Origin of the sequence: Streptomyces sp. Je 1-79 (genome assembly GCF_025195125.1) — a bacterium.
Classification (GTDB): Bacteria; Actinomycetota; Actinomycetes; order Streptomycetales; family Streptomycetaceae; genus Streptomyces.
In genome coordinates, this window is sequence record NZ_JAMGSL010000005.1 from 395,062 (window position 1) to 452,131 (window position 57,070).

56 protein-coding genes (2 of these 56 running past the window's edge) are annotated in these 57,070 nt (G+C 71.8%); 36 read left to right on the forward strand and 20 right to left on the reverse strand.

From position 1 onward, the window contains the following. Positions 1-54: the beginning of a YihY/virulence factor BrkB family protein gene (locus tag M5362_RS12330; RefSeq protein WP_260227499.1), read on the reverse strand. 720 nt of this gene lie to the left of the window's left edge; 54 of the gene's 774 nt are visible here — the first part of the coding sequence; it begins with the start codon at positions 52-54; its stop codon lies off the left edge, out of view. A 559-nt stretch (positions 55-613) separates the two neighbouring features. On the opposite strand from M5362_RS12330, the gene M5362_RS12335 reads away from it, so the two are divergent. The 11 genes from M5362_RS12335 (at position 614) to M5362_RS12385 (ending at position 7,035) form a co-directional block, all read left to right on the forward strand. Continuing rightward, positions 614-949 carry a gas vesicle protein gene (locus M5362_RS12335; RefSeq protein WP_260227500.1) on the forward strand — a complete coding sequence of 112 codons (336 nt, stop codon included), beginning with the start codon at positions 614-616 and terminating at the stop codon, positions 947-949. Between the two features lie 88 nt (positions 950-1,037). After that, entirely contained in the window at positions 1,038-1,487 is a 450-nt protein-coding gene (locus M5362_RS12340; RefSeq protein WP_260227501.1) for a gas vesicle structural protein GvpA, read from the forward strand. A gap of 3 nt (positions 1,488-1,490) precedes the next feature. Further along, positions 1,491-2,204, forward strand: coding sequence for a GvpL/GvpF family gas vesicle protein (locus M5362_RS12345; RefSeq protein WP_260227502.1), 714 nt, complete (start codon positions 1,491-1,493; stop codon positions 2,202-2,204). Between the two features lie 153 nt (positions 2,205-2,357). Further along, positions 2,358-2,615: a gas vesicle protein GvpG gene (locus tag M5362_RS12350; RefSeq protein WP_260227503.1), complete on the forward strand. Its 258-nt coding sequence runs from the start codon at positions 2,358-2,360 to the stop codon at positions 2,613-2,615. Between the two features lie 40 nt (positions 2,616-2,655). Further along, a complete protein-coding gene (locus tag M5362_RS12355; RefSeq protein ID WP_260227504.1) occupies positions 2,656-3,327 on the forward strand; it encodes a hypothetical protein in 672 nt (223 codons plus the stop codon). After that, positions 3,320-4,504, forward strand: a complete 1,185-nt coding sequence (locus M5362_RS12360) for an SRPBCC family protein (protein WP_260227505.1) — start codon at positions 3,320-3,322, stop codon at positions 4,502-4,504. The genes M5362_RS12355 and M5362_RS12360 overlap by 8 nt, the downstream gene beginning before the upstream one ends. Before the next feature lie 39 nt (positions 4,505-4,543). Then, positions 4,544-5,032 carry a gas vesicle protein gene (locus tag M5362_RS12365; RefSeq protein ID WP_374214449.1) on the forward strand — a complete coding sequence of 163 codons (489 nt, stop codon included), beginning with the start codon at positions 4,544-4,546 and terminating at the stop codon, positions 5,030-5,032. Continuing rightward, positions 5,029-5,961: a GvpL/GvpF family gas vesicle protein gene (locus M5362_RS12370; RefSeq protein WP_260227506.1), complete on the forward strand. Its 933-nt coding sequence runs from the start codon at positions 5,029-5,031 to the stop codon at positions 5,959-5,961. Before M5362_RS12365 ends, M5362_RS12370 begins: the two co-directional genes overlap by 4 nt. Beyond that, complete coding sequence (locus M5362_RS12375; RefSeq protein ID WP_260227507.1) at positions 5,958-6,215, forward strand: gas vesicle protein; 258 nt, start codon at positions 5,958-5,960, stop codon at positions 6,213-6,215. The genes M5362_RS12370 and M5362_RS12375 overlap by 4 nt, the downstream gene beginning before the upstream one ends. Continuing rightward, positions 6,212-6,544 carry a gas vesicle protein K gene (locus M5362_RS12380; RefSeq protein ID WP_374214450.1) on the forward strand — a complete coding sequence of 111 codons (333 nt, stop codon included), beginning with the start codon at positions 6,212-6,214 and terminating at the stop codon, positions 6,542-6,544. Before M5362_RS12375 ends, M5362_RS12380 begins: the two co-directional genes overlap by 4 nt. Before the next feature lie 56 nt (positions 6,545-6,600). Then, a complete protein-coding gene (locus M5362_RS12385) occupies positions 6,601-7,035 on the forward strand; it encodes a hypothetical protein (protein WP_260227509.1) in 435 nt (144 codons plus the stop codon). A gap of 190 nt (positions 7,036-7,225) precedes the next feature. Here M5362_RS12385 and M5362_RS12390 read toward each other — a convergent pair whose 3' ends face one another. Next, on the reverse strand, positions 7,226-9,328 hold the full coding sequence (locus tag M5362_RS12390) for a SpoIIE family protein phosphatase (RefSeq protein WP_260227510.1): 2,103 nt from the start codon (positions 9,326-9,328) through the stop codon (positions 7,226-7,228). Between the two features lie 186 nt (positions 9,329-9,514). Here M5362_RS12390 and M5362_RS12395 point away from each other — a divergent pair, with 186 nt between their 5' ends. The 4 genes from M5362_RS12395 (at position 9,515) to M5362_RS12410 (ending at position 12,197) form a co-directional block, all read left to right on the forward strand. Beyond that, the gene (locus M5362_RS12395; protein WP_260227511.1) at positions 9,515-10,015 is read left to right on the forward strand and encodes a hemerythrin domain-containing protein; all 501 of its coding nucleotides are present in this window, start codon (positions 9,515-9,517) and stop codon (positions 10,013-10,015) included. Positions 10,016-10,175: 160 nt separating this feature from the next. Beyond that, complete coding sequence (locus M5362_RS12400) at positions 10,176-10,730, forward strand: type 1 glutamine amidotransferase domain-containing protein (RefSeq protein ID WP_260227512.1); 555 nt, start codon at positions 10,176-10,178, stop codon at positions 10,728-10,730. Between the two features lie 161 nt (positions 10,731-10,891). After that, entirely contained in the window at positions 10,892-11,191 is a 300-nt protein-coding gene (locus M5362_RS12405) for a hypothetical protein (protein ID WP_260227513.1), read from the forward strand. Positions 11,192-11,264: 73 nt separating this feature from the next. Next, positions 11,265-12,197, forward strand: a complete 933-nt coding sequence (locus tag M5362_RS12410; RefSeq protein WP_260227514.1) for an NAD-dependent protein deacetylase — start codon at positions 11,265-11,267, stop codon at positions 12,195-12,197. 99 nt (positions 12,198-12,296) lie between these two features. Here the strand turns inward: M5362_RS12410 and M5362_RS12415 are convergent, their stop codons facing one another. Further along, entirely contained in the window at positions 12,297-13,190 is an 894-nt protein-coding gene (locus tag M5362_RS12415; RefSeq protein WP_260227515.1) for an oxygenase MpaB family protein, read from the reverse strand. A gap of 24 nt (positions 13,191-13,214) precedes the next feature. Further along, positions 13,215-14,399, reverse strand: a complete 1,185-nt coding sequence (locus tag M5362_RS12420) for a zinc-dependent alcohol dehydrogenase (protein ID WP_260227516.1) — start codon at positions 14,397-14,399, stop codon at positions 13,215-13,217. Positions 14,400-14,674: 275 nt separating this feature from the next. Between M5362_RS12420 and M5362_RS12425 the strand changes: the two genes are divergently transcribed. From M5362_RS12425 to hypE, 15 genes are all read left to right on the forward strand, one after another. Further along, entirely contained in the window at positions 14,675-16,420 is a 1,746-nt protein-coding gene (locus M5362_RS12425) for a hydrogenase maturation protein (RefSeq protein ID WP_260227517.1), read from the forward strand. 56 nt (positions 16,421-16,476) lie between these two features. After that, a complete protein-coding gene (locus tag M5362_RS12430; protein WP_260227518.1) occupies positions 16,477-17,559 on the forward strand; it encodes a hydrogenase expression protein HypE in 1,083 nt (360 codons plus the stop codon). Positions 17,560-17,650: 91 nt separating this feature from the next. Then, positions 17,651-19,435 carry a nickel-dependent hydrogenase large subunit gene (locus M5362_RS12435; RefSeq protein ID WP_260227519.1) on the forward strand — a complete coding sequence of 595 codons (1,785 nt, stop codon included), beginning with the start codon at positions 17,651-17,653 and terminating at the stop codon, positions 19,433-19,435. Beyond that, positions 19,432-19,989, forward strand: a complete 558-nt coding sequence (locus M5362_RS12440) for a hypothetical protein (RefSeq protein WP_260227520.1) — start codon at positions 19,432-19,434, stop codon at positions 19,987-19,989. The genes M5362_RS12435 and M5362_RS12440 overlap by 4 nt, the downstream gene beginning before the upstream one ends. A 20-nt stretch (positions 19,990-20,009) precedes the next feature. Beyond that, on the forward strand, positions 20,010-20,645 hold the full coding sequence (locus M5362_RS12445) for a DUF5947 family protein (RefSeq protein WP_260227521.1): 636 nt from the start codon (positions 20,010-20,012) through the stop codon (positions 20,643-20,645). Next, positions 20,642-21,280: a DUF6084 family protein gene (locus tag M5362_RS12450; RefSeq protein ID WP_260227522.1), complete on the forward strand. Its 639-nt coding sequence runs from the start codon at positions 20,642-20,644 to the stop codon at positions 21,278-21,280. The genes M5362_RS12445 and M5362_RS12450 overlap by 4 nt, the downstream gene beginning before the upstream one ends. Then, positions 21,277-22,674 carry a hypothetical protein gene (locus tag M5362_RS12455; RefSeq protein WP_260227523.1) on the forward strand — a complete coding sequence of 466 codons (1,398 nt, stop codon included), beginning with the start codon at positions 21,277-21,279 and terminating at the stop codon, positions 22,672-22,674. Before M5362_RS12450 ends, M5362_RS12455 begins: the two co-directional genes overlap by 4 nt. Next, positions 22,671-23,201: a hydrogenase maturation protease gene (locus M5362_RS12460; protein WP_260227524.1), complete on the forward strand. Its 531-nt coding sequence runs from the start codon at positions 22,671-22,673 to the stop codon at positions 23,199-23,201. The genes M5362_RS12455 and M5362_RS12460 overlap by 4 nt, the downstream gene beginning before the upstream one ends. Next, entirely contained in the window at positions 23,198-23,338 is a 141-nt protein-coding gene (locus M5362_RS12465) for a hypothetical protein (RefSeq protein ID WP_260227525.1), read from the forward strand. Before M5362_RS12460 ends, M5362_RS12465 begins: the two co-directional genes overlap by 4 nt. 242 nt (positions 23,339-23,580) lie before the next feature. Continuing rightward, complete coding sequence (locus tag M5362_RS12470) at positions 23,581-23,976, forward strand: hydrogenase maturation nickel metallochaperone HypA (RefSeq protein WP_260227526.1); 396 nt, start codon at positions 23,581-23,583, stop codon at positions 23,974-23,976. A gap of 2 nt (positions 23,977-23,978) precedes the next feature. Beyond that, positions 23,979-24,674: a hydrogenase nickel incorporation protein HypB gene (gene hypB, locus M5362_RS12475; protein WP_260227527.1), complete on the forward strand. Its 696-nt coding sequence runs from the start codon at positions 23,979-23,981 to the stop codon at positions 24,672-24,674. Beyond that, positions 24,671-27,118, forward strand: coding sequence for a carbamoyltransferase HypF (hypF, locus tag M5362_RS12480; RefSeq protein WP_260227528.1), 2,448 nt, complete (start codon positions 24,671-24,673; stop codon positions 27,116-27,118). The genes hypB and hypF overlap by 4 nt, the downstream gene beginning before the upstream one ends. A 10-nt stretch (positions 27,119-27,128) precedes the next feature. Further along, positions 27,129-27,446: a HypC/HybG/HupF family hydrogenase formation chaperone gene (locus tag M5362_RS12485; protein WP_260227529.1), complete on the forward strand. Its 318-nt coding sequence runs from the start codon at positions 27,129-27,131 to the stop codon at positions 27,444-27,446. Further along, the gene (gene hypD, locus M5362_RS12490; RefSeq protein WP_260227530.1) at positions 27,443-28,615 is read left to right on the forward strand and encodes a hydrogenase formation protein HypD; all 1,173 of its coding nucleotides are present in this window, start codon (positions 27,443-27,445) and stop codon (positions 28,613-28,615) included. Before M5362_RS12485 ends, hypD begins: the two co-directional genes overlap by 4 nt. Before the next feature lie 37 nt (positions 28,616-28,652). Then, positions 28,653-29,693, forward strand: a complete 1,041-nt coding sequence (hypE, locus tag M5362_RS12495) for a hydrogenase expression/formation protein HypE (protein WP_260227642.1) — start codon at positions 28,653-28,655, stop codon at positions 29,691-29,693. A gap of 3 nt (positions 29,694-29,696) precedes the next feature. On the opposite strand, the gene M5362_RS12500 is transcribed toward hypE, so the two are convergent. After that, the gene (locus tag M5362_RS12500) at positions 29,697-29,930 is read right to left on the reverse strand and encodes a hypothetical protein (protein ID WP_260227531.1); all 234 of its coding nucleotides are present in this window, start codon (positions 29,928-29,930) and stop codon (positions 29,697-29,699) included. Beyond that, positions 29,914-30,165, reverse strand: a complete 252-nt coding sequence (locus M5362_RS12505; protein ID WP_260227532.1) for a DUF6400 family protein — start codon at positions 30,163-30,165, stop codon at positions 29,914-29,916. Before M5362_RS12505 ends, M5362_RS12500 begins: the two co-directional genes overlap by 17 nt. A 420-nt stretch (positions 30,166-30,585) precedes the next feature. Between M5362_RS12505 and M5362_RS12510 the strand changes: the two genes are divergently transcribed. Together M5362_RS12510 and M5362_RS12515 are read left to right on the forward strand one after the other, a co-directional pair. Next, positions 30,586-31,149 carry a hypothetical protein gene (locus tag M5362_RS12510; protein WP_260227533.1) on the forward strand — a complete coding sequence of 188 codons (564 nt, stop codon included), beginning with the start codon at positions 30,586-30,588 and terminating at the stop codon, positions 31,147-31,149. A gap of 185 nt (positions 31,150-31,334) precedes the next feature. Then, on the forward strand, positions 31,335-31,907 hold the full coding sequence (locus tag M5362_RS12515; RefSeq protein ID WP_260227534.1) for a dihydrofolate reductase family protein: 573 nt from the start codon (positions 31,335-31,337) through the stop codon (positions 31,905-31,907). 81 nt (positions 31,908-31,988) lie between these two features. On the opposite strand, the gene M5362_RS12520 is transcribed toward M5362_RS12515, so the two are convergent. Both M5362_RS12520 and katG read right to left on the reverse strand, forming a co-directional pair. Next, complete coding sequence (locus M5362_RS12520; RefSeq protein WP_260227535.1) at positions 31,989-32,678, reverse strand: hypothetical protein; 690 nt, start codon at positions 32,676-32,678, stop codon at positions 31,989-31,991. Between the two features lie 168 nt (positions 32,679-32,846). Beyond that, on the reverse strand, positions 32,847-35,036 hold the full coding sequence (katG, locus tag M5362_RS12525) for a catalase/peroxidase HPI (RefSeq protein ID WP_260227536.1): 2,190 nt from the start codon (positions 35,034-35,036) through the stop codon (positions 32,847-32,849). Positions 35,037-35,311: 275 nt separating this feature from the next. On the opposite strand from katG, the gene M5362_RS12530 reads away from it, so the two are divergent. Continuing rightward, complete coding sequence (locus M5362_RS12530) at positions 35,312-36,790, forward strand: glutamate--cysteine ligase (RefSeq protein ID WP_260227537.1); 1,479 nt, start codon at positions 35,312-35,314, stop codon at positions 36,788-36,790. Further along, positions 36,790-38,454, forward strand: a complete 1,665-nt coding sequence (locus tag M5362_RS12535) for a phospholipase D family protein (protein WP_260227538.1) — start codon at positions 36,790-36,792, stop codon at positions 38,452-38,454. Before M5362_RS12530 ends, M5362_RS12535 begins: the two co-directional genes overlap by 1 nt. 7 nt (positions 38,455-38,461) lie before the next feature. Here the strand turns inward: M5362_RS12535 and M5362_RS12540 are convergent, their stop codons facing one another. The 7 genes from M5362_RS12540 to M5362_RS12570 form a co-directional block, all read right to left on the reverse strand. After that, positions 38,462-39,556 (reverse strand): aromatic ring-hydroxylating dioxygenase subunit alpha, encoded by a 1,095-nt coding sequence (locus M5362_RS12540; protein WP_260227539.1) that lies wholly within the window; start codon positions 39,554-39,556, stop codon positions 38,462-38,464. 166 nt (positions 39,557-39,722) lie between these two features. Beyond that, positions 39,723-40,769, reverse strand: a complete 1,047-nt coding sequence (locus tag M5362_RS12545) for a cytochrome d ubiquinol oxidase subunit II (RefSeq protein WP_260227540.1) — start codon at positions 40,767-40,769, stop codon at positions 39,723-39,725. Beyond that, a complete protein-coding gene (locus M5362_RS12550; protein WP_260227541.1) occupies positions 40,766-42,235 on the reverse strand; it encodes a cytochrome ubiquinol oxidase subunit I in 1,470 nt (489 codons plus the stop codon). The genes M5362_RS12545 and M5362_RS12550 overlap by 4 nt, the downstream gene beginning before the upstream one ends. 35 nt (positions 42,236-42,270) lie before the next feature. Beyond that, positions 42,271-43,110, reverse strand: coding sequence for an SDR family oxidoreductase (locus tag M5362_RS12555; RefSeq protein ID WP_260227542.1), 840 nt, complete (start codon positions 43,108-43,110; stop codon positions 42,271-42,273). A gap of 188 nt (positions 43,111-43,298) precedes the next feature. After that, complete coding sequence (locus M5362_RS12560; RefSeq protein WP_260227543.1) at positions 43,299-44,879, reverse strand: GMC oxidoreductase; 1,581 nt, start codon at positions 44,877-44,879, stop codon at positions 43,299-43,301. Between the two features lie 153 nt (positions 44,880-45,032). After that, the gene (locus tag M5362_RS12565) at positions 45,033-45,953 is read right to left on the reverse strand and encodes a cyclase family protein (protein ID WP_260227643.1); all 921 of its coding nucleotides are present in this window, start codon (positions 45,951-45,953) and stop codon (positions 45,033-45,035) included. Between the two features lie 64 nt (positions 45,954-46,017). Then, positions 46,018-46,431 carry a hypothetical protein gene (locus tag M5362_RS12570; RefSeq protein ID WP_260227544.1) on the reverse strand — a complete coding sequence of 138 codons (414 nt, stop codon included), beginning with the start codon at positions 46,429-46,431 and terminating at the stop codon, positions 46,018-46,020. A 340-nt stretch (positions 46,432-46,771) separates the two neighbouring features. On the opposite strand from M5362_RS12570, the gene M5362_RS12575 reads away from it, so the two are divergent. Both M5362_RS12575 and M5362_RS12580 read left to right on the forward strand, forming a co-directional pair. Then, entirely contained in the window at positions 46,772-48,043 is a 1,272-nt protein-coding gene (locus tag M5362_RS12575; RefSeq protein WP_260227545.1) for a serine hydrolase, read from the forward strand. A 596-nt stretch (positions 48,044-48,639) separates the two neighbouring features. Continuing rightward, on the forward strand, positions 48,640-52,674 hold the full coding sequence (locus M5362_RS12580) for a molybdopterin-dependent oxidoreductase (protein WP_374214456.1): 4,035 nt from the start codon (positions 48,640-48,642) through the stop codon (positions 52,672-52,674). Between the two features lie 12 nt (positions 52,675-52,686). Here M5362_RS12580 and M5362_RS12585 read toward each other — a convergent pair whose 3' ends face one another. The 5 genes from M5362_RS12585 to M5362_RS12605 all read right to left on the reverse strand — a co-directional run. Further along, positions 52,687-54,666, reverse strand: coding sequence for an ABC transporter permease (locus M5362_RS12585; RefSeq protein WP_260227546.1), 1,980 nt, complete (start codon positions 54,664-54,666; stop codon positions 52,687-52,689). 100 nt (positions 54,667-54,766) lie between these two features. After that, positions 54,767-55,579 (reverse strand): molybdate ABC transporter substrate-binding protein, encoded by an 813-nt coding sequence (gene modA / locus M5362_RS12590; RefSeq protein WP_260227547.1) that lies wholly within the window; start codon positions 55,577-55,579, stop codon positions 54,767-54,769. 104 nt (positions 55,580-55,683) lie between these two features. Beyond that, positions 55,684-56,079 carry a molybdopterin-binding protein gene (locus tag M5362_RS12595; protein ID WP_260227548.1) on the reverse strand — a complete coding sequence of 132 codons (396 nt, stop codon included), beginning with the start codon at positions 56,077-56,079 and terminating at the stop codon, positions 55,684-55,686. Positions 56,080-56,182: 103 nt separating this feature from the next. Then, positions 56,183-56,692, reverse strand: a complete 510-nt coding sequence (locus M5362_RS12600; RefSeq protein ID WP_260227549.1) for a molybdopterin-dependent oxidoreductase — start codon at positions 56,690-56,692, stop codon at positions 56,183-56,185. 146 nt (positions 56,693-56,838) lie between these two features. Continuing rightward, positions 56,839-57,070 carry the end of a molybdopterin-dependent oxidoreductase gene (locus M5362_RS12605; RefSeq protein ID WP_260227550.1) on the reverse strand. The gene runs 2,570 nt beyond the window's last position, so only the last 232 of its 2,802 coding nucleotides appear in the window; its start codon lies beyond the right edge, outside the window; it ends in the stop codon at positions 56,839-56,841.

A 57,070-nucleotide genomic window follows, 5' to 3' on the forward strand; every position in this document is an offset into this window, starting at 1 on the left:
GTCGAAATCGCTTACGGGCCCCCATCGGTGCCCGGCTCGCAGCCGGCGGATCATGCTGCGTATCCGCCCGAACAGCGACCGGGGCCCCGCGGTAGGGGAAGGCATCATCCTGCCGGTGCACGGGAGGCCGAAGGCCCTGGTGCACGGGCGGCGCTCGGGTCGGCAGGCATGGCGCGCTCCAGACGACTGCTGGTACCTCCACGGTAGGACCACCCCGCGGCGGGGACCACCACGAGCCGGATCGTGACCTCGGAGCCGATCACCCGGCCGCGCCCGGGAAGGCCGAGCGGCACCGCATCTCGACCTCGGCCCCCGGGGGCCGTCGCAGCTCGGAAACGTCACGCTCACGGCACCGGGCATCCCAGCCGTCGCGGCTTCGGCCGGCCGTCGTACCCCTGAAACCCGCACGCCGCCGGAGCTCATCACGTCGCCACCGAAGCCGGTGACACCCGCGGTTCGAGGTGGCGTCAGACGCCCTCCGACGGACAGCGGTTGGGGGTCGAGCGTCCGAGTCACGCATACGTTCGGAAGTCACGGGCACGCGAACGTCAGCCACAGACAGCGGTTTGGAGCACGGCTCCAGGCGGTCTTCCAGGCCTGAACAGGCGGGATGATGAACGCGACTGACAACGAGACTGACAACGAGACTGACAACGCGACCGACAACGAACAGACCAAGACATCCGGACAGCGAATCGACCTCTCCACCGCGATGCGCCGAGCCTCCGCTCAACTCTCGGAGCTGTTGCGCTGCGAACCCGGCTCCGTGTCGGCGGTGAAGGCCACCGACGACGGGTGGTCGGCCGAGGTGGAGATCGTCGAGCTGGAGAAGATTCCGGACACGATGAGCGTGATGGCCTCGTACCACGTCGCTCTCGACCCCGAGGGCCGTCTCGTGGCGTACGAACGCACACGGCGCTACGCCCGAGGCCAGATCGACCGCCGTTGACAGCAACGGCGACGGCGACGCCGGCCTCCCCGAAGCGGAGCGCCGAGCGCGTACGCGTCGGCAGACGCAAACCCGGAAGGAGTTCACCGTGACACTCGTCCAACAGAGCAGTGCAACGAGCGGCGGAAGCGGCTCGGGAAACCTTTACGACGTGCTGGAACTCATTCTCGACCGAGGGCTCGTGATCGACGCGTTCGTCCGCGTCTCCCTCGTCGGAATCGAGATACTCAAGATCGACGTCCGCGTGGTGGTCGCCAGCGTGGACACCTACCTCCGCTTCGCCGAGGCGTGCAACCGGCTGGACCTGGAGTCCGGCCGCAAGGCGCCGACGCAGCTCACCGACATCGTCGGCGACATGACCGAGAGCGGCGCCAAGGGCAAGTCCAAGGGCGCGCTGACCGGCGCCGTCGAGGCGTTCACGGACTCCCTGCAGAGCAAGCGCGAGGAGCGCGAGGAGCCCGAGGAAGAGCCCCGGAAGCGACCCGCGCGCAAGTCCACGTCCAGCAGGACGTCCAACGCCCAGCGACGTGAGGAGTAGCAGGTGCCGACCTACGTGTACGCCATCACCGGCGCAGACCATCCCCTGCACCTGAACACCCTCCAAGGGGTGGGAGACCCGCCGTCACCGCTGCGGACGGTCACGACCGGCGACATCGCCGCGGTCGTCAGCGACGCCCCCGACGGGCTGCGGGCCAAGCGCCGTGACGTACTGGCCCACGAAGGCGTCCTCGAGGCCCTCATGGCGGACGGCGCGACGCTTCCGATGCGCTTCGGTCTGCTCGGCGCCGACGACGGCAAGGTGGCCGAGGCGCTGGAGCGGGACAGCGACGCGTACCGCGCCCGCCTGGGCGAACTCGACGGACACGTCGAGTACAACCTCAAGGCCGCGCGCGACGAACAGGACCTGCTGCGCGAGATCCTGACGGAGTCCGAGGAGATCAGGCAGCTCAACGAACGGACGCGGTCGGGCGCCGCACCCCAGGACGAACGCATCGCGCTGGGCGAGCTGGTCGCCGCGAAGGTGGCCGAGCGCCACAGCGCGCAGGCGGAGGAGACCATGCGCGGCCTGCTGCCCACGGTCGCCCGCGTCGCCCGCGCCGAACCCGGCACGAGCCACTTCCTCAACGTGTCGTTCCTCGTCCCGTCCCAGGCCACCGACGCCTTCGTGCGCGCGGTGCAGCAGGAGGCGGACCGCCAGGGAGAGGCCAGCACCTTCACCCTGACCGGGCCCCTGCCGCCGTACAGCTTCGTGTGAGGGAGAGGCCCGTACGGGGTCCGTGCGGACCGCGCGGGGTCCGTGCGGGGCCCGTGCGGTCCGTACGGCTACTCGCGCCGGACGGACGGATGAAACAGGCTGACGGACGGACGGATGAAACAGGCTGACGGACGGACGGAAGGGAGGCGGGCCATGGGGCTCCTCACAGGGATCCTGACCCTGCCGCTTGCGCCGCTCCGCGGCACCGCTTGGGTGGTCGACCAGGTGCTGCTCGCCGCGGAACGGGAGTACTACGACCCCGAGCCCGTGCGGGCACAGCTGGCCGCGCTCGTGGACGACCTGGCGAACGGCCGGGTGGACGCGGAGGAGTTCGACCGGCGCGAGGACGCGCTTCTGGACCGCCTCGACGAGATCGAGGAGTACCGGAGGCGACCGGGGAACGGTTCATGACCCTACTCAGTGACCGATCGAGGCAGAACGAGGTGCACCGGTGATACCGAAGAACGCCACGACAGCCGCCGCGCTGGTCGGAGGCTATCTGTTGGGACGGACGAAGAAGGCCAAGATGGCCATCGGCGTGGGGATGTTCCTCGCCGGCCGCAGGCTGGACCTCGACCCGCGACGGATCGGGAAGCTGCTGGCGGCCTCACCGGTGACGGGCGCCCTGAGCGATCAGGTGCGCCGAGAGCTGGTGGAGGCCACGAAGTCGGCGGCGACCCAGGCGCTCACCCGGCGCGCGACAGGCCTCGCCGACACACTCCAGCGACGGACCCAGGCGCTCGGCGGGACCGACGAAGAGGACGCCGAGACCGACGCCGACGTGGATGACGAGGCCGAGGACGCCGTCGAGGACGACGGGACCAGGGGCAAGGACGAGGGCGGGGAGGAGGGGAAGGCCGCCGACACCGATGCCGGCAGCAGGCGGAAGTCGCGGGCGCGGCCCGCGGCAGCGGCGAAGACCACCGCGAAGGCCGCGGCGAAGACCGCCGCGAAGAAGAAGTCGGCCTCCGAGGGGAGCCGTTCCACCTCACGCGGCGGGCCTTCGGGCGGGGGCACGGATCGCACGCGCAGGACCTCGACGACGGCGCGCAAGCGCGCGAGTGCCCCCAGGAAGTCGTCGGCGTCCGCAACGCGGAAGAGCAGGAGTGACGACAATGGCTGACTCGACGCTCGGCAGGATCAAGAGCGAAGTGGCGGCTAACCCCGCCACCGACCGGCTGAAGGAAGAGCTGCGCCTCTACCTGACGGCGCGGGCCGAGGACGCGGTCACCCGGCTCGGGCAGCGCCTCGGCGACGGAGTGGGCCGGCTGGCGGAACCGGGACGGGCGAAGGGCGGCATCGCGAAGAGTCTCGCCAAGGGTGGCCAGGCTCTGGGCGAGGGGAAGTCCCCGGCGCGGGCCGCGCTCACCGCCGGGACCTCCGCCTTCAAGGAAGCCCTCAAGGGCAAGGCTAAGGGTCTCTTCGGCTCGGGTCGCGGGTCCGGTGGCGGCGGCTCGAAGAGCGTGACGATCGTGGAGGACATCGATGTCGGGGTGCCCGTCCGTGAGGCGTACGACCAGTGGACGCAGTTCCAGGAGTTCAGCACCTTCGCCAAGGGGGTCGTCAGTGTCGAGACGGCGGACGACACCACCACCAACTGGAAGGTGAAGGTCGCCAAGTCGACGCGCAGTTGGCAGGCGAACGTCACCGAGCAGATCCCGGACGAGCGCATCACCTGGACCACGGAGGGCGCCAAGGGCACGGTCAGGGGAGTGGTGACCTTCCACCGCCTGACGGACGACCTCACACGCGTACTGCTCGTCCTGGAGTACTTCCCCAAGGGCCTCTTCGAGAAGACGGGCAACATCTGGCGTGCGCAGGGGCGGCGGGCCCGACTGGATCTCAAGCTCTACCGCAAGTTCCTGATGATGCGCGGAGAAGCCACCGACGGCTGGCGCGGCGAGGTCAGGGACGGCGAGGTCGTCGTCGGCCACGAGGAGGCGGTCGAACGGGAGGAGAGCCGTGCCGAGGGGGAGACGGAGGACCTCGCGGAGACGGACGCCGACGAGGACGCCCCCGAGGCCGAGGAGGAGTACGTCGACGAGGAGTACGACGCCCACGTCGACGAGGAGGAGCCCGAGGACGAGGGGCCCGAGGACGAGGGGCTGCGGGACGAACAGGCCGACGAGGAGTTCGACGAGGAGCCTCAGGGCGGAGAGGGCTACGACGACGAGGCCTACGAGGACGAGGGCGACGAGGTCGAGGCGCCCGAGGAGGCCGATCCGGACGACGACGTCGAGGAGCGGTCGCCCAGGCCGGCACGCCGCTCCCGGCGCCGTAGCGCCACCGTCGGCAGCTGACCGAAAGCAGGAGCACGCACACAGAACAGGGGCGCCCACGTGTCCGATTCCTTCGCAGGCCGACTGCCGGCCTCACCGCACGCCACGCCGCCGATCAACCGGCAGGGGTCGTCGGCGAACCTCGCGGACATCCTGGAACGAGTTCTGGACAAGGGCATCGTGATCGCCGGCGACATCCAGATCAACCTCCTCGACATCGAACTCCTGACCATCAAGCTCCGTCTGCTCGTCGCCTCGGTCGACAAGGCGAAGGAGATGGGCATCGACTGGTGGGAGCACGATCCCTCGCTCTCCTCCCGGGCGCGCCCGCCCCGGCCGGTCTCCGACGGCGCCGCCCGACCCGGCGGCCGCGAGGAAGTCCTGGCGGAGGAGAACGAGCGTCTGCGCGCCGAACTCACCCGTCTGCGTTCCGCGGCCGTGCCGGTCGGGGACGGAGGCACGCCGGGCGGGGACGCGGCCGTGCCGGTCGGGGACGGGCCGGAGCCGGGCCGCGGCGTCGGCGGGGAACGAGAGGAGGGGGAGCGATGAGTGCAGGAGACCTGACACGCGAGGCGGTGGGCACCGTCCGGACCGGACCGGAGGCCGCGGACCGCGCGGCGGAGTCGCCCGCCGGGCCGCCGATGTCGTACGTGTACGGCGTCGGCCGGGACGACGGGAGCTTCCGCCGCCTCGTCCGCACCATGAGCGGAGTGGACGGTCACGGCGTACGGCTCGTCGCGGGCGGCGGACTCGTCGCCCTGACGTCGCCCGTGCCGGGCGAGGTCTTCGACGAAGCCGCTCTCCGCGCCCAGCTGGAGGATCTCGCCAGGCTCGAAGCGATCGCCCGTGCCCACCATGCCGTGGTCGACGCCGCGTTCGCCGAGGCCGTCGTCCTGCCCCTCCGACTGGCGACGGTGTACCTGGACGAGAGCCGGGTGGCCGACATGCTGGCCCACCACCGCGGCCGCTTCACGGAGTCGCTGGCGTGGCTCGACGGCCATGTCGAACTGGGGGTGAAGGTCCACGCGGACCCGGAGGCGATGGCTCCCCCGGCCGCCGCCCCGCGCGCCACCACGGCCGGTGCGTCGAGCCCTGGGCGGGCGTACCTGGAGCAGCGCAGGCAGCGGCGGCGCAGCACCGAGGACCTCTACCGTGCCGCCGGGGCCGTCGCGGTCGACGTGACCAACGTGGCGCAGGCCCTTGCGCGGGCCACCGTCGTACACCGGCCCCAGCGGGGTGAGTTGTCCGGGCGGCGCGGGGTGAACCTCACCAACCACGCGTACCTCGTGCCCGCGGACGACGCGGAGCGATTCCGGGCGGAGGTCGGAGCTGTGGTGGGGTCCGCTCCGGGGGTGGAGGTGGAGGTGACCGGTCCCTGGGCGCCCTACTCGTTCGCCGCGCCCGGCACGGCCGAGGCCGGGGCCGAGGGCGCCGGCGGGGACGGGAACCAGGGCGGGGACGGGGCCGAACCGCGATGAGCACGCCCTTCCCTGACGGCGGTCCGTACGAAGAGGGCGAGCGTCTTCCCGGACCGCCGGTCGCTCTCATCGACCTGCTGGACCGCCTCCTGACCGGGGGAGCGGTCCTGACGGGAGACCTGGTCCTGTCCGTCGCCGACGTCGACCTGGTCCACATCAACCTGCGTGCGGTCATCCGGTCGATCACCGGGGACGAGCCGGCTCCCTGGGCGACGCAGACCCCGCCCCCGATCCGAAGGAGCCCCACCCCGTGAAGGAATCGACCATGTCCCCCACCACCGCGGCGGGCAGCTCCGTCACCCGACGGCTGGCCACGGATCCCGACACGGTGGAACGCGACCTGATCAAACTCGTCCTCACCATCGTCGAGTTGCTGCGTCAGCTGATGGAACGCACCGCCGTCCACCGCGTCGACCAGGGCGACCTCGGCGAGGACGAGGAGGAACGCATCGGTATGACGCTGATGATCCTGCACGAGCGCATGGAAGAGCTGTGCGAGAGGTACGGCCTGTCGATGGACGATCTGAACCTGGATCTGGGGCCCTTGGGCTCGCTGCTTCCCCGTGACTCGATCGGTCTGTGACGTGTTGCGGCGAAGCACCCCGTTTCACTCGTGAAAGAGAGGCAAGGAGGAATGTCATGACTGCTGAAAGCGGAAATACCAAGAACTCCGGTACCACCAACGCCCGGAAGTCGACGGCCAAGCGCGCCTCGGCCACGGCGCAACGCGCCGAGTCGAAGGCCACGGCGGCGGCCGGCGAGGCGCGGTCCGCGGCACAGGACACGGAGAAGGCCGCCTCGCAGAGCGTGCGCTCCGCGGGCGAGGCCACCAAGCGCGCCGGCCGCGCGGCGGCGAACGGTCTGCAGAGCGGCCAGGAGGTCGTGACGGCGAACGCGGCGAAGGCGGTCTCCGCGGCCACCGCCGCGTGGGAGGTCGTCAAGCACCGGAAGGTGATCGCGGCCGGAGCGGCGGCGGGTGTCGCGGGCGTCGCGGTCACCGCCTTCGCGATGGGCCGCTCGACGGCGAAGCCGCCCGTAGGCCCTCTGACCCGCCTCGCGGGCGGGCGGATCTGACCGCCTGAGGGACCTTCCCGCGTCGCACGGCGAACGCCTCCCGATCCGCCCCGTCCCCCGGGGCGGATCGGCGTCGTTCGGGGCCGGATCCCACTCGACCCGCCTGGACCGACTCGACCCGACGAGACCCCACTGGGCCGAGCCGACCGGCCCGGCGGAGACGGCGGGGACCACGTCGGAGTCTCCGGCTTCACTCCCGGCCGTCCGATGCGGGTTCGGGGCTCTGCCGGCTGATCCGGGCGAGGACGATCACGGCGTCGTCGGTGGGCGGGCCGGGCAACAGGCGCGCCAGGATGCCGTCCGCCGTCTCCTCCAACGTACCGGTCGGGCCTTCGAGTTGAGACCGGAGCGCCGCCATTCCCTCGTCGATGTCGACGCCCCGAGACTCGACCAGGCCGTCGGTGTACAGCGCGAGGGTGTCGCCGTCGTGGAGCTCGATCTCGGTCGTACGGAAGGGCACGTCGCCGACGCCTAGGGGCACCCCCAGTACCTCGTCGATCGACTCGACCGTGCCGTTCGCCCGGCGTCGCAGCGGCGGGAGGTGACCCGCGTTCGCGATGCGGGCCAGACCGGTCGTCGGGTCGTAGCGGATGTAGAGGCAGGTCGCGTACGCGATGCCGGCGTCCTGGGCGCAGGCGTCGAGCTCCCTGAGGAGACTGTCGGGCTCCAGGTTCTGGCGGGCCAGCGCCTTGGTGGTGATGCGCAGACGGCCCATCGCCGCCGCTGCGGGCACCCCGTGTCCCATCACGTCGCCGACCACCAGGGCCACCCGCCCGCCCGGCAGGTCGATGACGTCGTACCAGTCGCCGCCGACCTCCGTGACATGGCTGCCGGGCAGGTAGCGGTGGGCGACGCGCACGGACGGGCTGCTTGCGAGGGCGGTGGGCAGCAGCTCCCGCTGGAGGGTGAGCGCGATGTCCTGGACCCGGCTGTAGAGCCGCGCGTTGTCCAGGCACAGTGCCGCGCGCGAGGCGAGCTCACCCGCCAGGCTGAGGTCCTGCTCGGTGAAGACCGGGCGGGCGCCGGAGCGGCCGAACATGGCGATCCCCTGCACCGTGCCCCGCGCGATGAGCGGAGCGATCAGCAGGGACGTCAGACCGCTGTCGAACAGGAGCTGGGCGCGGGACTCGTGGATGACCGTCCTGGTCATGAAGTCGGCGTTCACGGGGAAGCAGACGGGCCTTCCGGTTCTGAGGGTCTCGTGGATGCTGGAGCCGGGCGGATAGGTCACGCGCTCCAGGCCGCCGACCAGCTCGGGGGCGGGCGGCGGCAGGCAGGTGCCGGCCGCGATCCGGCGGGTGAGCAGCACTGCCTCCGGATCGAACACCTCGCGTTCGTCCATCCACTCCACGACCTCCACCACGGAGGCGTCGCAGAACTCGGGAACGACCGCGTCGACCAGCTCGCGGGCGGTGACGTTCACGTCCAGCGTGGTGCCGATACGGGCCGCGGCCCGGTCGAGGAGCGCCAGTCGCTGCCGCCCGGCGGCCGCCTCCACGAGGGCCTGCTCACGGTCGGTGACGTCGACGAGGAGGCCGCCCACTCCCGGTCGCGTGCCGACGGCCTGACTGAGGGGGAAGAAGCTCACGGAGCGCACGTGGTCACGGTCGGGACGGCCGGGAGTACGGAGTACGACCAAGGTGCTCACGACGGTCCTGCCCTCGTCCGCGACGGCTCGCAGCATGCGCTGGTACGCGCCTCCGTCGGGCGTGATCATGAACTCTTCCATGGTCCGCCCGATGTGGTCCTCGATCGGGATCCCGTCCATGTCGGCCAGGGCTTGATTGAGGTGGACGTAGCGCAGGTTCTCGTCGAGCATCACGAGGCCGATCGGGCACGTCGCGAAGAGCGCGTCGAGAAAGGCGAGGTTGGTCTTCACCCGGTCGAGCCCCTCGCTCTCGCTCGCCAGCCCCATGATGACGGAGCGGCCCTCGCCGCCGGTCACCGGGAAGACGCGGAACCCGCAGTCGAAGACCCTGCCGTCCTGGTGCAGCGTCGGCACGCGCGCCCGCCAGTAGCCCAGCGTGCGTCCGCGCTCCGCGAGCCGCTCCGCCGCACCGGCCCCGTCGAGCGGAGCGGCGGGAAAGAGGACGGCGGCCGGCCGGGACAGGACGTCCGCGGCCTCGTACCCGAAGAGCCGCTGCGCACCGGGCCCCCAGAAGCAGATCCGGCCCTCCTCGTCGATGCCGAGAACAGCAACGGCCACGTGTTCCAGCAGCGTCCCGGGTTCCGACCAGACCGGCCCGGGATCCTGCTCGTCCCGCGATCGGCCCCCCGGTCGAGGTGAGGACACCAGGCCCCCTTTCCGGGCACGACGGAAGGGTGAGCGCCTTGCTCGCCGGCGGCGCCGGACGCTCGCCTCCATTCTGCCCGCGCTCCGCAATTCGGACATCAGGGAGGCCGGGCGGGGCCGGGTTTCCGGTGCGGTCATCCGGAGCAACCGCCCCATGACGGAATCTCCTAAGGGAAGGCGGGCGCCATGCCGCAGACCAAGCAGGACCGGGATGTCGTCGGGGTCATCCTCGACGACCACCGCGCCATGGAGGACCTCTTCCGGCGGATGCGCAGCGTCGAGGCAGACCGGAGCACGGCACTGAAGGAGTTCTCGGCGCTGCTCATCGCGCACGGCGAGGCGGAGGAGGCCGAGGTCTACCCGGCTCTGAAGCGTTTCCGCGACATCGACGACGACGAGGTCGAGCACGGGAGCGAGGAGCACGACGAGGGGAACAAGGCCCTGCTCGCGCTGCTCGAGGTCGAGGACGTCGGCTCCGAGGAGTGGGACGAGCGGCTCGAGGACCTGGTCGAGGCGGTGTCCCACCATGTCGACGAGGAGGAGCGGACGATTCTCAACGGCGCGCGGGAGAACGTGCCGGACGAACGCAGGGCCGAGCTGGGTGCGGCCTTCCGGAAGGAGCGGGAGAGGCTGCTCGCGTCGGACTGCGGCCGTGTCGAGAACGTACGTCGTGTCGTGGGCCGCTGACCGGCACCGTCCATGCCGTCGACGGCTGGGCTTCCGGGCGATTTATCCGGTTGAGCAGGAATCGCCCACCTTCCTCTGGTTTGGGTGGCGGCGGACCAGGTGAGGCGCATCTCTGTCACTCGTTCTACAGACAGGTTCCACAGACAGAAAAGGAGCGATCGTGTCCCTCGACGGCAAGAACGTTCTCGTCCTCACGACGAACTACGGCACGGAGCAGGACGAACTGCAGAAGCCGGTGGCGGCTCTGCGGGACGCCGGGGCCCGAGTGGTCGTGGCCGCGCAGCAGAGCGAGCCCGTGCAGACGCTGGTGTCCGACAAGGACCCCGGCGAAAAGGTCACGCCCGACCAGCTCATCGCCGACTCCGACGAGGCGGGTTTCGACGCCGTGGTCGTGCCGGGCGGCACGCTGAACGCCGACACCCTGCGTACGGACGACAGTGCCCGGCGGCTCGTGTCGGCGTTCGCCACGTCCGGGAAGCCGGTGGCCGCGATCTGCCACGGCCCCTGGCTGCTGGTCGACGCCGGCCTGGCGGGCGAGCGCGAACTGACCTCGTACCCGTCCCTGCGGCCGGACCTGGAGAACGCGGGCGGCAGCTGGGTGGACCGGGAGGTCGTGGTCGACACCTCGGGTGGCTTTCCGTTGATCACCTCCCGGAATCCGGGTGATCTGCCCGCCTTCTCGAAGGCGATCGTCACGGCACTCAGCACGGCCTGACTCAGCACGGCCTGACTCACCACGGCTGACTCAGCACGGCTGACTCGGCATTGCCTGAGGAGCGGCGGAGGCAGGCCGACGCCGCCGTGCATAGGGGAGGCGGGCGGGGGTACTCGGGCGCCGGGCACGTCCGTCCGCTTCACGCACCGTGGGGGTGGGTCATGGCACAGGGAGAGCTCACGGCTCGGGAGACAGCGGCCTGGGACCAGCTGGCAGCAGGCCTGAGGAGCGCCACCGACGCGTCCCGGCGCCCGCCCGAGCGGCGTACCGCTCCCTCGCCCGCGGCGGCGGTCTTCGTCGCCGTCGTCCTGTTCTGCGCGCTCGCGCTGCTGGTGGCGGGCAGTGTCGGCGGCCTGGACGCCTTGTCCACGGCCGGGGTGGCCGTGTGGGTCGCCGGGGTCCTGGCCGTCTCTCACCTCCTCGGGCACGGCCCCCGCCTGCCGTGGCGCCGGCGGGGGTGAGCGGCGCCCGGCGCCCGGATCCTCGCGACGGATCGGCGCGCCCGAGGGCACACGTCTTCCGTACCCTGGCGGCATGCGCATGCGCCCGACTCTGAGCTGGCACCCCGCGGAGGACCTGCCCCCGGCCACGACGGAACTGGGGCCGGTCGCCGCCGCGCTGGCCGCCGGTGGCGTTCTGGTGCTGAGCGGCGCGGGCCTCTCCACGGAGTCGGGCATCCCGGACTACCGCGGCGAGGGCGGCAGCCTCAGCCGGCACACTCCGATGACGTACCAGGACTTCACCGGCAGCGCGCAGGCGCGACGGCGGTACTGGGCACGCAGCCACCTCGGCTGGCGCACCTTCGGCCGCGCCGGGCCGAACGCGGGGCACCGGGCGGTGGCCGCGTTCGCGCGGCGGGGGCTGCTCTCGGGCGTGATCACACAGAACGTCGACGGTCTGCACCAGGCCGCGGGCAGCGAGGGTGTGGTGGAGCTGCACGGGAGCCTCGACCGGGTGGTCTGCCTGTCCTGCGGCACCTTCAGCGCGCGGCGCGAACTCGCGCGGCGGCTGGAGGAGGCCAACCCCGGCTTCGCGCCCGTGGCGGCCGGCATCAACCCGGACGGTGACGCCGACCTCACCGATCACCAGGTCGGCGACTTCCGCGTCCTGCCGTGCACGGTCTGCGGCGGCGTTCTCAAGCCGGACGTGGTGTTCTTCGGCGAGGCCGTTCCGCCGCAGCGGGTCGAGCACTGCCGCTCGCTCGTCCGGGGGGCCGCTTCGATGCTCGTCCTCGGCTCCTCGTTGACCGTGATGTCCGGACTCCGGTTCGTCCGCCAGGCTGCCCAGGAGGGCACCCCCGTCCTGATCGTCAACCGGGACCCGACCCGCGGCGACAGGTTGGCCGTCACGCGGATCGCGCTCCCACTCGGCACGGCCCTCACTACGGTCGCCGACCGGCTGTCCGTGCGCGTCGAGCCGGCCGCCCCTGCCCCCTCCCGCGACGCCGGCGCACCGGGCGCTGCGTGACGCGAACGCGTCAGCGACGCCCACACGGACAGTCCCCGGAGCTGAAGCGACGACGACCGGGCAGCGCGCCCTGAGACCGGGGGCCTCACACACGCGCCGCTACCTCTCCTCCCGGCGGGCCGGCTGGGGTGGTGGGAGGGAGGACGTCGCCCAGCGGACGGCGGCGGTGATCGCGCGGCCTCCCGGGCGGGCCAGCGGGAGCATGAGCCGGGTGGTGCGGGGCGGGTCCAGCGCCGCTCTCGCCCAGGGGGGCAGCAGCTCGACCGCCGCCGCTGCCAGGAACACGTACGGAAGCCGGGCCGGGGCCGGCAGTGGCGGGTGGGAGATCAGGTATCGCGCCGCCTCGCGGGACTCCCGGGTGGCGCGCAACTCCGGGCGGTACCCGGCGAGCCGGGCCCTGAGCTCGGCGTGGGTCTCGGGCGGGCTCTCGGCGCCCAGGTACCGGGCGACCTGGGCCATGTCGGCCACGTACCCGTCCTCTCCGGCCGGGTCCAGCGGGCGCCGCCCGTACCGTTGGTAGGCCTTCAGGAAGCACTCCGTCTCGGCGATGTGCACCCACGTCAGCAGATGCGGATCCGAGGCGCGGTACGGCTCCCCGGCCCGCGTCCTGCCGTGGATCCGCGCGTGCACCCCCCTCACCCGGGCCACCGCCCGCCCCGCGTCCTCAGCCGTACCGAACGTGGTGACGGCCAGGAACGTGCTGGTCCGCTGAAGCCGGCCCCAGGGGTCCCCCTGGAATCCGGAGTGCGCCGCGACCGCCGCCATGGCCAGCGGGTGCAGCGACTGGAGCAGCAGGGCGGCGAGGCCACCGACGTACATCGACGCGTCCGCGTGGACGAGCCGCACCGGACGGTCGGGGCCGAACCAGCGCGGACCGGGCGTCCCGTGGATCCGGGCACGCTTCTGGTGCGCCTCGGGGCCCGCGACCCGGTACAGCAGCGACTCACCGGCTCGCTCCCGCAACTTGCCGGCACGCGGCGGTGGCCAGAGCACAGATCCAGTATCCCGCCGTCGCCGTCAGGGTCGGAAGAGGACCTTGACCATGCTGTCCTCCTTCTTCTGGAAGGACGCGTACGCCTCCGGGGCCCTGTCGAGGGGAAGGTGGTGGGTGGCGAACCCCTCCACGCCCAGGGGGTCACCGTCGGTGAGGAGCGGCATGAGGTCGTCGACCCAGCGCCGTACGTTGGCCTGTCCCATGCGGAGCTGGATCTGCTTGTCGAACATGGTCAGCAGCGGCAGGGGGTCCGCCGCTCCGCCGTACACGCCGGAGATGGAGATCGTGCCGCCGCGCCGGACGATGTCGATGGCCAGGTGCAGCGCCCCCAGCCGGTCGACGCCGGCCTTCTTCATCAGCGCCGCGGCCAGGGGGTTCGGGAGGATCCCGGTCGCGGTCTGGACGGCCTTGACCGCCGCACCGCCGTGGGCCTCCATGCCGACCGCGTCGATCACGGCATCCGGTCCCCGGCCCCCGGTCGCGTCCCGCACGGCGTCGGCGAGCGCATCGCCGTACTGGAGCACGTCGAAGACCTCCACCCCGTGCGCGGCCGCCCGGGCGAGGCGCTCGGGGACCAGGTCGACGCCGATGACCGTGCCGGCGCCCCGGTGGGCGGCGATACGGGTGCACATGTCGCCGATGGGCCCCAGGCCGAGGACGGCGACGCTCCCGCCGGGCGGAACATCGGCGTAGGCGACGGCCTGCCAGGCCGTGGGCAGGACGTCCGACAGATAGACGAACCTGTCGTCCGGCGGCCCTTCCGGGACGGGGATGGGCAGCGTGTCGGCGAACGGCACCCGGAGGTACTGGGCCTGTCCGCCGGGGACCTGCCCGTAGAGCTTGGTGTAGCCGAACAGACTCGCGCCGGTGCCGTGCTCACGGACCTGGGTGGTCTCGCACTGGGAGTGCAGGCCCTGCCGGCACATGAAGCAGGTCCCGCATGACACGTTGAACGGCACGACGACCCTGTCGCCCGTCTTCAGCGTCTTCACCTCGGGCCCGGTCTCGGCGACCACCCCCATGGGCTCGTGCCCCAGGACGTCCCCGGGGTCGAGGAACGGCCCCAGCACCTCGTACAGGTGCAGGTCGGACCCGCACAGCCCGGTCGTGGTCACTTCGATCACGGCATCGGTGGGCCGGACGATCTGCGGGTCGGGAACGGTCTCCACCCGCACGTCGCGGCGGCCCTGCCACGTGACGGCTTTCATGGCGCCTCCCTGAACGGTTCTGGACCTGTGCGCCTACCCCCATCCGTTCCGCGCACCCGCTCGCCCACACCACCCCCAGGCGCTCGGCCCCCGCGTCTGTCCCAGGCCCCGCGCGCCGCGATCCGCCCGCCAATCGGTCGGACGCACGCCTTCGAACGGGTGAGGTGCGGGCTCCGTCGCCCTCCTCCCCGGCCCGCGGTGCCCGATGATCGCAGGCGGTCGGTGGACCGCGGTTCCCAGGGCCGCACCGTCCGCAGCAACCCGGAAGGGCCGCCATGCGCATCCTGCTCGTCGCCAGCAGCTTCAACAGCCTCACCCAGCGCGTTCTGGTCGAGCTGCGCGACCGTGGCCACACCGTTCCCGTGGAGGTCACCCCCGACGGACCGGCCGTGCGCGAGGCCGTGGCGCGCCACGCGCCCGACCTGGTCGTCGCCCCCATGCTGAAGGCCGTCGTGCCCCGGGACGTGTGGACGGCGCACCGCTGCCTCATCGTGCACCCGGGTCCCGTGGGCGACCGGGGTCCGTCCTCGCTGGACCACGCGCTCCACGAAGGGGTCGACGAGTGGGGTGTCACCGTCCTCCAGGCCGACGAGGAGATGGACGCGGGCGACGTCTGGGCGTCCGCCTCCTTCCGCGTCCCGGCGGTCGGCAAGAGCGATCTGTACCGCAACGAGCTGTCCGACGCCGCCGTGGCGGCTGTGCTCCTCGCCGTCGAGCGGGTCGCCGCAGGCGCGACACCGTGTCCGCAGAGCGGCGAGATCCGCGCCCGTCCCGCCCTCCGCCAGGAGGAGCGCCGGATCTCGTGGGGTGAGGACACCACCGAGACCGTTCTGCGGGTCCTGAGGGCCGCCGACTCGCAGCCCGGTGTACGGGACCGGCTGCTCGGCGCCGAGTGGTTCCTGCACGGCGGTCACGCGGAGGACGGTCTGCGCGGCCGGCCCGGTGAACTGCTGGCCACCCGGGCGGGCGCCGTCTGCCGCGCCACGGTGGACGGCGCGGTGTGGATCCCCGAGCTCCGCGCCCGCACCGGCCCCGGCAGGCCGCGTGCCTGCAAACTCCCCGCCACCCTGGCCCTCGCGGGCCGGTTGCCGGAACTCCCCGAACTACCGGCGCCTGTCGAGCCCGGTCACCACGCACAGTTCGTACGGCACGCAGAGCCCGAGCAGCCCGTACCAAGCCCGCGGACCTGGTCCGACATCCGGTATCGCGAGCAGGGGCCGGTCGGCGTCCTGTCCTTCGCGTTTCCCGGCGGGGCGATGAGCACCGACCAGTGCCGCCGCCTGCTGGACGCCTACCAGAGCGCCCTGACGCGCCCCACCTCCGTGCTCGTGCTCGGCGGACAGCGCGACTTCTTCTCCAACGGGATCCATCTCAACGTCATCGAGGCCGCCGCCGACCCGGCCGCCGAGTCCTGGGCCAACATCAACGCCATGAACGACCTGGTCGAGGCGGTCCTCACCACGACCGACCGGCTCGTCGTCAGCGCGATCGGCGGCAACGCCGCCGCCGGCGGGGTGATGCTCGCCCTCGCCGCCGACGAGGTCTGGTGCCGCTCGGGTTCGGTGCTCAATCCGCACTACCGGCGCATGGGCCTGTACGGATCGGAGTACTGGACCCGCACCCTGCCCGGGAAGGTGGGCGCGGCCCTGGCCGCGCGGCTCACCGAAGAGGCCCGGCCGGTGTCCGCCGCCGCCTCGCTCGACATGGGTCTGGTCGACCGGGTCGTCGACTGCGGACCCGGGGAGTTTGCCGCCGAGATCACCCGGTTGGCCCTCCACCTGGCATCCCGTGAGGGCGTCCAGTCGCGGATCGCGGCGAAGAAGGCGGAGCACGAGCGGCGGGAGTCCGTCGCTCCCCTTGCGGCCCACCGCGAGCAGGAGCTCTCCCGGATGCGGCGGATCTTCGACGATCCCACCGCGAGCTACCACGCGCTGCGCCGTGCCTTCGTCCGGAAAGAGGCCCCGAGCGGGCCCTCCCCGGACGGCCCAGGTGCGGGAGCGGCCGTATCGGCCGACTGTTAAGCAAGACCTAGGCCCGAAATGAGGCCTTTGCCCCATCCCTCCTCAGGAGGCGACTCATGAGCGCAGTAACACCGGCCCCGGTCGAGGACCAGGGTGCCGCACCCGGCAGCGAAGAGAAGCCGATCCACATTCTCTGGATCAACGCGGGTCTGAGCTGTGACGGCGACTCGGTGGCCCTGACCGCCGCCATGCAGCCCAGCATCGAGGAGATCGCCCTCGCAGGGCTCCCCGGGCTGCCCAGGATCGCGGTCCACTGGCCACTGATCGACTTCGAGTGCGGCCCGGTGGGCGGCGCCGACACGTTCATCGAGTGGTTCTTCAAGGGAGAACGGGGCGAGATCGACCCGTTCGTGCTGGTCGTCGAGGGATCGATCCCGAACGAGGCGATCAAGCAGGAGGGCTACTGGTGCGGCTTCGGCGACAACCCGGAGACCGGTCAGCCCATCACCACGAGCGAGTGGATCGACCGGCTGGCTCCCAAGGCGCTCGCGGTGGTCGCGATCGGCACCTGCGCGACGTACGGCGGCATCCACGCCATGGCGGGGAACCCGACCGGCGCGATGGGGCTCCCGGACTACCTGGGCTGGGACTGGAAGTCCCATGCCGGCATCCCCATCGTGTGCGTGCCCGGCTGCCCCATCCAGCCGGACAACTTCGCGGAGACGCTGACCTACCTGCTCTACCAGGCGGCCGGCTCCGCTCCGATGATCCCGCTGGACGACAAGCTCCGTCCGACCTGGCTGTTCGGGGCGACCGTCCACGAGGGCTGCGACCGGGCCGGCTACTACGAGCAGGGCCAGTTCGCCTCGACGTACGACTCGCCCAAGTGCCTGGTCAAGCTGGGCTGCTGGGGGCCGGTCGTCAAGTGCAACGTCCCCAAGCGCGGCTGGATGAACGGCATCGGCGGCTGTCCGAACGTCGGCGGCATCTGCATCGCGTGCACGATGCCCGGATTCCCGGACAAGTTCATGCCGTTCATGGACGAACCTCCCGGCGGCAAGGTCTCCAGCACCGCCAGCGGCGTGTACGGCTCCGTCATCCGCCGCCTGCGGACGATCACGGCCAAGACCGTGGACAAGGAGCCGAAGTGGCGGCACACCGGTGAGCGCATCACCACCGGCTACCGGCCGCCCTGGTGACCGTGACGTCACCGCGCCGGCCCCCGCAAGACCCCCCATCCATCCCACTGTTCGAGAAGTCGAAGAGCTGACGAAGGGCACCGCAAAGACCATGGCACCTCGGACGAAGACGACGGGTGACGGCTCCGGACTGGTGGAGATGGCCTGGGATCCGATCACCCGGATCGTGGGCAGCCTCGGCATCCACACCAAGATCGATTTCAAGCAGAAGCGCGTCGCGGAGTGCTACAGCACGTCCTCCGTCTTCCGCGGCTACAGCGTCTTCATGCGGGGCAAGGACCCCCGCGACGCGCACTTCATCACCAGCCGCATCTGCGGCATCTGCGGCGACAACCACGCCACCTGCTCCGTGTACGCGCAGAACATGGCGTACGGAGTGAAGCCCCCGCACCTCGGCGAGTGGATCATCAACCTCGGCGAGTCCGCGGAGTACATGTTCGACCACAACATCTTCCAGGAGAACCTGGTCGGGGTCGACTACTGCGAGAAGATGGTCCGCGAGACCAACCCCGGGGTCCTGGAACTCGCCGAGCGCACCGAGGCACCGCACGCCGCCGAGCACGGCTACCGCACGATCGCCGACATCATGCGCTCCCTCAACCCGCTCGAGGGCGAGTTCTACCGCGAGGCGCTCCAGGTCAGCCGCTACACCCGGGAGATGTTCTGTCTGATGGAGGGGCGCCACGTCCACCCCTCCACGCTCTACCCCGGCGGTGTCGGCACGATCGCGTCGGTGCAGCTGTTCACCGACTACATGAGCCGCCTCATGCGCTACGTGGAGTTCATGAAGCGTGTCGTCCCGCTCCACGACGACCTCTTCGACTTCTTCTACGAGGCGCTGCCCGGCTACGAGGAGGTCGGCCGCCGCCGCGTGCTCCTCGGCTGCTGGGGCGCGCTCAACGACCCCGAGTACTGCGACTTCACCTACGCCAACATGACCGACTGGGGCCGGCGGATGTTCGTCACCCCCGGTGTCGTCGTCGACGGCAAACTGGTGACCAACGACCTCACCGAGATCAACCTCGGCATCCGCATCCTGCTCGGCAGCTCGTACTACGAGGACTGGCAGGGGCAGGAACAGTTCGTCACCCACGACCCGCTGGGCAACCCGGTCGACCCGCGACACCCGTGGAACCAGCACACCATCCCGGCCCCGCAGAAGCGGAACTTCGACGACAAGTACAGCTGGGTCATGTCCCCGCGGTGGTTCGACGGCAAGGACCACCTGGCCCTGGACACCGGCGGCGGCCCCATCGCGCGCCTGTGGTCCACCGCGCTCTCCGGCCTCGTCGACATCGGCTACGTGAAGGCCACCGGGCACAGCGTCGTCATCAACCTGCCCCGCACGATGACCAAGCCGGAGACCACCTTCGAGTGGAAGATCCCGCAGTGGAGCAACGCCCTGGAGCGCAACCGCGCCCGGACCTACTTCCAGGCGTACGCGGCCGCCGTCGCGCTGCACTGCGCGGAGAAGGGCCTGGAGGAGGTCCGCGCCGGACGCACGCAGACGTGGGAGAAGTTCGAGGTGCCGGACGAGTCCATCGGTGTCGGTTTCACCGAGGCCGTCCGGGGCGTCCTCTCGCACCACATGGTGATCAGGGACGGCAAGATCGCCAACTACCACCCCTATCCGCCGACGCCGTGGAACGCCTCCACGCGCGACACGTTCGGGACCCCGGGCCCGTACGAGGACGCCGTGCAGAACACCCCGATCTTCGAGGAGAACACCCCCGAGAACTTCAAGGGCATCGACATCATGCGCGCCGTGCGCAGCTTCGACCCCTGCCTGCCATGCGGTGTCCACATGTACACGGGCAACGGCAGGACCGTGAAGCAGATGCACGTGCCCACCGGTCTGAGCGGTCTGGCCGGATGAGCGCGACCACCGCCGAAGAGGCGGGCCGGCGGGTCGAGGAGGTCCTGGACCGGCTGGCGGAGAACGGCGACGCCGAGGCCTGCGCGGCGGCGGAGGAGGTCGTAAGGGTCCTCATGGAGTTCTACGGCAGCGGCATCGCCCGCGTCGTCGACCTCCTCGGGCGCCCCGCCGCCCGTCCGCCCGCCGACCCGCTCGGCCCGCTGCTCGCGGACGAACTCGTCGCGAGCCTGCTGAACCTGCACGGACTGCACCCCGAGGACGTGCCGACCCGTATCGACCGCGCCCTGGCGGCCCTGTCGCAGCCCGTGGAGAACGCCGGATTCGACACGGAGACGGGCGTGCTGCGCCTGCGGGTCACCGGCTCGTCCGGCTGCGGCTGCGGCGGCACCCAGGAATCCGTCCGGCAGGCGGCCGTGGACGCCCTCGCGTGCTACGCGCCCGAGGTCACCGGCGTGGAGCTGGAGACCGGCGCCGCGCGAGAGCCGGCGCTGCTCCAGATCAGTACCCGTCCGTCGCTCGCGGGCGCGGACGGCCGTTCGTCGGCCGCCTTGTGAACGGGCCGCCGAAGGGCGCCGTGCGGCCCCAGCGGCCCACGGGCCTGCGCCGGTTCACCACGCCCCGTCCGCCCCGCGAGGAACGGTGCGAACTGTGCGGCGCCCCGCTGGCGGCCGAGGAGCGTCACCCGCATCTCGTCGACACGGACAAGCGGGCCCTGGTCTGCGCCTGCGGCCCGTGCGCGCAGCTCATGGACCGCTCCGCCGCCTCCCCGGGCCGCTTCCGCGCGGTCCCCGGCCGCTACCTGAGCGACCCGGGCCACCGGATCGACGACCGGGCGTGGGAGTCGCTGAGGATCCCGGTCTCGGTCGCGTTCTTCTTCCGCAACTCCGCCCTCGACCGGCCGGTGGCGCTCTACCCGAGCCCCGCCGGTGCCACCGAGAGCGAACTGGAGGACGAGGCCTGGCAGTCCGTCCTCGACGCCACGGTGCTCGCCGCCCACCTCGATCCCGACGTGGAAGCCCTGCTGCTGCGCCGCCACGAGGGCCGCACCGAGTGCTTCCTCGTGCCGATCGACCTCTGTTACGAACTGGTGGGCCGCATGCGACTGCTCTGGCAGGGCTTCGACGGCGGCGCCGAGGCGCGGGCCGACCTCGACGCCCTCTTCAGCCATGTACGCGACCTGGCCCGCGAGCCGCAGGGGAGCCGGCCGTGACCGAGTTCTCCTTCAGCTGCACCGACGTCCGCGCCGACGCCTACGCTGCCGGTCCCACGCTCGTGTTCCGGCTGCGGATCACCGCCACCGGCGGCACCCGGGTCCACGCCATGGCGCTGCGCTGCCAGATCCGTATCGAACCAGCCCGGCGCGGCTACGACGACCACGAAGCCGCCGCCCTGGGCGACCTCTTCGGCGAACGCTCCCGGTGGGGCAGCAGCCTCAACCCGGTCCAGTTCGCCCAGGCCTCCGTCATGGTGCCCGGCTTCACCGGCGAGATCGAGACCGACCTCGTCGTGCCGTGCACCTACGACACCGACATCGCCGCGTCCCGCTACTTCCGGGCGCTCTCCGACGGCGACGTCCCGCTGCTCCTGCTCTTCTCCGGCACCGCGTTCACCGGCGCCGGCGGCTTCCACGTCGAGCCCGTTCCCTGGGACAAAGAGGTCGTCCACCGGATGCCCGTGAAGGTCTGGCGGGAGATGATCGACCAGCACTTCCCCGGCTGCGGATGGATCCGGCTCCCGGGCGACGCGATGGACGCCCTGCTCGCCTACCGCTCGCGCCGGGCCCTCCCGTCCTGGCAGGCCACCGTCGAGTCCCTGCTCGAAGCGGCGGGGGAGAGGACACGATGACCACCGCCGCGTTCACACCCGGCACCGAGGCGCGGTTCGCCGTCGCCCGGCACGTCGCCGACGCCGTCCTCTTCGAGGGGTACGTCCTCTACCCGTACCGCGCGTCCGCCGCGAAGAACCGGCTCCGCTGGCAGTTCGGGGTCCTGGCGCCGCCGTCCTGGAGCGCCGCCGCCGAGGAGCACGACTTCCAGCACACCGAGTGCCTGATGGAGCCGAGGACCGGCGCCGAACTCGCCGTGGAGGTCCGCTTCCTGCGCGCCCAGCGGCGTACCGTCGAGGAACTCCGCGAGGACGGGACCTTCGCGCCGACCGGCGAACTCCGCCTGGCCGACCGGGTCCTGGTGGCCTGGGACGAGGGCGTCGAGGAGCGGGTCACCCTCGTCGTCCCCGTCGCCGAACTGCGGGGCGACGGCACCGCCCTGCCCTTCACCCGCCCCGCCGCCGAGGAGGTGGAGGAGGTCAAGGACGCCGACGGACGCGTCCTCGGCCGGCTGGTGCGCCGGCGCGAGGAGACCAGCGGCACGCTGCGGATCTCGGCGGCCGAACTCGACGGCCCGTACCGCGTCGAGCGCCTCACGGTCACGGTGGAGAACACCAGCGCCTGGACCGCCGAGCGGGACACCGACCGTCACGCGGCGCTGCCGCACTCCCTCGTCGCCACGCACACGCTGCTCCGCCTCGACGGCGGTTCCTTCCTGTCCATGACCGACCCGCCGGAATGGGCCAAGGGCGCCGTCGCCGCCTGCCGCAACCTGCACACCTGGCCCGTCCTGGCCGGCGAACCCGGACGCGACGACCTGGTGCTCTCCTCGCCGATCATCCTGGAGGACCATCCGGCCATCGCGCCCGAGAGCCCCGGAGCCCTCTACGACGCGACCGAGATCGACGAGATCCTCGCCCTGCGCACCGCGGCCCTCACCGACGAGGAGAAGCGCGAGGCCAGAGGGACCGACGCCCGTGCGGCGGCGGTGATCGAGCTGGCGGACACCATGCCGCCCGAGGTCCTCGAGCGTCTGCACGGAGCGGTACGCAGCCTCCAGAGCGTCACCGGGCCGAAGAAGCCGGCCGGCAGCATCCTCGAACCGGAGACCCCCTGGTGGGACCCGGGCGGCGACACCGGCGTCGATCCGGGCAGCGACCACGTCCTCGTCGACGGACGCGCGGTCCGCGCGGGCAACAGGGTCGTCCTGCGCCCACGGCTGCGCCGCACGGACGCCCAGGACCTGTTCCTCGACGGGCGCAGCGCCCTGGTCGAGGCGGTCCTGCACGACGTCGACGGCGGGGTGCACATCGCGGTGACCGTGGAGGACGACCCGGGCGCCGACATCCGCCGCGAACAGGGCCGGTTCCTCTACTTCCAGCCCGACGAGGTCGAAGCCCTGGAGGATCTGTGAACGGCCCCGCGCCCGACGCCCCGGCGCCCGGCACCGGCCGCACCCTCGTGGCCGGGGTGGGCAACATCTTCCTCGGCGACGACGGCTTCGGTGTGGAGACCCTGCGTCGGCTCACCCGGGAGGAACTCCCCTCCTCCGTCGAGCTGGCCGACGTCGGAGTCCGCGGCGTCCACCTCGCCTACGAGCTCCTCGACGGCTGGGACACCCTCGTCCTCGTCGACGTCACCGCCCGGGGCGGCGAACCGGGGACGCTCTACCTGATCGACGCCTCGAAGGCCGAAGAGCGGACCTCCGGCACGGAGCCCGCGCCGCTCGACGGCCACCGGATGACGCCCGACGCCGTCCTCGCCCTGCTCGACACGCTGTGCGCGGGAACCGGGGCCGCACCCCCACGGCGCATCCTCGTCGTCGGCTGCGAACCGGCATGCCTCGACGAGGGCATCGGGCTCAGCCCGCAGGTCGCCGCCGCCGTGCCCGAGGCGGTGCGCATGGTGACCGAACTGGTCCGCCAGGAAGCCGTCGTATGAAGACCGAAACGGAGAGCACCATGCACAGGAACGTCTTCGGCGCCGCAGCCGCCGCCACCGCCGCCCTGGCCGTCGTGGCCCTCGTCGTGGGGGTCCTCCCCGACCTCCGGCGCTATCTGCGCATCAGCAGGATGTGAACGCGCCTCGGTGACGCGGCCCGGGGCGTGACGCTCGGCGACACGCTCCGGGCCGTGACGTACCCCGGCCAGGCCCGGGGCGCGCCACGCTCCGGGCCGTGACGTACCCCCGCCCGGCCCGGCGGCGACTGCACCGAACGGACGACACCGCCCGGTGATCCCGGCGCGCCGGTCGGAGCCCCGCCGCCGCCCGTCCTCTAATGGCGCCCGAGACCCACCCCCGCGCCCCAGGACGGAGACCGATGCACGAGATGTCCCTCGCGGTCGCCGTCGTCGACCAGGTCGAGGCCGCGGCGGAGTCCCGCGGGGCCGTCGGCGTCAGCAGCATCGAGCTGGACGTGGGCGAGCTCGCCGGCGTCGTCGCCGACGCTCTCGCCTTCTGCTTCGAACTCGCCTGCGCCGGAACCGTCGTCGAGGGCGCCGAGCTGATCACCCGTACCGTCCCGGGCACCGCGCGCTGCGCACCGTGCGCCGAGGTCTGGGCGGTCGGCATGCCGCCGCGGCTGCTCTGCCCCGGCTGCGGCGCCGCGGCCGACGAACTCGTCTCCGGCCGCGAACTCCAGATCCGTGAGGTCCGCTGGGCCGACCCCGAAGCGGCGAGCGAACGACAACGCCAACCGATCACCGAGGAGAGCTGAGCATGTGCCGAGCAGTCGATCTCCAGCGTGCCGTCCTCGCCAAGAACGAGGCCGCGGCACAGATCCTGCGCACCGAACTGACCGCCCGCGGCACCACCGTGGTCAACCTGCTCTCCAGCCCCGGAAGCGGGAAGACCGCCCTGCTGGAGCGCGAACTGCGCCTCGCCGGCGAACGGGACGTCAGCGTCGCCGCGCTCACCGCCGATCTGGCCACCGAGAACGACGCCCGCCGCCTGGCCCGCGCGGGCGTCCCCGTGAAGCAGGTGCTCACCGACGGCCTGTGCCATCTGGAGGCCGACATGGTCGCCCGGCACCTGCACGACTGGCTGCCCGAGTCCACCCGGCTGCTCTTCGTCGAGAACGTCGGCAACCTCGTCTGCCCCGCCGGCTACGACCTGGGCGAGTCCCTCCGTGTCGTGCTCGCCTCGGTGACCGAGGGGGAGGACAAGCCGCTCAAGTACCCGACCGCGTTCGGCCTCGCCCAGCTGGTGATCGTCACCAAGACCGACATGGCCGAGGCGGCGGAGTTCGACGAGGCGGCCTTCCGCGCCAACGTGCAGCAGGTCAACCCCGGTGTCGAGGTCGTCCTCAGTTCGGTACGTGACGGCAGGGGCGCCGGCGCTCTGCTCGACCGGGCCCTCGCGGCGGCCGAGGGCAACCGCGTCCACACCCCGGTGATGGCCCAGGCCGGCGCGTGACCACGGCGCGGCCCGGACCCGCACCCGTCACGGCCCCGCGGCGCAGCCGTGTGGTCGTCCGCGGTGTCGTGCAGGGGGTGGGATTCCGGCCCTTCGTCTACGCCCTCGCCACCGGGCTGCGCCTGTCCGGCCACGTCACCAACACGGCGGACGGCGTCGTCGCGGAGGTCGAGGGAGACCCCGCGGACGTCGCCGCCTTCTGCGCCCGCCTCGCACCCGACGCCCCGCCCCTGGCCCGGGTGGAGTCCGTCGAGACGGCCGAGGTGACCGCGAGCGGCGGCAGCGGGTTCACGATCGTGCCCTCCCGTCAGGGCGGCGCCGTCCGCACCCTCGTCCCGCCGGACACCGCCACCTGCGACGACTGCCTCGCGGAACTCGCGGACCCGGCCGACCGGCGGTATCTGCACCCCTTCATCACGTGCACCCACTGCGGCCCGCGGTTCACGATCGTCACCGGTCTGCCCTACGACCGGGTCCACACCACCATGGCCGGCTTTCCGATGTGTCCGGACTGCGCCCGGGAGTACGCGGACCCGGCCGACCGGCGTTTCCACGCACAGCCCGTCGCCTGTCCCCGCTGCGGCCCCCGGCTGCGGCTGGTCACCGTCCCGGACGGCCCGGCCCCCTCCTCCGTCACCGATCCGGCCCCCGAACTCGACTCCGGCACCGGCTCCGGCACCGAACCGGTCGCCGCCGCACGTCGGATGCTCGCGGCCGGCGCGATCCTCGCCGTCAAGGGCCTGGGGGGCTACCACCTGGCCTGCGACGCGACGAACCCCGACGCGGTGGCCGAACTGCGCCGCCGCAAGGCGCGCGGTGACAAACCGTTCGCGATGATGGCCGCGGACCTCGCCGACATCGAGCCCCTCGCGCACCTCGGCCCGCTCGAACGTGAACTCCTCACCGGCGGCGTCCGGCCCGTCGTCCTGCTGCGCCGCCGCGACGCCGCACGGCCGCGCCACGGGGCGGCCCCGGCGCGGGCGGTGGCTCCCGGCAGCCCGGACCTCGGCTTTATGCTCCCGTACACCCCCGTGCACCATCTCCTTCTCGGCCTCGGCGCGGCGGGCCGGGAAGGGCCCCGGCTGCTGGTGATGACCAGCGGCAACCTCGCGGGCGAACCCATCGTCACGGACGACGCGGAGGCACTGACCAGGCTCGCCGGTCTGGCGGACGCCTGGCTGCTGCACGACCGACCCATCCATGTCCCCTGCGACGACTCCGTCGTCCGCGTCTGCGACGGCGAGCAGCTGACGCTGCGCCGCTCCCGGGGCTATGCGCCGCTGCCGGTCGCGCTTCCCGTCGAGGTCGCCCCCTCCCTCGCCGTCGGTGGAGACCTCAAGAACACCTTCTGCCTCGGCGACGGACATCAGGCATGGCTCTCCGCCCACATCGGCGACATGGACGACCTCGCCACCCAGCTCGCCCTCGCCTCCGCCGAGCGGCAGCTGGAGTCCGTCACGGGCGTACGGCCCGGTCTGCTCGCCGCGGACCGCCACCCCGCCTACCGGTCCACCCGCTGGGCCCGGGAACATGCCGCGGGGCGGCCGGTCGTCCCCGTACAGCACCACCACGCGCACGTCGCGGCGGCGATGGCCGAGAACGGCCTCGACGGCACACGTCCCGTGATCGGCGTGGCCTTCGACGGCACCGGCTACGGACTCGACGGCGCCGTGTGGGGCGGTGAGTTCCTTCTCGCGGACTACGCCGGGTTCCGACGGTTTGCGCACCTGGCCTACGTACCCCTGCCGGGCGGTGACGCGGCCGTACGACGGCCCTACCGCATGGCACTGGCCCACCTGTGGGCCGCGGGCATCGCCGCCGACCCCGCACTGCCCTGCACGCGGGCCTGTGATCCCGGGGAACGTGCCGTACTGGAACGGCAGTTGGCGCGCGAGCTGAACTGCGTGCCCACGTCCAGCATGGGGCGCCTCTTCGATGCCGTCTCCTCCCTCGCGGGGATCTGCCACCACGCGGGATACGAGGCGCAGGCCGCGATCGAGCTGGAGGCCGCGGCCCTGGGCGCGCCCGGCGTGACGGAGGACCCGCGCTACGCGTTCCGGCTCGGCGCGCCGCGGGCCGGTACCCCGCTCACCGCCGATCCCGCACCCCTGCTGGCGGCGGTGGCCGCCGACGTGCTCGACGGGACTCCCGCGGCCGTCGTCGCGGCGCGGTTCCACCGTGCCGTGGCGCGTCTGGTGCGTACGGTCTGCGCCGCCGCCCGCGGCGAGACCGGCCTGGAGACCGTCGCGCTGACCGGGGGAGTGTTCGCCAACACGGTGCTCTCCTCGGCCTGCGCCGAAGGACTGCGGGAGGACGGCTTCACCGTGCTGCGCCACCGCCGGATCCCGCCGAACGACGGCGGTCTGGCCCTCGGCCAGCTCGTCGTCGCCGCCCGGGTCACGGACGGGTCGGCCCCCGGCACGCCACGACGAGAGCGACAGTGAGGAGACACCCATGTGCCTGGCGGTACCCGGAAAAGTGCTGGACGTCGAGGACCGGGACGGCACCCGGATGGCCACGGTCGACTTCGGCGGCGTGGTCAAGGAGGTGTGCCTGGAGTACCTGCCGGACCTGAAGCCCGGTGAGTACGCCATCGTCCATGTCGGTTTCGCCCTGCAGCGACTGGACGAGGAGTCGGCCAGGAAGACGCTGGAGCTGTTCGAGACCCTCGGCATGCTCCAGGAGGAGTTCGGCGACCCGTGGGAGGCCGCCGAAGCGACGGGCGACGAGCGGCCGGCGCAGGACGGCCTCGCCGGAGAGGTGACGCGGTGAAGTACATCGACGAGTTCCAGGACCCTGAGCTGGCCCGGCGGCTGCTCGACGAGATCCGTGCGACGGTGACCCGGCCCTGGGCCCTGATGGAGGTCTGCGGCGGCCAGACCCACACCATCATCCGGCACGGCATCGACCAACTACTGCCGCCCGAGGTCGAGTTGATCCACGGCCCGGGCTGCCCGGTCTGCGTGACGCCGCTGGAGGTGATCGACAAGGCGCTGGAGATCGCGTCCCGTCCCGGCGTGATCTTCTGCTCGTTCGGGGACATGCTCCGCGTTCCCGGCACGGGCCGCGACCTGTTCCAGGTCCGCGGGCAGGGCGGTGACGTCAGGGTCGTCTACTCGCCGCTCGACGCGCTGCGGATCGCCGAGCAGAACCCGGACCGCGAAGTGGTCTTCTTCGGGATCGGGTTCGAGACGACGGCCCCGCCCAACGCGATGACGGTCCATCAGGCGCGCAAGCTCGGCATCCGCAACTTCAGCCTGCTCGTCTCCCACGTCCGGGTTCCCCCGGCGATCGAGGCGATCATGAACTCCCCCGACTGCCGCGTCCAGGGTTTCCTGGCCGCGGGGCACGTGTGCAGCGTGATGGGTACGGCGGAGTATCCCGAACTCGCCGAACGCCACCGGGTGCCGATCGTCGTCACCGGCTTCGAGCCGCTGGACATCCTCGAAGGCGTACGGCGGACGGTGCTCCAACTGGAGCGCGGGGAGCACACCGTCGAGAACGCCTATCCGCGCGCGGTCCTGCCCGAGGGCAATCCCGCCGCCCGGGCGATGCTGGACGACGTCTTCGAGGTCACCGACCGTGCGTGGCGCGGGATCGGTGTCATCCCGGCCAGCGGCTGGCGGCTCTCGGAGCGGTACCGCGAGCACGATGCCGAATACCGGTTCTCCGTCGAGGGCATCGACACCCGTGAACCGGCCGAGTGCCGCAGCGGCGAGGTCCTGCAGGGGCTGCTGAAGCCGCACGAGTGCGAGGCCTTCGGTACGACGTGCACGCCTCGTTCCCCGCTGGGCGCCACGATGGTCTCCAGCGAGGGGGCGTGCGCCGCGTACTACCTCTACCGGCGGCTCGACCTCGGCACCCCGTCGCGGAAGTCGTCCGCGTCGGCGTCGTCTCCGGCGGCGAAGTCCGCGACCCTGGAGGGCAGTTCCGTTGTCTGAGCTCACGCGCGACACCCCTGGGGCGCAGGCACCCGACATGCTCGGCTGGACGTGCCCCGCCCCGCTGCGCGACCAGCCGCGTGTGGTGATGGGGCACGGCGGGGGCGGTGCCCTCTCCGCCGAACTGGTCGAGCACATCTTCGCCCCCGCCTTCGGCGGCCCCGCGCTCTCGGTCACCACCGACGCCGCGACCGTCGAACTCGGCGGCGCCCGGCTGGCCTTCTCCACCGACTCCTTCGTCGTGCGCCCCCTCTTCTTCCCCGGGGGCAGCATCGGCGACCTGGCCGTCAACGGCACGGTGAACGACCTCGCCATGAGCGGGGCCCGCGCCGCCTACCTCTCCTGCGGCTTCATCCTGGAGGAGGGGGTCGAGACCGGCGTCGTGTCCCGCGTGGCGAACGCGCTCGGCGCGGCGGCCCGCGCCGCGGGCGTGCAGGTGGCCACCGGCGACACCAAGGTGGTGGAGGCCGGCCACGGCGACGGTGTCTACATCAACACCTCCGGCATCGGTCTGATCCCGCCCGGTGTCGACCTCCGGCCGCAGCGCGTCGTACCCGGCGACGTGGTGATCGTCAGCGGGCCCGTCGGCGTCCACGGCGTGGCGATCATGAGCGTCCGCGAGGGTCTGGAGTTCGGGGTCGAGATCGAGAGCGACTGCGCGGCGCTCGGCGGCCTGGTCGAGGCGATGCTCGCGGTCACGCCGGACCTGCACGTGCTGCGTGACCCCACGCGCGGGGGCCTCGCCGCCTCGCTCAACGAGATCGCGGCCGCCTCGGGCACCGGCATCGTCCTCCAGGAGCGGGACGTTCCCGTCCCCGCCCCCGTGGCCAACGCCTGCGCGGTGCTCGGTCTCGACCCGATGTACGTGGCGAACGAGGGGAAGCTGGTGGCCTTCGTCCCGCGTGCGCAGGCCGATGCCGTGCTCGCCGCGATGCGGGCGCACCCGCTGGGCGCGGGGGCGGCCGTGATCGGCGAGGCCGTCGAGGCGCATCCGGGCATGGTGGTCGCGCGTACCGGCCTCGGTGGTACGCGCGTGGTGGACATGCCGCTCGGTGAGCAGCTGCCGCGGATCTGCTGAGCGTCAGCCCCGGGCGCCGCGGCGGCGGTCGCGGGCGGTGTCGAGGGTCCATGTGTGGGTGCAGTTCGGGCACTGCAGATGGACCTTGGGCCCCTTGTTGGCTATCAGGTAGCGCCAGTGCTCCGAGCAGTTGCGCCGCTCCGCGCAGGTCGCGCAGTCCCGGGCGTCGTCGCAGCCCGGGCAGGCGACCCAGGCGCGGCGGGCCCGGTCGGCGTGGGGGTCAATGGGAAGCCGCACGGCCCGGCTCCTGTCCCGGCAGCACACCCGCCGCCACCAGCATCGTGTGGATCCGCTTCTGCTCCTCGTCCAGGCCCGAGTACAGCAGGTCGTGCGCGGCCTGCTCCTCCCGCAGGACGGCCACCGGGTCCCAGTCGGGCCCCAGGGCCGCCACGACCTCGGCCCGCCGGCGGGCCTCCTCGATGGTGAGGTCGATGGTGAAGGTGACGTGGTCGGGATCGGTGCCCTGGTTCATGGGAGCGCTTTCGATGGTGCTTTCGGCGGAATGCGAACGGGTTCCGCCACGTGTACCAGAGGCGGCGCCGGGTGCGGAAGGGCGGACATCACCTCCTGGGTTCGTCGGCGTGTGGCGGCGGGGGCACGAGAATCGGCCGATACCGCCACGGATCGCGCCATGGGGAGGGTGCAGGCCGCCGAAAGCCGCTCGTAGGGGCCCGCCATGCTTCCGGCCACTGTGGCGCATCTCACGCAAAACCGGTCACACCCGGCAGGGCGTCCCCGCCGTCGCGGCGGGTCTCAGAGGGTGGACCGGGCTGTGGGACGGCCGTGGGGTGCCCCACCCCTGAACTGCCCCCGCCCGCTGAGCCGTTGGCCCCCGGAGCCCTCTTGTCCGAATCCCCGGTACCGGTTGGATCATCGTTGTAGTGTCCGCGCCATGACTACGGAAACCACCGACGCGGAGTGCCTCGCCCTTACGCGGAATCTGCGTCGCCGAGGCGCGATCGTGCTCGCCGTCTTCGCCCTGGTGTGGGCCTTCGCGGCCGGCTCGGGCATAGCGGCCGTACCGGTGTCGGTCGCCGTCGGCGTCCTCGCGGCCGCCGTGACGGCCGGCGCGGTGGTGGTGGCCTTCCGCGGTACCGCGCGTCCCGTGACGCGTCTCGTCTCGCTGCCGGAGAGGTGGAACAAGGGGGTCGGCCTGGTCAACCTGGCCGAGCTGGTGGCGATCTTCGTGGTGATCGCGGCGTCGAACGCGTCGGGCCACCCCGAATTCATCCCGGTCGGCATCTGCCTCGTCGTGGGGCTGCACTTCTTCCCGCTGGCCCGTCTCTTCGACCAGGGGCAGTACACGTGGACCGCGATCTTCCTGACGGCGGTCGCGCTCGTGGGGCTCGCCGTCCTGGCGGCCGGAACCACGGCGGAGACGATCCGTACGGTGGTGGGCCTGGGCGCGGCGCTCGTCCTGTGGGCCTCGTCCTTCCACGTCGCCCTGCGCGGCTGACGGGAGGTTCCGGCGCCGAGCCGCCGCGCGGTGACGGGGCGGACGGCCTCGTCCTGGAGACCACCGATGAGTTTCCCGGTGATCCGCGGTCATAGATCATGGTGGGTGGGCGTCGCGCCGTGCAGGTGGCGGGCGCGTGCCGACCGCATCAGCGAAGAAGCCGACGAGACACCGAGGAACCCACGATGCGTACCCTGATCAGCACCGCTTTCATCTCGCTCGACGGCGTCGTGGAGGCCCCGGGCGGCGAGCCCGGCTACCGGAACTCCGGATGGACGTTCAAGGACATCGAGTTCCTCCCCGAGGCGTACGAGATCAAGGGCCGGGAGCAGGAGGAGGCGAGCGCGCTGATGCTGGGCCGGACCAGCTACGAGTCGTTCAGCCCCGTGTGGCCCGACATCGAGGACTTCGCCGGCTACAAGGTGATGCCGAAGTACGTCGTCTCCACCACGCTCACCGAGGACGCCCTGGTGTCGAACTGGGGCGAGACCACGATCCTGCGCTCGCTCGACGAGGTCGCCGCGCTGAAGAAGACCGAGGGCGGCCCGATCATCGTCCACGGCAGCGCGTCCCTGAACCAGGCCCTGTCGGACGCCGGCCTGATCGACCGCTACCACCTTCTCGTCTTCCCGCTCCTGCTCGGCGCGGGCAAGCGGCTGTTCAGCGCCACGGACAAGGACGCCCAGAAGCTGAAGCTGGTCGAGCACGAGGCCTACGCCAACGGCCTGCAGAAGAACGTGTTCGACGTCGTCCGCTGACGAGGCCTCCCGCCCGGCGCCGCAAGCGCCGGGCAAGGGCTCCCGACGTTCTGTCGGAACCGGCACCGGCCGTGCACCGGACTACGGCCGCGAGCGCCACGGCGGGCCGTGCTTGCGGCGGTGCTCCTCCAGACGGTCCTGCTGCGACCGGCGGCGCATGCCCGCACTGAACATCGTGCCGCCGACGAGCACGAAGGCGCCGCCGGTGATCCCCAGGCCGACGGGGTCCAGGGAGCGGTCGTCGGTCGCCTCGATCCAGGGTTCCAGGCCACCGAGCGGGTCCTTGAAGAGAACGACCCGTCGGCCCTCGGCGAAGTCGCCGTGGCAGTTCTGGATGTCTCCGAGCTCGGCGCTCTCGCCCGCACTGTCGACCACGTGACAGACGTGGCGTACGTCGCCCTTGGAGTTGGTGCGTTCACCGGCGTCGACCACCACGGCGTCGACCCGCTCGCCGAGCAGCTTCGCGTACGACTCGTACAGGTTGGACCCCGCGAACACCCCCAGCGCGAGGGTCCCGAAGCCCACGATGATCGCGGCGCCCGCACGGTTCCAGTTCGACCCCGCCACGCCCGCCCCGAGGCCGGCCGCGGCGAGCACGACGAGGACGCCGACGTACAACATTCCGTACGGGTACTGGGAGAGGAACCCGCCCACCGTGGCCGCGACCGGGACGAGCGCGGCCCAGAACAGCGTGTTCCGCGTCCGTCGGGGCCCGCGCGGGATGCCCTCCCAGGAACTCTTCATCCGTGCGGCCGTGCGTGTCTCGTCCATGGCGTTCCCCCTTGTCTGCGCCGGTGGACCTCGCGCCCACCCTACGCAGGAGTGGCCTGAGGTCGGGCCAGAGGGCCAGCAGCGTCTGCACGACGACCGGGGCTCCCACACCGACGACGTCCCGGTCCGCCGCCGAGCGGCCGGCCGGGACGTCGGGGTTCACCGGGGTCAGGCGAGGTCGAACCGGTCGAGGTTCATCACCTTGTCCCACGCCGCCACGAAGTCGCGTACGAACTTCTCTCCCGCGTCCTCCGCCGCGTAGACCTCGGCCAGCGCCCGCAGTTGGGAGTGCGAGCCGAAGACCAGGTCGACGGCGGTCGCCGTCCACCTGGTCTCGCCCGTGGCGCGGTCGCGGCCCTCGAAGACGTTCTCCTTCGTCGTCGATGCCTTCCACTCCGTGCCCATGTCGAGCAGGTTGACGAAGAAGTCGGTGGTCAGCGCCTCCGGCCGGTCGGTGAACACCCCGTGCGGGGACTGCTGGAAGCCGGTGTTCAGCGCCCGCATGCCGCCGGTCAGCACCGTCATCTCCGGAGCGGTCAGCGTCAGCAGATTGGCGCGGTCAAGGAGCAGCGTCTCCGGGGACAGCTTCTCGCCGGCCCGCAGGTAGTTGCGGAAGCCGTCGGCCCTGGGTTCGAGCACGGCGAACGACTCCACGTCCGTCTGCTCCTGCGAGGCGTCCGTGCGCCCCGGTGCGAACGGGACCGTGACGGCGTGGCCGGCGTTCTTCGCGGCCTGCTCGACGGCCGCACAGCCTCCCAGCACGATCAGGTCGGCGAGCGAGATCCTCTTCCCGCCGGACTGCGCGCCGTTGAAGTCCTGCCGGATCTGCTCCAGGGTCCTTACGGCCTCGGCCACCTCGGGCTGGTCGTTGACCTCCCAGTCCTTCTGCGGCGCGAGCCGGATCCGCGCCCCGTTGGCTCCGCCGCGCTTGTCGGTCCCGCGGAAGCTCGACGCCGACGCCCAGGCGGTGGTGACCAGCTGGGGGACGGAGAGGCCCGAGGCGAGGATCCTGCTCTTGAGGTCCGCGACGTCCGCGTCGGCGACCAGCTCGTGGTCGACCGCGGGAACAGGGTCCTGCCACAGCTGGGGTTCGGGGATCCACGGGCCGAGGTACCGCGAGACGGGCCCCATGTCGCGGTGCAGCAGCTTGTACCACGCCTTGGCGAACGCGTCCGCGAGCTGGTCCGGGTTCTCGTGGAAGCGCTTCGCGATCGGGGCGTAGACCGGGTCCAGCTTCAGCGAGAGGTCCGTCGTCAGCATCATGGGGGCGTGCCGCTTCGACGGATCGTGGGCGTCGGGCACCGTGCCCTGCGCCGAGGGATCCTTGGGCGTCCACTGCTTCGCACCCGCCGGGCTCGTGGTCAGCTCCCAGTCGTACGCGAAGAGGTTGTCCAGATACCCGTTGTCCCACTTCGTGGGCTCGGTGGTCCACGCGCCTTCGAGCCCGCTGGTGAGCGAGTCGGCGCCGCAGCCGGTGCCGTGCGTGTTCCGCCAGCCGATGCCCTGCTGTTCGAGGGGGGCGGCCTCGGGCTCCGGACCGATGTACGAGGGGTCGACCGCGCCGTGGCACTTGCCGAACGTGTGGCCGCCGATGATGAGCGCGGCCGTCTCCTCGTCGTTCATCGCCATGCGCGCGAACGTCTCGCGAATGTCCCGGGCGGCGGCGATAGGATCCGGATTTCCGTTGGGCCCCTCCGGATTGACGTAGATGAGTCCCATCTGCACGGCGCCGAACGGTCCGGAGAGCTCCCTGTCGCCGCTGTAGCGCTCGTCTCCGAGCCAGGTGTCCTCGGGCCCCCAGAAGATCTCCTCGGGCTCCCAGATGTCCTCCCGCCCGAAACCGAATCCGAAGGTCTTGAACCCCATCGATTCCATGGCGCAGTTGCCGGCGAAGACCAGAAGATCGGCCCAGGAGATCTTCCGGCCGTATTTCCGCTTCACCGGCCAGAGGAGACGGCGTGCCTTGTCGAGGCTCGCGTTGTCCGGCCAGCTGTTGAGCGGGGCGAAACGCTGAGCGCCGGAGCCGCCGCCGCCCCTGCCGTCCTCGATGCGGTACGTCCCGGCCGCGTGCCAGCTCATCCGGATGAAGAGCGGGCCGTAGTGGCCGTAGTCCGCGGGCCACCAGTCCTGCGACGCCGTCATCACCTCGAAGACGTCACGCTTCAGCGCCTCGACGTCGAGGTTCGCGAACTCCTCCGCGTAGTCGAAGTCCTCGTCCATGGGATTCGCCTGGGCGGAGTGCTGGTGGAGGACCTGGAGGTCCAGCTGATTCGGCCACCAGTCGAGATTCGTCCTGGGCCGTTCCGGCGCCGGGGTGGGGGCGGGGATTACCGGGTTCTCGCTTTCGCTGCCGGACACGTCCGTCCTTCTTCCTGTAGCGGTGTTTCCTACGGGTGGCGTCCGTATGGTCGCGTAACTGGGACCGCACCGCACGGGAACACGCAGAGCATCCCCGCGTAAGGCGCGCGAGAAAGGCCGCCTTCATCGCGAGGAAAGCCGACTTCACGAACTGCGTGCATATCGAATGAATGACGTACGGACGCGACCGGTCGACGGCTTCGGTGGTTGGGCCGCCCGGGGAGTGGGACGCTAAGGGGGTGGGGGCCCGTGCCGACGAGACTCGGGAGGGCCGAATGGGCCGTGATGTCCCGGCGCAGGAGTTCACCCGTGACGACCGCCGCCGGTTCCGGAACAAGATGCACTCGTGCCTCGACGTGTTCGCACGGATGCTGCGGGAGTCGCGCTTCGACTTCGAGCGGCCACAGGTCGGTCTGGAGATCGAGCTGAACCTCGTGGACGGAGCCGGCGAGCCCGCGATGCGCAGCACGGACGTCCTGGACGCGATCGCCGATCCCTCCTGGGCGACCGAGCTGGGCCGGTTCAATCTGGAGATCAACATCGAGCCCCGGCGGCTGAACGAGGGCGGGCCCGACTCCTGGGAACAGGAGATCCGCGACGCGCTCAACCACGCCGAGGAGAAGGCGGCGGCGATCGGCGCCCACCTCGTCATGGTCGGCATCCTGCCGACGCTGGAGCTGAAGGACGCGGGCCCGGACTCGCTGTCCGAGAATCCGCGGTACAACCTGCTGAACGAACAGATCTTCTCCGCGCGGGGCGAGGACCTGCTGATCTCCGTGGACGGCGTGGAGAGACTGCGGACCTACGCGGAGACGATCACGCCGGAGGCGGCCTGCACCAGCACCCAGTTCCACCTGCAGGTGTCGCCGGACGAGTTCGCGGAGTACTGGAACGCCGCGCAGGCGGTCGCCGGGGTGCAGGTGGCCCTGGCGGCGAACTCCCCGTTCCTGTTCTCCAAGGAGCTCTGGCGCGAGACGCGCATCCCGCTCTTCGAGCAGGCCACCGACACCCGGCCCGAAGAGATCAAGGTGCAGGGCGTGCGGCCGCGGGTGTGGTTCGGCGAGCGGTGGATCACCTCCGTCTTCGACCTCTTCGAGGAGAACACGCGGTACTTCCCGGCGCTGCTGCCGCTCTGCGACGACGAGGACCCCGAGGACACCCTCGACGCGGGCGGGATCCCGAACCTGGCGGAACTCACCCTGCACAACGGCACCGTCTACCGCTGGAACCGCCCCGTCTACGCCGTCGTCGACGGCGTACCGCATCTGCGGGTGGAGAACCGGGTGCTGCCCGCCGGCCCCACGGTCGCCGACGTGCTGTCGAACGGCGCCTTCTACTACGGGCTGGTCCGGGCCCTGGTCGACGAGGACCGGCCCGTCTGGACGCGGATGTCGTTCGCGGCGGCGGAGGACAACCTGCACGCCGCCGCCCGGCACGGCATCGACGCCCAGCTGTACTGGCCCGGCATGGGCGAGGTCCCGGTGACCGAGCTGGTGCTGCGACGGCTGCTGCCGCTCGCGGACCGCGGCCTGGAGCGACTGGGCCTGGACACCGCCTGGCGTGAGCCACTCCTCGGAATCATCGAGCAGCGGTGCGTCACCGGACGCAACGGCGCGGTGTGGCAGTCCGAGATGTTCCACCACATCCAGGACATCTCCCACGCGGACCGCCACCAGGCGCTGAGGCGCATGACCCAGCAGTACATCGAGTACATGCATCTGAACGCTCCGGCGCACACCTGGCCCGTGGACTGATGCCCGCCCTCGGAGAGCCGACGACCGGAGGTCCCGGCGAGGTGGCGCGCTCGGAGTGGCTCCTCCTGCCCGGCGAACGCGGCAACGGCGCGACCCGCCTCGACAGCCGCCGCCCGGACGGGAAGGCCTGGTCCGAGGGGAACCAGGCACGGCCCCTGGTGGACGGTGCCACGTACTTCGGGGAGCTGCTCGCCGCCGTCCGCCGGATGCGCTCGGGCGACCTGCTGCTCTTCACCGACTGGCGCGGCGATCCCGACGAGAGGCTCGCCGGGCCGGGGACCGAGATCGGCGACGTCCTGTGCCGAGCCGCCCGGCGCCGCGTCGTCGTCAAGGGGCTGCTGTGGCGGTCCCACCTGGACAGTCTCCGGTTCAGCGAGGAGGAGAACCGCCACCTCGGCGAGGAGATCGAGGAGGCGGGCGGCGAGTGCCTGCTCGACATGCGGGTACGGCCCGGAGGCTCCCACCACCAGAAGCTGGTGGTGCTGCGCCACCCCGGCCGCCCCGAACTGGACGTGGCCTACGTCGGGGGCATCGACCTCTGCCACAACAGGAACGACGACGCCACCCACCGAGGCGACCGCCAGTCCCTGCCCATGGCGGCCGCCTACGGGCCGCACCCGCCGTGGCACGACGTCCAGCTCGCCCTGCGCGGCCCCGTCGTCGGCGACGTCGAAGCCGTCTTCCGTGAACGGTGGGAGGACCCCTCCCCGCTCAGCCGCAGCCCGGCCACCCGTCTGCGCCAGCTGGCGCACCGGGAGGACACCGACGCCGGCAGGCTGCCGCCGCAGGCCCCCGATCCGGCCCCGTGCGGCACGCATACCGTGCAACTGCTGCGCACGTACCCGAACCGGCTGTTCAACGGCTACCCCTTCGCACCCGACGGAGAGCGGAGCATCGCGCGCGGGTACCTCAAGGCGCTGCGACGAGCCCGTGCGCTGATCTACGTGGAGGACCAGTACCTGTGGTCCCCGAGGGTGGTGGCCTCCTTCGCCCGCGCCCTGGCCCAGAACCCAGGGCTGCGGATGATCGGGGTGATCCCCTCGGTCCCGGAGCAGGACGGCCGGCTGACCCTGCCCATGAACCTGATCGGGCGGATCGCGGCCCTGGACGAGCTGCGGCGCGCCGGCGGCGGCCGGGTCGCGGTGTACGGGCTGGAGAACCAGGCCGGGACGCCCGTCTACGTGCATGCCAAGGTGTGCGTCATCGACGACATGTGGGCCTCCGTGGGCTCCGACAACATCAACCTCCGGTCGTGGACCCACGACTCGGAACTCAGCTGCGCCGTCGTCGACGAGAGTCCTGACCCCCGGCCGCCGCGCGACCCCGGAGGCCTCGGGGACGGCGCGCGCGTCTTCGCCCGCGAGCTGCGCCTCGGGCTGATGCGGGAGCACCTGGACGTCGAAGCGGGCTCACGGCGGCAGTCGGCCGTGTCGGAGGCCCTGTGCGACCCCGAGGTCGCCTTCCGGGCCTTCACGCAGGCTGCCGCAGCCCTGGACACCTGGCACGACCGCGGGCGCCGTGGACCGCGGCCGGCGGGCCGCCTGCGCCGCTACGTCCCCCCGGACCTGCCCAGGACGCGGCGGGCTCTGGCGACGCCCCTGCACCACGTTCTCGTCGATCCGGACGGCCGTCCGCTGAGCATGCGGAGCCGTGGGGCGTTCTGAACCGTGGTCACTCGTCTGTCGCGGCGGGATCCAACGGAACGCCGTTGCTCCGCAGCACCTCCCGGACGTCGAGGATCAGGGGGAACACCTCGTGGTTCCGGTCCTCTCCCTGCTCGTCCCAGGCCCGCTGCTCCGCCTCCACCGCCATGCGGTCCTGCGCGAACACCCGCTCGGTGAAACGGCGGATGAACGGCCACGCGACATCGAGAGCCCCCGGGATGGGCGGCTTCGCGATCATCAGGAGCCCGTACGCGTGATTGGTGCGCTGCTCGGCGTCCTCCGGAACGTAGGCGACCCAGAGGGAGAACGCCGGAAGTTCGGAGTCCGTGGGAACCGCTTGAAGCGTCTGGTACGGGTACTGGGTGCGTACGGTGATGACATCGGGGGAGTCCGCGCCGCTGATCCCCTCGGCGGAGAGCAGCCCGGCGCCGCGGTCCTTCCGTCCGCCGCCGGGCACGAAGAGATAGCGGGCCTCGACGAACTGCGGTCCGGTGTCGTACCCCAGCAGCTCGGGCCGGATCTTGCCCAGGACCCCCCGGTGGAGAAACTGGTGGTTCATGTCGAGCAGATTCTCGTGCATGAACGTGTAGTGACACTTCACGGTGCGCGAGAACATCATCGTCTTGTGCCGGGGCGAGTCGAATTCCGGCAGCTCCGGCAGTGATACCAGAGGCGCCTTCTCCGGGTCTCCCGGAAAGACGAACACCAGGCCGTACACCTCGCGGACCGGATAGGCGCGCACGCCCCTGGGCGGCCTGTCGACTCCCTTGGGGAGATAGGGGATCTGGGAGATGTGGCCGTTTCCGCGGTAGGCCCACGCGTGATAGCAGCATCGGAGCACCTCGCCCTCCACGACGCCCAGGCTCAGCGGCACCTGGCGATGCGCGCACCGGTCTTCCAGGGCGAAGACCTTCCCACTGGCGCCGCGGTACAACGCGATCCGCTCGCCCGCGAACACGGCGGCGAACGTCTTTCCCTTGCGGACGTCCCGCGACCGGGCGACCGGGTACCAGAAATCCGGATGGATTCCGATCCTCCGGAGGTCCGGGACGGTCCGGGAGTTCTCAGCGGCCGTACGCGGCCCTGGTCGCGCCTCGGTCATCCATCACTCCCTCGCCAGGCAGGCCTCTGCTGCGGAACGTGCGGAACGCGAAAGCCGCCGGGCGCTCCCGTACCTCCTTCTGGTTCCCGTATGTCGTACGGATGAGGCTCCCCCTGGCGGGTGACAGCGCCTGAACGGGGCGGGGCGCGTGGGGCCGTACGGGTGCTCAGCCCCCGCCTGCCGCGCCGTCACCGCCTCCCCGCCGGAGATCCGCGTCGGTGAGTTCCTCCAGCTCGCCGTGGGTGTCCAGCCAGTAGAGGAGGACGACCGCCGGTACGACGAGCACCAGGGCCACCAGGGTGACGATCGCCAGCCACGTCAGCGTGCCGGACGCGCCCGCGGCATCGGCCACGCTCAGCGAGGTGGGGACGAGATAGGGGCGCTGGGCCATGCCCCAGGCGATGACGGCGGACGCGACGACCCCGACCGCCGTGACGCGCATCCAGGTGCCCGGTGTCCGCAGGAGCAGCCAGGCCGTGGCGCAGGCGGCCACCCCCGCCACGACGACGAAGAGCAGCCCCAGGCCGTGGGTGAGCCCGTGCCAAACGTACGGGGAGTCGTCGTGCGTGACGAACCCGGTGACCACCGCCAGGACGGTGAGCACCGCGAGACTGCCCAGCGCCCGCCGCCTGAAGTAGCCGACGAGGTCGGGGGCCTCGAACCGGCGGGCATCCCCCGTGAGGAAGACCGCGCCGAGGAAGGCCGTCGTCGCGACGGCGACCAGCCCGAACGTGAGCGAGGTGGGGTTGGCCCAGGCGTCCGTCGAGGCTTCCGTGCCCGGCGCCACGCGTCCCGACGCGACCCCGCCGACCGCGGCGCCGAGGAAGAACGGCGTGACGACCGAGGAGACGGCGAACACGGCACCGTACAGCCGCCGGCCGGTGAGCCGCCGGGACGGCTTGCGGAACGCGAAGCCGCCGCCGCGCAGGACCAGGCCCAGGGCGGCCAGCGCGAGGGGCAGCCACATCGCGGAGAACACGGTCTGGAACAGGAGGGGGAAGCCTGTCCACATGACGACGAGGACGAAGATCAGCCAGACGTTGTTGACCTCCCACACGGGGGCCATGGCGTGGTCGATGAGCCACCGCGGACGCCGGCCCCGCTCGGCGCCGCCGGCCGTCAGGTCCCAGAAACCGGCGCCGTAGTCGGTTCCGCCCGCGCTTGCGTACGCGGCCACGGCGAGGAGCAGGACGACGGCGATGAGGTCGCTCATGGCCGGCCGTCCTCGGACCGGGCCGTCCCGCCGGCGTCGCCCGCGGGCAGGGGCACCCGGGGCCCGTACGGGGTGTCCTCCTCCGGCGCGTGCGCGGTGCCTCCCGCGGCCCGCTCCTCGTCGGCGAGGCGCCAGCGGGTGCGCATCTTCAGCAGGATGACGAGGAAGGAGCCGAAGAGGAACACGTACACCGCCATCACCACGCCGAGCATGATCCACAGCGTCGTGGAGCGGGTCGAGGTCACCGCCTCGGCGACCCGCATGTTCTCGTAGACGATCCAGGGCTGGCGTCCCACCTCGGCGGCGACCCAGCCGCACTCGACGGCCACGACGGAGCCGGCCCCGGCGCAGGCGGCGGCCCGGTAGAACCACCGGGAGGCGGGAAGCCTTCGGTGCCGCAGCCAGACCAGCCCGTACCAGAGGGCGAGCAGGACCAGCGCGGATCCGATGAAGACCATGGCGTCGAAGGCCCAGTGGGCGATGGTCGCCTGAGTGGCCGTCGGACGCTGGTCGGCCGGGACGGAGGTCAGTCCCACCACCTTCGTGTCCGGGCTGAATCCGGCGAGGACGGAGTCGAGCAGCGGGATCTTGATTCCGCCCTTGACGGTCCCGTCCTCCTGGAGCCGTCCGAAGAGGTACTCAGGTACCCGCGTGTCGGTCTCCCAGACGATCTCCAGCGCGGCGAACTTCACCGGCTGCTCGTGGAAGACCGACCGGGCGAGGGAGTCGCCCAGGACGAACTGCACCGGGGTGGCGATCGCGGCGATGGTGAACGGGACGGCGAACCCGAGCCGGTGGTAGTGGTCCCGGCGGCCCCGCAGCCAGCCCACGGCGTAGACGCCGGCCACCATGAAGCCCGCGGTGAGGATCATCGCGACCACGAAGTGCCAGTACTGCGGCCCGAAGATCGGGGTGAAGATCACCTTCCGGACGTTCACGTCGACCGGGTTGCCCGCGGAGTCGAGGGAGAAGCCGCGCGGCGTGTTCATCCAGGAGTTGGCGGCCAGGATGCCGAACGCCCCCATCAGCGCCGCGGCCGGGAGCGGCAGCGCGAGCAGGAAGTGCGTACGGGGCTTCAGCCGCCGCCATCCGTACAGGTAGATGGCGATGAGGACGGCCTCCAGGAAGAACGCCCAGGCCTCGACCCCGAATCCGATGCCGAAGACATCACCCCACCGGCCCATCAGGCCGGGCCAGAGCAGGCCGAACTCGAAGGAGAGCACCGTGCCGGTGACGATGCCCAGCGCGAACTGCACCGCCATGACGGCCGACCAGCGCCGCGCCAGGAGCAGGGCCGCGGCGTCCTTGCGACGCAGCCCGCGGTAGTGCATGACCAGGGTGATGAAAGGGAAGGCCACGCCCAGCGGCACCAGGATGATGTGGGACGCCAGGGTGAAGGCCATGAGTTCCCGGGCCGGCAGCAGTTGGGCCGGGGCATCCGCCAGCAGGTGGAACGAGGTGGGCATACACGCCTTCGCTGTTCGTGACGTCCGGGAGAGGGTCAGCCGCCGGTGGCGAAGCCGGGGAAGAGGGTCATTCCGCCGTCGACGTACAGGGTGGTCCCCACCACGTAGTCCATGAGGTCGGAGGCGAGCGCGACGACGGCGTGGGCGATGTCCTCGGGGTCGCCGATCCGGTCGTACGGGATGAGCTTCAGAAGGTCCTCGCTGGCCTCGGGGGTGTCCCAGGCGTCGCGGTTGATCGGGGTCCTGATCGCGCCCGGTGCGATCGCGTTCACCCGGATCTTCTCCGGCGCGAGCTCCTGGGCCAGGGTCTGCATCATCATCTGCACACCGCCCTTGGAGGACGCGTAGTTGACGTGGCCGGCCCAGGGGATGATCTGGTGCACGGAACTCATGCAGACGATCTTCCCGGCGGAGCGGGACACCTCGGGGACGACCCCGCGGCGCCGGAACTCCTTGGTCGCCTCCCGGGCGCACAGGAACTGGCCGGTGAGGTTGACGTCGATGACCTTCTGCCATTGGGCGAGGGTCATGTCCGTGAACCGGGCGTCGCGCTGCAACCCCGCGTTGGCGACCAGGATGTCGATGGTCCCGAACTCCTCGACCATCCGGTCCGTCATGGCCGTGACCTGGGCCTCGTCGGAGACGTCCGCCTCGTAGGCGGCCGCGCGCACGCCGAACGAGACGATCTCGTCGACCACCTCCTGGGCGGCCTCGCGCCCCGCCACGTAGTTCACGACCACATCCGCGCCGGCTCGGCCCAGGCCGATGGCCGTGGCCTTGCCGATGCCCGAGTTGGCCCCTGTGACCAGGGCCTTCTGACCCCGCAGCAGGCGTGCCGGGATCACACCCTGCTGTGCTTCCGCGGTGGAATCCATGACTCCCTGCCTCCTTGCCCGGCGGCCCTGTGGCCGCCCCGCCCGGCTGCACCGGCCGGTCCGGAGGTCACGGAATCACCGGACGGGACGGACGGCCCGCAACGGGAACCGGCATTGGGCCGTTGGGCCGCGCATCTTCGTCCGATCGGAGGACCGGCGGGCCGCAATGGGCCCGCACGGCGCGGGCCTCAGCCCAGCCGGGCCAGGAGGTGGTCGCCGACCCGCAGGGCGTTGGCGATGGCCGTCAGGGACGGGTTCACCGCGCCGATGCTCGGGAAGAAGCTCGTGTCGACGACGTAGAGGTTGTCCAGGTCGTGGGCCTTGCAGTCCACGTCCAGCGCGGAGGCGGCCGGGTCGGTCCCGAAGCGCACGGTGCCCGCCTGATGCGCGGTCGCGCCGATCGGCATGCCCTTGTGCAGGTAGATGCTGTGGGAGAGCAGATGGTGCTCGTGCATGCCCAGGTGGCCGAGCATCCCCTGAAGCTTGTGCCGCAGCCGGCGCAGGCCCTCGGTGTTGTTCGTCTCGTCGAGAGCGAGATGGATCCGCCCGTCGGCGTCGAGGGTGACCCGGTTGTCGGCCAGCGGCAGGTCCTCACCGCACAGCCAGAAGTCGACGGCGTGGTGCGCCAGGACCTCGAACGGCATGTCCGGCGTCACCGCGCCCGCCCACCGCGGGGCCTCGCCGTGGATCTGCTCGGCGTCCGACTTGCCCAGCATCTGGATGCCGCCCAACGGGAAGTCCCAGTCGTCCGCCCCGAGGTACCAGTCGTGCAGGGCCAGGGTCTTCTGGAACTGGGTGTCGTTGGGCTCCTTCGACACCGCCATCAGGGCCGCGTTGTTGTGCCGCATGTAGAACCGGCCGACCACGTCGGAGCTGTTCGCGAGTCCGCGGGGGTGGTGCTCGTTCGCCGAGGCGAGCAGCAGTGCCGCGGAGTTGACCGCCCCGCAGGAGACGACCACCACGTCGGCCGTGTACCGGACCTCCGAACCGTCGGGGAGCCGGCCGACGACGGCGCTGACACTGCGCCCGGTCGCGTCCGTCTCCAGCCGGACCACCTGCGTGTCCGTGACCATCTCGACGTTGGGGTGCCGTAGCGCGGGCTCCACGCAGATCACCTCGGCGTCGGACTTGCCCCGCACCAGACACGGGAAGCCGTCCACCCGGTTGCAGCGGATGCAGACACTGGAGTGGGTGGCCCTCCCTCCCTCCCCCTGGCTGAGATCGACGCCGATCGGCAGGTGGAAGGGGTGCAGACCCCGCTTCTCGAGGTCGTCGCTCAGCTGCTGGATGCGCGGCTCGTGCTCCACGGGCGGGTGGGCGTACTGCGCGCTCACCGGGCCCTCGCCGGGGTCCTCCCCATGGCGGCCGTGGACGAGGAAGAGGTGCTCGGCCTGCGTGTAGTACGGCTCCAGGTCCTCGTACCGCAGCGGCCAGGCCGGCGAGAGGCCGCCGTGGTGGCGGAGTTCGCCGAAGTCCTCGGGCCGCAGCCGGAAGAGGGCGGCGCCGTAGAACTTGGTGTTGCCGCCGACGTAGTAGTTCACCTCGGGCGGGAACTCGTTGCCTTCGCGGTCGATCCAGAACTCGGGTGCCCGGTACTTCCCCCGGACGAAGACGGCGGTCGAGTCCCAGTTGTCCCGCTCGCGCGGCAGGTAGTTGCCGCGTTCGACGAGGAGGACGCGTTTGCCGGAGGGGGCGAGGCGATGGGCGAGGGTGCCGCCTCCCGCACCGGTACCGATGATGACGACGTCGTAGTGAGGGGCGTCGCCCACGGCGACCACCGTCCTTGTGATCACGGGCCCTGACGGGCGTCGGGCCCTGTCTCCCCGCCGCTGCGGGGGCCGGGTGGTCCCACCCGTTCGAACGTATCCGGCCTCCCGTCGAACGGCGACCGGAGGGACGGCCGCCGGGCCGGAACAGCCGCGTCACAGCACCGCGATCGGGTTCACCGGCGAGCCCGTGGCTCCGGGCAGCCGCAGCGGGGCGACCACGCACAGGAAGCTCCAGCGCCCCGCCCGCGCGCAGGCCGGGACCAGCTCCTCGAACCGCAGGTAGTCCATGAGGTGGATGCCCATGGCATGGATGGCCAGGACGTGGACGGGGAAGGCGATGCCCTCCACCGCGCTGGGCGCACTGTCGTTGTTGCCGTCGCCGCCCAGGACGGCGACCTGCCGCGCGGCCAGGAAGTCCAGGGCGTCGGGGTGGAGGCCGGCCCGGGCCGTGGCCGCGTTCCACGGTCCCAGTCGCGTACGGCGGAGGCGGTGCCCCACCCGGACGAACAGCAGGTCCCCGGGGCCCACCCGGACCCCTTGCGCGGTCTCGGCGGCCGTCAGGTCGTCCGCCGTCACCTGGTCGCCCGGCTCCAGCCAGGGCACGCCCCGCAGCCGGGGGATGTCCAGGAGCACGCCCCGGCCGACGATGCCGTTCCCGACCAGGCCCACGGAGAGCGCACGGGCGCCCTCGGCCGTCACGCTGGTCGCGGGCACCCCGCCGTACAGCTCGCCGTCGAACACCACGTGGCAGAGAGCGTCGAGATGGCTGTCCGCGTCCCCGTGCACGTTCATGGCGAAGCGGTCGGTGGCGAAGTGCAGCCCCTCGGCGCGGAGGTCGCCCGGGCCGGGGCCGGTCATCCGGTGCACCGCGGGCTCGGGGTCGTCCGGGCCCGCCACGGTCTCGATCGGAGCGGACAGCGACACGGTGTGTCCGAGGCGGACCTCCGCGACGGCCGCCACCACACGGTCGGGCGTCAGATGGCAGAGCGCGCCCCGTGCCTCGTCGTCGCCCGCCGACCGCGCCGCCTCGCGCCGCAGCCGCTCGTAGAGCGCCCGGAACTGGTGCGCGGTCAGACGGGGAACGGCCGGGTTCACGGGGCGTCCTCCAGGGCCCGCTCGGGACGGCCGTCGCCGGCCGTCAGTCCCTCACCGGCCGGGGGGAGACGCACAGCGCCCAGATGATGACGGCGTCGAGCGCGATGAACAGCAGCGCCCAGCCGGGCGTGTAGGGCAGCCACAGGAAGTTGGCGATCATGCTGAGACCCGCCAGCACCACACCCACGACCCTGGCCCAGGTGGCACCGGTGAACAGGGCGACGCCGGTGAGCGCGATCACGATGCCGAGAATGAGATGGATCCAGCCCCAGCCGGTGAGGTTCAGCTCGTAGACGTAGTTGCGGGTGGCGAGGAAGACATCGTCCTTGGCGATGGCCGAGATGCCGCCCAGCAGCGTCATGATGCCGCTGAAGAGCATGATGACGGCGGCGAACACCAGCCAGCCGCTGCTGTGTGCCGCCCCTTTTCCACCGGGCTCGCTCACGTGTGTGGTCATGACAGGTTCCTCCCTGTCGGGTTGCCTGCCCGCCGGCCACGTCGGTGCGGCGAGTCGGATATCTCCAATCTGGCCCCGCGACTCCCCCGCCGCACGTCGACGACACGAGCCGGTCCGCTCCGCCGCGGTGCGCCGCGCCGCGGCGGATGCGCGCGGCCCGACCGGAGTTCGACCGGAGTTCGACCCTCCACAACCCGTCGCCCGTGTCAGGAACCGTTTTCGGGCGTTTGGCACTCATGATCCATGGGTTCCGGAGTCGGCACGCGCCGTGGCCGGGTCGTCCGGAGCCCGACGGCACACCGCAGCCCGCGTGCCGTGTCGAACGAGTCGAGGAATCAACGTGCCCCTGTCGTCGCATCGACGTCTGACCATCAGCGCCACCCTGGTCGCCGCGCTGGCCGCCGGTGTCCTCCCCGCCGCAGGCGCGGTCGCCGCGCCCAGCACCTCCGACGCCGCCGCCGCAGCAGCGGCAGGCGTCCGTCGCCCCGCGCCCGCCCCCGACATGGACGGCGTGGCCGCCGCGCTGAACGCCGCCATGGGCAAGGGCGCTCCGGGTGCGATGGCCCGCTTCACCGGCCCCGGCGGCATCAGGACGAAGACCCTCGGAGTCCGCGACCGTGTCTCGGGCGCGCCCATGGACACCGCGGCGCGCTTCCGGATCGGCAGCGTCAGCAAGACCTTCTCCTCCGTGGTCCTTCTCCAGCTCGTGGACGAGGGCAAGCTGGAGCTGGACGCGCCCGTGAACCGCTATCTGCCCGGGCTGCTGCCCGACGACCGGATCACGGTGCGCCATCTGCTCACCCACCGCAGCGGCCTGGCGGACTACACCGACAAGATGTTCAACCAGACCGTGCCCGGCTTCGAGGCCGTACGGAACCGGGTGTTCAGCTACAAGGAGCTGGTGACCCTCTCCCTGAGCGAGCCGCGCACCACCCAGCCCGGGGTGGCGTACAAGTACTCGAACACGAACTTCGTGGTCGTCGGCATGCTCATCGAGAAGGCCACCGGCAGCCCGGTGGCCAAGGAGTACCAGAACCGCATCATCCAGCCGCTGGGGCTGCGGAACACCTCGTACGTGCACCCCGCCACCAAGATCGACGGTCTGCACGCGCGCGGCTACCTGCACCCCGACGAGGCCGGCTCGCCGCTCGTGGACTCCACGGAGCAGACCGTGTCCTGGGCGCAGTCGGCGGGGGCGTTCATCTCCAACCCGGAGGACCTGAACACCTTCACGACCGCCCTGATGCGGGGCAGGCTCCTGTCGTCGCGCATGCTGGAGGCCATGACCACGGTCACCCCGACCGACGCCACCAACACCCGCTTCTACGGCCTCGGTCTGCGCCGCTACGACCTGTCGTGCGGGACGCAGATCTTCGGCCACACGGGCACCGTGCAGGGCTACTACACCTACGCCTTCGCCACGCGTGACGGCCGGCGCAGCCTCGCCGCGATGGCGAACACGTCGAACCGGGGCGAGGCCAACACCGCGCTGGGCGGGACGCTGGAGGCCGCGTTCTGCGGCAAGAAGCCGGCCACGGCGAAGTCCGCGTCGCCGAGCGCGGGTGACTTCTCGACCCTCCCGGCGGAACAGGACCTGCCCGAGAACCGCTGAACGGCGCACCTGACGCACGGCGGACGGAAGTGAGAGGCGGGGCCATCGGTCGAACGGACCGGTGGTCCCGTCCCGTGTCCGCCCCCGGTCTCGGTCCCGTCCCGTGTCCGGCCCCGCCACCGGGCCCCGGTTCCGGCCTCGGCCCCGGTCCCGACGGGGATACCGCCCCGACCGCGGGCCACGGCCCCCACTTCCACGCGCGGCGCGGCCCCGCCCGCGCCGCAGTTCGCGGGCGGGGCCGGGCGCGATCCCCCTCGGGGGCCACTACGAGGACCGCGTACCGACACACTGCCACCGGCCGTCCCCGTGCGACAGGGTCGTGCACGAAAGAACCGCCGGCATATTCCGCTCCGATCGGACCCAGGCGCGGCCCGGGCCGGCTCCGCGCTCCCGGCGTTCTCACACCGCATGCCCGGCAGGTGTGTGACGAGCGTTACCCTGCAAGATCGTCCCGAGTCACACCGGCGTAATGGGTGTTTCGTACCGTCGGGAGCACGCTCGAACGACAGAGAGGCCCTCCGTTGCCCCCACAGGACTCGTCGGCCGCCGTCACCCAGGTGCGGACCGTCTGCTCCTACTGCGGTGTGGGATGCGGTCTGCTCCTCGACATCGCCTCCGGTCCCGACGGCCGCCGCACGGTCCTCAAGGCCTCCGGGGACAAGGCGCACCCCGCGAACTTCGGACGGCTGTGCACCAAGGGCGCGACGACGGCCGACATGCTCGCCGCGCCAGGACGGCTGACCACCGCGCTGGTGCGTCCCGAGCGCGGCACCGAGCCGGTGCCCGCCCCGGTGGACGAGGCGATCACGAGCACGGCCCGGCGGCTGCGGAGCATCATCGACGAGCACGGGCCCGACGCCTTCGCGTTCTACGTGTCGGGGCAGATGAGCCTGGAGGCGCAGTACCTCGCCAACAAGCTGGCCAAGGGGTACATACGTACCAACCAGATCGAGTCCAACTCCCGGCTGTGCATGGCGAGCGCGGGCACCGGCTACAAGCTCTCCCTCGGCGCCGACGGACCCCCCGGTTCCTACCAGGACTTCGAGCGGGCGGACGTCTTCCTCGTCATCGGCTCCAACATGGCCGACTGCCATCCCATCCTCTTCCTGCGGATGATGGAACGGGTGAAGGCGGGCGCACGGCTGATCGTGGTCGACCCGCGGCGCAGCGCCACCGCCGACAAGGCCGACCTCTTCCTCCCGATCAAGCCGGGCACCGACCTCGCGCTGCTCAACGGCCTGCTGCACCTGCTCACCGAGAACGGGCACACCGACACCGGCTTCATCGCCGAACGCACCGAGGGCTGGGACGCGATGCCGGCCTTCCTCGCGGACTACCCGCCCGCCACCGTCGCCGAGATCACCGGGCTCCCGGAGGAGGACATCCGCCGGGCGGCGGAGTGGATCGGCACGGCGGGGGAGTGGATGAGTTGCTGGACCATGGGGCTCAACCAGTCCAGCCACGGCACCTGGAACACCAACGCCCTGATCAACCTGCACCTGGCGACCGGCGCGATCTGCCGCCCGGGCAGCGGCCCCTTCTCCCTCACCGGCCAGCCCAACGCCATGGGCGGCCGCGAGATGGGGTACATGGGCCCCGGCCTGCCCGGGCAGCGCTCGGTGCTCGTGGACGAGGACCGCGCCTTCGTCGAGGAGCTGTGGGGCCTGGAACCCGGCACCGTGCGCGCGGACGGTTCCGGCAAGGGCACCGTCGACATGTTCCGGCGCATGGCCGACGGCGAGATCAAGGCCTGCTGGATCATCTGCACCAACCCCGTCGCCTCGGTCGCCAACCGCAGGACCGTCATCGAGGGCCTGGAGACCGCCGAACTCGTCGTCACCCAGGACGTGTTCGCCGAGACCGAGACCAACGCCTACGCCGATGTCGTGCTCCCCGGCGCCCTGTGGACCGAGACCGAGGGCGTACTGATCAACAGCGAACGCAACCTCACCCTCGCCCGGCCCGCGGTGGACCCGCCGGGCGAGGCGCTCGCGGACTGGCGGATCATCGCCCGGATCGCCTGCGAGATGGGGTACGAGGACGGATTCTCCTACGAGAGCGCCGAGGAGGTCTTCGAGGAGATCAAGCGCGCCGCGAACCCGAAGACCGGATACGACCTGCGGGGCGTGACGTACGAGCGGCTGCGTGCCACACCCGTTCAGTGGCCCGCCCCGACCGCCGACGGCCCGGACCGCAACCCGATCCGCTATGTCGGTGACGACGGCGGACCCGTGTTCCCGACGGCGAGCGGACGGGCGGTCTTCTTCGCCCGCCCGCACCTTCCGGCGGCCGAGATGCCCGACGACGACTACCCGTTCGTCCTCAACACCGGGCGGCTCCAGCACCAGTGGCACACCCTGACCAAGACCGGAAAGGTCGCCAAGCTCAACAAGCTCGACCCGAGCCCCTTCGTGGAGATCCACCCGGACGACGCGGCGCGGCTCGGCGTCGACGAGGGCGACTCGGTGGAGGTCGCGTCCCGGCGCGGGCGGGCCGTGCTGCCCGCCGTCGTCACCGACCGGGTGCGCCCGGGCTGCTGCTTCGCGCCCTTCCACTGGAACGACCTGTTCGGCGAGTACCTGAGCATCAACGCGGTGACCAGCGACGCCGTCGACCCGCTCTCCTTCCAGCCCGAGTTCAAGGTCTGCGCGGTGACGCTGGAGAAGGTCGCGGCCCCGGCCGTACCCGCCCCGGAACCCGGGGCGGGTACGGCCGGGGAGCAGACGACCGTGATCGTCCCCACCGCCGTCCAGCCCGGCGCGGCAGCCGTCTTCGGGCTGGAGAACGCACCCCCGCCCACCCTCGCCGAGCACGAACGCCAGTACCTGGTCGGCTTCCTCGCCGGTCTCGCCTCCGGCGCGCCCGGGGTTCCCGTGCTGCCGTCGGGCGCGCCGTTCAGCGAGGAGCACGCCCGCTGGGTGAACGGGGTGCTCGCCGGCCTGTACTCCCGAGCGCCGGAGACCGCCGTGGAGCCCATGCCGCGCTCCACCGCGCCGGGCCGTGAGGTCGTCGTGCTGTGGGCCTCCCAGACGGGCAACGCCGAGGAGTTCGCCGCGTCCGCCGCCGAGCGGCTCTCCGCGGCGGGACACCGCCCCGCGCTCCTCGGCATGGACGCCACCGACCCCACCTCCCTGCCGCCCGCCGCCGACCTGCTCCTCATCACCAGCACGTTCGGCGACGGGGACGCGCCCGACAACGGCTCCGGGTTCTGGGACGCGCTCACGGCCGCCGACACCCCTCGCCTGGACGGCCGGCGCTACGCCGTGCTCGCCCTCGGCGACTCCTCGTACGACGACTTCTGCGGCCACGGTCGCCGCCTGGACCAGCGCCTGGACGAGCTGGGGGCCGTACGCCTGGCCCCGCGCACGGACTGCGAACCGGACTACGAACCCTCCGCCCACGCCTGGCTGGAGCAGGTCCTCACCCGGCTCACCCCGGAGCCGACGACCGACGCCGCCCCGACCACCAGTCCGGTCACCGCCCCCGCCCCGGCCGCCCCCGCCCGTACGGCCAAGCCGGCCCCCGCCACCGCGCGGCTGACGGGCAACCGGCTGCTCGGCCTGCCGGGGGCGGGCAAGGAGGTCCGCCGGTTCACGTTCGACACCAGGGACAGCGAGACCCCCCTCCTCTACGAGGCCGGCGACGCGCTCGGGGTGCACCCCGTCAACTGTCCCGAGCTGGTGATCGAATGGCTGGCCGTCACCGGAGCCGACCCCGCCGCCGGCGTCGAGGTGCCCGGCGTCGGCACGGTCGGGCTGGCCGACGCCCTGCGACGGCACCTGGACATCACCCGCATCACCCCCGCGCTCCTGGGCTTCGTCAACGAACGGACCGGCGACCGTGATCTGAAGAAACTGCTCCGACCCGACAACAAGGGCGAACTCGCCCGGTGGTCCTGGGGCCGCCAGGCCGTGGACGTCATCGCCGAGCACCCGGTCCGCGCCACCGCGCAGGAGTGGGCGAGCGTCCTCAAGCGCCTCCAGCCCCGCCTGTACTCCATATCCTCCAGCCCGCTCACCGACCCCCACCAGGTGTCGCTGACGGTCTCCGTCGTCCGGTACGAGAACCTCCACGGCCGTCCCCGCAAGGGGGTCTGCTCGCCGTTCCTCGCCGACGCGGCCCCCGATGCCGCCGTGCCGGTCTTCGTCCAGCACTCCGCCCACTTCCGGCCGCCGGCGGATCCCGGGACGCCGATGGTGATGGTCGGACCGGGGACAGGGGTGGCGCCCTTCGTCGGCTTCCTCGAAGAACGCCGGGCCCGCGGCCACCGCGGCCCCAACTGGCTCTTCTTCGGCGAACAGCACCGCGCCACGGACTTCTTCTACGAGGACGAGCTGACCGCCCTCCTCGCCGAGGGCACCCTGACCCGCCTCGACACCGCCTTCTCACGCGACCAGCGCGCCAAGGTCTACGTCCAGGACCGGATGCGCGAGCAGGGGCCCCAGCTCTGGTCCTGGCTCCAGGACGGCGCGCACTTCTACGTCTGCGGCGACGCCGCGCGCATGGCCAAGGACGTCGACCAGGCGCTGCGCGACATCGCCGCCGCCCACGGAGGCCTCGACGAGGAGGGGGCGGCCCTGTACGTCAAGCAGCTCGCCGCCGACAAGCGGTACGTCCGCGACGTCTACTGACGCCCGCCCCCGTCACAGCGCCACGACGGTCGCCTCGGTGGCCTTGACGCTGGTCCAGACCGGCGTCCCGTCGGCGAGGCCGAGTTCGGCCGCGGCCTGCGGGGTGATCTCGGCGACGAGGTCGGGCGCCTCGTCCGAGGTGATGAGCACCCGCAGCCGGCTGCCGCTCGCGGTGATCTCCCGTACGGTTCCGGGCCAGACGTTACGGGGGCTGCCGCCCGGCCTCTCGCGGTGGACGGAGACCGCCTCGGGCGCGATGACGGCGAGGGCCTCCGTCCCGGTCGGCAGCGGCTCGGCGACGACCAGGGTGCCGCCGACGGCGAGTGCGAGGCCGTCGGCCGTGGCGGTGCCGGGCCAGGCGTTGCGGCCGAGCATCCGGGCGACCCAGGGGGAGCGGGGGTGGCGGCTGACCTCGGCGGGGGCGGCGTCCTGGAGGGCCCGGCCCTCGTCGAGGACGAGGACCCGGTCCGCGAGGGAGACCGCCTCGACGGGGTCGTGGGTGACGATCAGACAGACACCGCCGAAGCCCTGGAGGTGCGAGCGCAGGGTGTGGCGCACGTGCGCCCGGGTGGTCTGGTCGAGTGCGGCGAGGGGCTCGTCGAGCACGAGGAGCCGGGGGCGGGCGGCGAGCGCGCGGGCGAGCGCCACCCGCTGGGCCTGCCCGCCGGAGAGCTGCGCGGGGCGCCGGTGGGCGAGGTGCCCGACGCCGAGACGGTCGAGCCACTGCTGAGCGGCGCGCCGGGCCTCGGCCCTGCGGACCCCCTGGGCGCGCTGCCCGTACGCCGTGTTGGCGAGGGCGGACAGGTGGGGAAAGAGGGCCCCGTCCTGGGGGACCCAGGCCACGTGGCGTCGGTGCGGCGGAAGAGCGGTGACGTCGACCTCGCCCAGGCGCAGGACCGCGTGGGCGCGCGGGGTGAGACCGAGCAGGGCCCGCAGCAGGGTGGTCTTCCCCGCGCCGTTGGGGCCCACGACGGCGATGGTGGTGCCGGGCTCCGCCTCCAGGGTGAGGCGGGTGAAGCCGGTGACCTCGGCGTGCAGCGACCACTCCTCCCGGGGAACCGCGGGCCGCTCGCCGGGGGAGGCGAGGGCTCCGTCGGGAAGGGCCTCGTCAGGACGGGAACCGCCGGGGAGGGGCCCGTCCGGCAGGGCCGGGTCCACCGGTGCCGGGGGCCCGTCCGTACGTGCCGCCGGGGTGCCGGTCCAGCGTCCGCGCAGCGCGATCAGTACGGCCATGGCGATGACGAGCAGCAGGAGGGAGACGGAGGTCGCCGCCTCGGGCTCGTCCTGGAGCAGCAGATACACCTGGAGCGGCAGGGTCTGCGTGGTGCCCGGCAGGTTCCCCGCGAAGGTGATGGTGGCGCCGAACTCGCCGAGCGCCCGCGCCCACGTCAGGGCCGCGCCGGCGATCAGCCCGGGCGCGACCATCGGCAGGGTGACGGTGAAGAAGACCCGTACCGGCGAGGCACCGAGGGAGGCCGCCGTCTCCTCGTAACGGGGACGCAGCCCGCCCAGCGCGCCCTCCAGGCTGATCACCAGGAACGGCATCGCGACGAAGGTCGCCGCGAGGACCGCGCCCGAGGTGTGGAAGGGGAAGGTGATGCCGAAGGTGGACTCCAGCCAGGGGCCCAGCAGCCCGCGGCGGCCGAACGCGAGGAGCAGCGCCACGCCGCCGACGGTGGGTGGCAGGACCATCGGCAGCAGGACGAGGGAGCGGACGAACGCCTTGCCGGGGAAGGACACGCGGGCCAGCAGCCAGGCCAGCGGCACCCCGAGGACCAGGGACAGGCCGAGCGACCAGAACGACACCACGAGGGAGAGCTGGAGAGCCTCGGTCGTCCCCGGAGACGTGAGGTGGTCCGTGAGTCGGCCCCACTGGGTCCGTACGAGGATGCCGATGAGCGGCAGGACCAGGAAGGCCACGGCCAGCAGCGCGGGGATCGCCAGGGCGAGGGGCGCGCGGGCGCCCGGTGTGCGGCTGCCGGTTCGTTTCATCGGTGGTCCCTGCGGGTGGGTGGATACGGGATGCGAGGAGGGGCTGTCCGTCCCCCCGGAACGGGCAGCCCCTCCTCGCAGCGCGACGGCTACGGTCTGGCTACGGCTTCTGGAAGCCGGCGTCCTGGAGGATCTTCTGCGCCTCCGGCGAGGACAGCCAGGCGACGAACGCGGCGGCGGCCTCGGCGTTCTCGGAGTCCTTGAGGGTGGCGGCCGGGTACTGGGCGATCGCGTTCTGGGCGTCGGGGATCTCGACGGCGTCGACCTTGTCCGTGACCGTCGCGGCGTCCGTCCGGTAGACGAGTCCGGCGTCGGCCTCGCCCAGTTCGACCTTGCTCAGGACGGCGCGGACGTTCGGCTCCTGGGAGACCGGCTTGACCGTGATCTTCTGGGCGTCGAGGACCTGCTTGCTGTACTTGCCGGCCGGTACCTCGGGCGCGGCGAGGACGACCTTGAGCTTGGTGTCCGCGAGGTCCTTCAGCTCGTCGACCTTGTGCGGATTGCCCTCTCCGGTGGCGATGACGAGCCGGTTCCTGGCGATGATCGCCGGGGTGCCCGTGTCGGCCTTCACCTTGTCCATGCTCTTGGTGTCGGCGGTGACGATCGCGTCGGCGGGCGAGCCCTGCGAGACCTGGGCGACGAGCTCCTGGGAGCCCGCGAAGGAGAACGTGATCTTCGTGCCCGGGTGCGTCTTCTCGTACGCCGCGCCGGCGGTCTTGAACACGTTGGTCAAGGACGCGGCGGCCAGGACCGTCAGCTTGGCCGGGGGAGCGGCGGAGGCGGAGCCGGAGGCCGGGCCTTCGGCGCCCTTCCTGGTGTCGTCGTTGCCGCAGGCGGCGAGCGGGGCGAGAAGGGCGGCCGTCACGACGGCGGCGGCGACACGGCGTCTGGTGGACGTGCGGGGCAGGGACATGCGGGGTGACTCCTTGGGGGACGTGGCCGGCAGGATGCCGTCCGTCGCGGATGGTGAAGAGCCGCGCCGGTGACGGGCGTCGCCGCTCGGGAATGCGTGAGGGGTCAGGTGCGGTCGATGTGCACGCTGGTCGACTTCACGCGGGCGGTGGCCTGCATGCCGACTTCGAGTCCCAGCTCTTCCACGGCCTCGCGGGTGAGGAGCGAGACGAGCCGGTGCGGGCCCGCCTGGATCTCCACCTGGGCCGCGATGTCACCGAGCTTGATCGCGGTGACGATGCCCGGGAAGGCGTTGCGCGCCGAGGTGTAGGACGCGTCTTCCTCTCCGTTGCCGCTCTGGCCGATCTCCACGGAGAAGGCGGCGAGGTCCCGGCCGTCGATGAGACGCCGGCCGCTCTCGTCGCGATGGGTCGCGACGCGGCCGGCGTCCGCCCAGCGGCGGGCGGTGTCCGGGCTGACGCCGAGCAGACGTGCCGCCTGCCCGATGGTGTAGGACTGCATGCGCGCCACGTTAGAGCGATCAGGCTGGCATCTGCAACTACTCCGTGCATACCTCCATGGCGAATGCGAGGTCGTATGGAGGAAAGGATGAGCCGCGACGCGCTCACACGCCCCCGTACGGCTCCGCGGCGGCGTCGGGGAGGCGGCAGGTGCCGATCCAGATCCTGGTGACGGCGCTGACGTAGCGCGCACCGCAGCGGTCGGAAGGCACGACCAGCTGTGTGCCGACTCCGTCGAGGTCCTGGTCGTCCATGCGCGTGGCGAGCAGTACGGGCGCGTTGCCGAAGTCGGTGTCGATCTCGGCCCAGGACAGCACGGTGTGGTGGCCGTCGCCCCCGTCCACCGCAAGCAGGAAGCGGGAGCGCTCCTTGCGGCGCGCGGGGTCGAACCCGGGGCGGGCGCCGCTCACCACCTCCCGCAGGAGCGGACCCTCGAAGGTGTGGTGCTGCGGTCCGTTGGTGGCACAGTCGAAGACCACGTCCGCCCGGTGTCGCTCCCACCCCTCGCGCAGATCCGCCACGGTCAGCGTGACCCGCTCGGCCACCTCCCCGCACACGAGGAAGGAGCCGGTGCGTGCGTGGTTCGTTCGGGGCGGAGCGCTGAGTCGACTCATGGGATTCCCCTCCGGGCGGTCGGTGCGGCGGCTGCGCCCAGTGATACCCGACCCTCACACCGCAGAACCCTGTCTGCCACCCTGTTACGGGTTTCAGGGGTGCGATTGTGAGCTTGATACGAGAACCGTCCACGCATCCTCCGGTCTCATGCGCCAAGGGGCGGGGCCTCACCGGCGGAGGCGCGGGCGTGCCGGTCGAGGGCGAGCCAGACGCGGTCCCGGGTGAGGGGCATCTCGGTGAAACGGATCCCCGTGGCGTCGCGCAGGGCGTTGGCGAACGCGGGCCCGACCGGATTGAAGGGGCTCTCGCTCATCGACTTGGCGCCCAGGGGCCCGATCGCGTCGGAGGTCTCCATGAAGTGGACCTCGGTGCGCGGG

Coding starts and splice junctions, on each gene's coding strand:
- M5362_RS12485 (WP_260227529.1), top strand. CDS start 27,129: ATGTGCCTGGCGGTACCCGGAAAAGTGCTGGACGTCGAGGACCGGGAC.
- M5362_RS12530 (WP_260227537.1), top strand. CDS start 35,312: ATGGGCCGTGATGTCCCGGCGCAGGAGTTCACCCGTGACGACCGCCGC.
- M5362_RS12370 (WP_260227506.1), top strand. CDS start 5,029: ATGAGTGCAGGAGACCTGACACGCGAGGCGGTGGGCACCGTCCGGACC.
- M5362_RS12410 (WP_260227514.1), top strand. CDS start 11,265: ATGCGCATGCGCCCGACTCTGAGCTGGCACCCCGCGGAGGACCTGCCC.
- M5362_RS12430 (WP_260227518.1), top strand. CDS start 16,477: ATGAGCGCAGTAACACCGGCCCCGGTCGAGGACCAGGGTGCCGCACCC.
- M5362_RS12395 (WP_260227511.1), top strand. CDS start 9,515: ATGCCGCAGACCAAGCAGGACCGGGATGTCGTCGGGGTCATCCTCGAC.
- M5362_RS12545 (WP_260227540.1), bottom strand. CDS start 40,769: ATGAGCGACCTCATCGCCGTCGTCCTGCTCCTCGCCGTGGCCGCGTAC.
- M5362_RS12595 (WP_260227548.1), bottom strand. CDS start 56,079: ATGCAGTCCTACACCATCGGGCAGGCGGCACGTCTGCTCGGCGTCAGC.
- M5362_RS12600 (WP_260227549.1), bottom strand. CDS start 56,692: ATGAGTCGACTCAGCGCTCCGCCCCGAACGAACCACGCACGCACCGGC.
- M5362_RS12535 (WP_260227538.1), top strand. CDS start 36,790: ATGCCCGCCCTCGGAGAGCCGACGACCGGAGGTCCCGGCGAGGTGGCG.
- M5362_RS12550 (WP_260227541.1), bottom strand. CDS start 42,235: ATGCCCACCTCGTTCCACCTGCTGGCGGATGCCCCGGCCCAACTGCTG.
- M5362_RS12335 (WP_260227500.1), top strand. CDS start 614: ATGAACGCGACTGACAACGAGACTGACAACGAGACTGACAACGCGACC.
- M5362_RS12440 (WP_260227520.1), top strand. CDS start 19,432: ATGAGCGCGACCACCGCCGAAGAGGCGGGCCGGCGGGTCGAGGAGGTC.
- M5362_RS12585 (WP_260227546.1), bottom strand. CDS start 54,666: ATGAAACGAACCGGCAGCCGCACACCGGGCGCCCGCGCGCCCCTCGCC.
- modA (WP_260227547.1), bottom strand. CDS start 55,579: ATGTCCCTGCCCCGCACGTCCACCAGACGCCGTGTCGCCGCCGCCGTC.
- M5362_RS12520 (WP_260227535.1), bottom strand. CDS start 32,678: ATGGACGAGACACGCACGGCCGCACGGATGAAGAGTTCCTGGGAGGGC.
- M5362_RS12510 (WP_260227533.1), top strand. CDS start 30,586: ATGACTACGGAAACCACCGACGCGGAGTGCCTCGCCCTTACGCGGAAT.
- M5362_RS12455 (WP_260227523.1), top strand. CDS start 21,277: ATGACCACCGCCGCGTTCACACCCGGCACCGAGGCGCGGTTCGCCGTC.
- M5362_RS12425 (WP_260227517.1), top strand. CDS start 14,675: ATGCGCATCCTGCTCGTCGCCAGCAGCTTCAACAGCCTCACCCAGCGC.
- M5362_RS12420 (WP_260227516.1), bottom strand. CDS start 14,399: ATGAAAGCCGTCACGTGGCAGGGCCGCCGCGACGTGCGGGTGGAGACC.
- hypB (WP_260227527.1), top strand. CDS start 23,979: ATGTGCCGAGCAGTCGATCTCCAGCGTGCCGTCCTCGCCAAGAACGAG.
- M5362_RS12505 (WP_260227532.1), bottom strand. CDS start 30,165: ATGAACCAGGGCACCGATCCCGACCACGTCACCTTCACCATCGACCTC.
- M5362_RS12350 (WP_260227503.1), top strand. CDS start 2,358: ATGGGGCTCCTCACAGGGATCCTGACCCTGCCGCTTGCGCCGCTCCGC.
- M5362_RS12375 (WP_260227507.1), top strand. CDS start 5,958: ATGAGCACGCCCTTCCCTGACGGCGGTCCGTACGAAGAGGGCGAGCGT.
- M5362_RS12385 (WP_260227509.1), top strand. CDS start 6,601: ATGACTGCTGAAAGCGGAAATACCAAGAACTCCGGTACCACCAACGCC.
- M5362_RS12470 (WP_260227526.1), top strand. CDS start 23,581: ATGCACGAGATGTCCCTCGCGGTCGCCGTCGTCGACCAGGTCGAGGCC.
- M5362_RS12465 (WP_260227525.1), top strand. CDS start 23,198: ATGAAGACCGAAACGGAGAGCACCATGCACAGGAACGTCTTCGGCGCC.
- M5362_RS12360 (WP_260227505.1), top strand. CDS start 3,320: ATGGCTGACTCGACGCTCGGCAGGATCAAGAGCGAAGTGGCGGCTAAC.
- M5362_RS12515 (WP_260227534.1), top strand. CDS start 31,335: ATGCGTACCCTGATCAGCACCGCTTTCATCTCGCTCGACGGCGTCGTG.
- M5362_RS12570 (WP_260227544.1), bottom strand. CDS start 46,431: ATGACCACACACGTGAGCGAGCCCGGTGGAAAAGGGGCGGCACACAGC.
- M5362_RS12435 (WP_260227519.1), top strand. CDS start 17,651: ATGGCACCTCGGACGAAGACGACGGGTGACGGCTCCGGACTGGTGGAG.
- M5362_RS12405 (WP_260227513.1), top strand. CDS start 10,892: ATGGCACAGGGAGAGCTCACGGCTCGGGAGACAGCGGCCTGGGACCAG.
- M5362_RS12555 (WP_260227542.1), bottom strand. CDS start 43,110: ATGGATTCCACCGCGGAAGCACAGCAGGGTGTGATCCCGGCACGCCTG.
- hypE (WP_260227642.1), top strand. CDS start 28,653: ATGCTCGGCTGGACGTGCCCCGCCCCGCTGCGCGACCAGCCGCGTGTG.
- M5362_RS12540 (WP_260227539.1), bottom strand. CDS start 39,556: ATGACCGAGGCGCGACCAGGGCCGCGTACGGCCGCTGAGAACTCCCGG.